Annotated in this window: 54 protein-coding genes (2 of these 54 cut by a window edge); 30 read left to right on the top strand and 24 right to left on the bottom strand. The window is 51.8% G+C overall.

The window, feature by feature from the left end; genetic code table 11:
* Nucleotides 1–350, bottom strand: the 5' portion of a protein-coding gene (gene radC, locus ACJJI7_RS06310; protein WP_444902448.1) for a RadC family protein. Its footprint begins 325 nt before the window's first position; 350 of the gene's 675 nt are visible here — the first part of the coding sequence; it begins with the start codon at nt 348–350; its stop codon lies beyond the left edge, outside the window.
* A gap of 151 nt (nt 351–501) precedes the next feature.
* Between radC and coaBC the strand changes: the two genes are divergently transcribed.
* The 4 genes from coaBC to slmA all read left to right on the top strand — a co-directional run bounded on the left by coaBC (nt 502) and on the right by slmA (nt 5,921).
* Nucleotides 502–1,710, top strand: a complete 1,209-nt coding sequence (coaBC, locus tag ACJJI7_RS06315) for a bifunctional phosphopantothenoylcysteine decarboxylase/phosphopantothenate--cysteine ligase CoaBC (protein WP_353375879.1) — start codon at nt 502–504, stop codon at nt 1,708–1,710.
* 22 nt (nt 1,711–1,732) lie between these two features.
* Nucleotides 1,733–4,114, top strand: coding sequence for a phosphomannomutase/phosphoglucomutase (locus tag ACJJI7_RS06320; protein WP_020413979.1), 2,382 nt, complete (start codon nt 1,733–1,735; stop codon nt 4,112–4,114).
* Between the two features lie 168 nt (nt 4,115–4,282).
* A complete protein-coding gene (gene argB / locus ACJJI7_RS06325) occupies nt 4,283–5,185 on the top strand; it encodes an acetylglutamate kinase (protein WP_282953646.1) in 903 nt (300 codons plus the stop codon).
* Nucleotides 5,186–5,312: 127 nt separating this feature from the next.
* Nucleotides 5,313–5,921 carry a nucleoid occlusion factor SlmA gene (gene slmA / locus ACJJI7_RS06330; RefSeq protein ID WP_020413977.1) on the top strand — a complete coding sequence of 203 codons (609 nt, stop codon included), beginning with the start codon at nt 5,313–5,315 and terminating at the stop codon, nt 5,919–5,921.
* 100 nt (nt 5,922–6,021) lie between these two features.
* On the opposite strand, the gene ACJJI7_RS06335 is transcribed toward slmA, so the two are convergent.
* Complete coding sequence (locus ACJJI7_RS06335; protein WP_020413976.1) at nt 6,022–6,627, bottom strand: hypothetical protein; 606 nt, start codon at nt 6,625–6,627, stop codon at nt 6,022–6,024.
* A 46-nt stretch (nt 6,628–6,673) separates the two neighbouring features.
* Nucleotides 6,674–7,327: an orotate phosphoribosyltransferase gene (gene pyrE / locus ACJJI7_RS06340; RefSeq protein WP_020413975.1), complete on the bottom strand. Its 654-nt coding sequence runs from the start codon at nt 7,325–7,327 to the stop codon at nt 6,674–6,676.
* Nucleotides 7,328–7,441: 114 nt separating this feature from the next.
* Between pyrE and ACJJI7_RS06345 the strand changes: the two genes are divergently transcribed.
* Nucleotides 7,442–8,209 (top strand): exodeoxyribonuclease III, encoded by a 768-nt coding sequence (locus ACJJI7_RS06345; RefSeq protein WP_444902447.1) that lies wholly within the window; start codon nt 7,442–7,444, stop codon nt 8,207–8,209.
* Nucleotides 8,210–8,294: 85 nt separating this feature from the next.
* On the opposite strand, the gene rph is transcribed toward ACJJI7_RS06345, so the two are convergent.
* Nucleotides 8,295–9,014 carry a ribonuclease PH gene (gene rph / locus ACJJI7_RS06350; protein ID WP_282952086.1) on the bottom strand — a complete coding sequence of 240 codons (720 nt, stop codon included), beginning with the start codon at nt 9,012–9,014 and terminating at the stop codon, nt 8,295–8,297.
* 110 nt (nt 9,015–9,124) lie between these two features.
* On the opposite strand from rph, the gene ACJJI7_RS06355 reads away from it, so the two are divergent.
* From ACJJI7_RS06355 to ACJJI7_RS06365, 3 genes are all read left to right on the top strand, one after another.
* Nucleotides 9,125–10,012 carry a YicC/YloC family endoribonuclease gene (locus ACJJI7_RS06355; protein ID WP_444902446.1) on the top strand — a complete coding sequence of 296 codons (888 nt, stop codon included), beginning with the start codon at nt 9,125–9,127 and terminating at the stop codon, nt 10,010–10,012.
* A gap of 101 nt (nt 10,013–10,113) precedes the next feature.
* Entirely contained in the window at nt 10,114–10,668 is a 555-nt protein-coding gene (locus ACJJI7_RS06360; protein ID WP_026305159.1) for a rhomboid family intramembrane serine protease, read from the top strand.
* A gap of 709 nt (nt 10,669–11,377) precedes the next feature.
* Nucleotides 11,378–13,105 (top strand): S8 family peptidase, encoded by a 1,728-nt coding sequence (locus tag ACJJI7_RS06365; RefSeq protein WP_444902445.1) that lies wholly within the window; start codon nt 11,378–11,380, stop codon nt 13,103–13,105.
* An 83-nt stretch (nt 13,106–13,188) separates the two neighbouring features.
* Here ACJJI7_RS06365 and ACJJI7_RS06370 read toward each other — a convergent pair whose 3' ends face one another.
* On the bottom strand, nt 13,189–13,731 hold the full coding sequence (locus ACJJI7_RS06370; protein ID WP_020413969.1) for a carboxymuconolactone decarboxylase family protein: 543 nt from the start codon (nt 13,729–13,731) through the stop codon (nt 13,189–13,191).
* A 157-nt stretch (nt 13,732–13,888) separates the two neighbouring features.
* On the opposite strand from ACJJI7_RS06370, the gene ACJJI7_RS06375 reads away from it, so the two are divergent.
* The 6 genes from ACJJI7_RS06375 to ACJJI7_RS06400 all read left to right on the top strand — a co-directional run bounded on the left by ACJJI7_RS06375 (nt 13,889) and on the right by ACJJI7_RS06400 (nt 19,777).
* On the top strand, nt 13,889–14,485 hold the full coding sequence (locus ACJJI7_RS06375; protein ID WP_282952084.1) for a TetR/AcrR family transcriptional regulator: 597 nt from the start codon (nt 13,889–13,891) through the stop codon (nt 14,483–14,485).
* A gap of 142 nt (nt 14,486–14,627) precedes the next feature.
* Complete coding sequence (locus ACJJI7_RS06380) at nt 14,628–15,872, top strand: sterol desaturase family protein (protein WP_444902444.1); 1,245 nt, start codon at nt 14,628–14,630, stop codon at nt 15,870–15,872.
* Between the two features lie 230 nt (nt 15,873–16,102).
* Entirely contained in the window at nt 16,103–16,723 is a 621-nt protein-coding gene (gene gmk / locus ACJJI7_RS06385; RefSeq protein WP_020413966.1) for a guanylate kinase, read from the top strand.
* 101 nt (nt 16,724–16,824) lie between these two features.
* Nucleotides 16,825–17,088 (top strand): DNA-directed RNA polymerase subunit omega, encoded by a 264-nt coding sequence (gene rpoZ / locus ACJJI7_RS06390; protein ID WP_020413965.1) that lies wholly within the window; start codon nt 16,825–16,827, stop codon nt 17,086–17,088.
* Between the two features lie 54 nt (nt 17,089–17,142).
* On the top strand, nt 17,143–19,260 hold the full coding sequence (gene spoT / locus ACJJI7_RS06395) for a bifunctional GTP diphosphokinase/guanosine-3',5'-bis pyrophosphate 3'-pyrophosphohydrolase (protein WP_020413964.1): 2,118 nt from the start codon (nt 17,143–17,145) through the stop codon (nt 19,258–19,260).
* A 133-nt stretch (nt 19,261–19,393) separates the two neighbouring features.
* Nucleotides 19,394–19,777, top strand: coding sequence for a RidA family protein (locus ACJJI7_RS06400; RefSeq protein ID WP_020413963.1), 384 nt, complete (start codon nt 19,394–19,396; stop codon nt 19,775–19,777).
* 46 nt (nt 19,778–19,823) lie between these two features.
* Here ACJJI7_RS06400 and ACJJI7_RS06405 read toward each other — a convergent pair whose 3' ends face one another.
* Both ACJJI7_RS06405 and ACJJI7_RS06410 read right to left on the bottom strand, forming a co-directional pair.
* The gene (locus ACJJI7_RS06405; protein ID WP_444902443.1) at nt 19,824–20,708 is read right to left on the bottom strand and encodes an NAD-dependent epimerase/dehydratase family protein; all 885 of its coding nucleotides are present in this window, start codon (nt 20,706–20,708) and stop codon (nt 19,824–19,826) included.
* 232 nt (nt 20,709–20,940) lie between these two features.
* Nucleotides 20,941–21,201 carry a GlsB/YeaQ/YmgE family stress response membrane protein gene (locus tag ACJJI7_RS06410; RefSeq protein ID WP_020413961.1) on the bottom strand — a complete coding sequence of 87 codons (261 nt, stop codon included), beginning with the start codon at nt 21,199–21,201 and terminating at the stop codon, nt 20,941–20,943.
* Nucleotides 21,202–21,402: 201 nt separating this feature from the next.
* Between ACJJI7_RS06410 and ACJJI7_RS06415 the strand changes: the two genes are divergently transcribed.
* Entirely contained in the window at nt 21,403–22,323 is a 921-nt protein-coding gene (locus ACJJI7_RS06415; protein ID WP_353375870.1) for a hydrogen peroxide-inducible genes activator, read from the top strand.
* Nucleotides 22,302–24,404, top strand: coding sequence for an ATP-dependent DNA helicase RecG (gene recG / locus ACJJI7_RS06420; RefSeq protein ID WP_282952080.1), 2,103 nt, complete (start codon nt 22,302–22,304; stop codon nt 24,402–24,404). The genes ACJJI7_RS06415 and recG overlap by 22 nt, the downstream gene beginning before the upstream one ends.
* Nucleotides 24,405–24,415: 11 nt before the next feature.
* Here the strand turns inward: recG and ACJJI7_RS06425 are convergent, their stop codons facing one another.
* Entirely contained in the window at nt 24,416–25,735 is a 1,320-nt protein-coding gene (locus ACJJI7_RS06425; protein ID WP_020413958.1) for a dicarboxylate/amino acid:cation symporter, read from the bottom strand.
* Between the two features lie 126 nt (nt 25,736–25,861).
* On the opposite strand from ACJJI7_RS06425, the gene ACJJI7_RS06430 reads away from it, so the two are divergent.
* From ACJJI7_RS06430 to phoR, 4 genes are all read left to right on the top strand, one after another.
* Nucleotides 25,862–26,476: a chorismate--pyruvate lyase family protein gene (locus ACJJI7_RS06430; protein ID WP_282952079.1), complete on the top strand. Its 615-nt coding sequence runs from the start codon at nt 25,862–25,864 to the stop codon at nt 26,474–26,476.
* Between the two features lie 57 nt (nt 26,477–26,533).
* Entirely contained in the window at nt 26,534–27,376 is an 843-nt protein-coding gene (ubiA, locus tag ACJJI7_RS06435) for a 4-hydroxybenzoate octaprenyltransferase (protein WP_444902622.1), read from the top strand.
* Nucleotides 27,377–27,485: 109 nt separating this feature from the next.
* A complete protein-coding gene (gene phoB / locus ACJJI7_RS06440; protein ID WP_020413955.1) occupies nt 27,486–28,190 on the top strand; it encodes a phosphate regulon transcriptional regulator PhoB in 705 nt (234 codons plus the stop codon).
* A 136-nt stretch (nt 28,191–28,326) separates the two neighbouring features.
* Entirely contained in the window at nt 28,327–29,652 is a 1,326-nt protein-coding gene (phoR, locus tag ACJJI7_RS06445) for a phosphate regulon sensor histidine kinase PhoR (RefSeq protein ID WP_282952078.1), read from the top strand.
* 35 nt (nt 29,653–29,687) lie between these two features.
* Here phoR and ACJJI7_RS06450 read toward each other — a convergent pair whose 3' ends face one another.
* The 4 genes from ACJJI7_RS06450 to ACJJI7_RS06465 all read right to left on the bottom strand — a co-directional run bounded on the left by ACJJI7_RS06450 (nt 29,688) and on the right by ACJJI7_RS06465 (nt 32,064).
* The gene (locus tag ACJJI7_RS06450) at nt 29,688–30,047 is read right to left on the bottom strand and encodes a hypothetical protein (RefSeq protein WP_020413953.1); all 360 of its coding nucleotides are present in this window, start codon (nt 30,045–30,047) and stop codon (nt 29,688–29,690) included.
* Nucleotides 30,048–30,049: 2 nt separating this feature from the next.
* Nucleotides 30,050–30,661 carry a DUF938 domain-containing protein gene (locus ACJJI7_RS06455; protein WP_282952077.1) on the bottom strand — a complete coding sequence of 204 codons (612 nt, stop codon included), beginning with the start codon at nt 30,659–30,661 and terminating at the stop codon, nt 30,050–30,052.
* Nucleotides 30,658–31,434, bottom strand: coding sequence for a peroxide stress protein YaaA (yaaA, locus tag ACJJI7_RS06460; RefSeq protein WP_282952076.1), 777 nt, complete (start codon nt 31,432–31,434; stop codon nt 30,658–30,660). Before yaaA ends, ACJJI7_RS06455 begins: the two co-directional genes overlap by 4 nt.
* 150 nt (nt 31,435–31,584) lie before the next feature.
* The gene (locus ACJJI7_RS06465) at nt 31,585–32,064 is read right to left on the bottom strand and encodes a DUF4265 domain-containing protein (RefSeq protein WP_020413950.1); all 480 of its coding nucleotides are present in this window, start codon (nt 32,062–32,064) and stop codon (nt 31,585–31,587) included.
* Nucleotides 32,065–32,133: 69 nt separating this feature from the next.
* On the opposite strand from ACJJI7_RS06465, the gene ACJJI7_RS06470 reads away from it, so the two are divergent.
* The gene (locus tag ACJJI7_RS06470) at nt 32,134–33,420 is read left to right on the top strand and encodes a M48 family metalloprotease (protein WP_020413949.1); all 1,287 of its coding nucleotides are present in this window, start codon (nt 32,134–32,136) and stop codon (nt 33,418–33,420) included.
* An 81-nt stretch (nt 33,421–33,501) separates the two neighbouring features.
* On the opposite strand, the gene ACJJI7_RS06475 is transcribed toward ACJJI7_RS06470, so the two are convergent.
* The 3 genes from ACJJI7_RS06475 to ACJJI7_RS06485 form a co-directional block, all read right to left on the bottom strand.
* Entirely contained in the window at nt 33,502–34,347 is an 846-nt protein-coding gene (locus tag ACJJI7_RS06475) for a putative porin (RefSeq protein ID WP_444902442.1), read from the bottom strand.
* 582 nt (nt 34,348–34,929) lie between these two features.
* Nucleotides 34,930–35,733, bottom strand: coding sequence for a putative porin (locus ACJJI7_RS06480; RefSeq protein WP_282952074.1), 804 nt, complete (start codon nt 35,731–35,733; stop codon nt 34,930–34,932).
* A 292-nt stretch (nt 35,734–36,025) separates the two neighbouring features.
* The gene (locus tag ACJJI7_RS06485; RefSeq protein WP_282952073.1) at nt 36,026–36,340 is read right to left on the bottom strand and encodes an antibiotic biosynthesis monooxygenase family protein; all 315 of its coding nucleotides are present in this window, start codon (nt 36,338–36,340) and stop codon (nt 36,026–36,028) included.
* A 253-nt stretch (nt 36,341–36,593) separates the two neighbouring features.
* Here ACJJI7_RS06485 and ACJJI7_RS06490 point away from each other — a divergent pair, with 253 nt between their 5' ends.
* Entirely contained in the window at nt 36,594–36,920 is a 327-nt protein-coding gene (locus ACJJI7_RS06490) for a hypothetical protein (protein ID WP_475717117.1), read from the top strand.
* Nucleotides 36,921–36,962: 42 nt separating this feature from the next.
* Nucleotides 36,963–37,274, top strand: a complete 312-nt coding sequence (locus ACJJI7_RS06495) for a hypothetical protein (RefSeq protein WP_444902441.1) — start codon at nt 36,963–36,965, stop codon at nt 37,272–37,274.
* Between the two features lie 62 nt (nt 37,275–37,336).
* On the opposite strand, the gene ACJJI7_RS06500 is transcribed toward ACJJI7_RS06495, so the two are convergent.
* From ACJJI7_RS06500 to ACJJI7_RS06530, 7 genes are all read right to left on the bottom strand, one after another.
* On the bottom strand, nt 37,337–38,179 hold the full coding sequence (locus tag ACJJI7_RS06500) for a putative porin (RefSeq protein ID WP_444902440.1): 843 nt from the start codon (nt 38,177–38,179) through the stop codon (nt 37,337–37,339).
* Nucleotides 38,180–38,461: 282 nt separating this feature from the next.
* Nucleotides 38,462–38,776 (bottom strand): antibiotic biosynthesis monooxygenase family protein, encoded by a 315-nt coding sequence (locus ACJJI7_RS06505; protein ID WP_444902439.1) that lies wholly within the window; start codon nt 38,774–38,776, stop codon nt 38,462–38,464.
* An 82-nt stretch (nt 38,777–38,858) separates the two neighbouring features.
* Entirely contained in the window at nt 38,859–39,560 is a 702-nt protein-coding gene (phoU, locus tag ACJJI7_RS06510; protein WP_020413945.1) for a phosphate signaling complex protein PhoU, read from the bottom strand.
* Between the two features lie 25 nt (nt 39,561–39,585).
* Nucleotides 39,586–40,461, bottom strand: coding sequence for a phosphate ABC transporter ATP-binding protein PstB (pstB, locus tag ACJJI7_RS06515; protein ID WP_020413944.1), 876 nt, complete (start codon nt 40,459–40,461; stop codon nt 39,586–39,588).
* Between the two features lie 33 nt (nt 40,462–40,494).
* Complete coding sequence (gene pstA / locus ACJJI7_RS06520; RefSeq protein WP_020413943.1) at nt 40,495–41,781, bottom strand: phosphate ABC transporter permease PstA; 1,287 nt, start codon at nt 41,779–41,781, stop codon at nt 40,495–40,497.
* Nucleotides 41,774–43,153 carry a phosphate ABC transporter permease subunit PstC gene (gene pstC, locus ACJJI7_RS06525; protein WP_020413942.1) on the bottom strand — a complete coding sequence of 460 codons (1,380 nt, stop codon included), beginning with the start codon at nt 43,151–43,153 and terminating at the stop codon, nt 41,774–41,776. Before pstC ends, pstA begins: the two co-directional genes overlap by 8 nt.
* A 139-nt stretch (nt 43,154–43,292) precedes the next feature.
* Nucleotides 43,293–44,345 (bottom strand): PstS family phosphate ABC transporter substrate-binding protein, encoded by a 1,053-nt coding sequence (locus ACJJI7_RS06530; RefSeq protein ID WP_020413941.1) that lies wholly within the window; start codon nt 44,343–44,345, stop codon nt 43,293–43,295.
* 183 nt (nt 44,346–44,528) lie between these two features.
* On the opposite strand from ACJJI7_RS06530, the gene ACJJI7_RS06535 reads away from it, so the two are divergent.
* From ACJJI7_RS06535 to ACJJI7_RS06555, 5 genes are all read left to right on the top strand, one after another.
* Complete coding sequence (locus tag ACJJI7_RS06535; protein WP_020413940.1) at nt 44,529–45,101, top strand: TRAP transporter small permease subunit; 573 nt, start codon at nt 44,529–44,531, stop codon at nt 45,099–45,101.
* Nucleotides 45,098–46,462, top strand: coding sequence for a TRAP transporter large permease (locus ACJJI7_RS06540; protein WP_020413939.1), 1,365 nt, complete (start codon nt 45,098–45,100; stop codon nt 46,460–46,462). The genes ACJJI7_RS06535 and ACJJI7_RS06540 overlap by 4 nt, the downstream gene beginning before the upstream one ends.
* A gap of 353 nt (nt 46,463–46,815) precedes the next feature.
* Entirely contained in the window at nt 46,816–47,709 is an 894-nt protein-coding gene (locus ACJJI7_RS06545) for an ABC transporter ATP-binding protein (RefSeq protein WP_020413938.1), read from the top strand.
* Between the two features lie 19 nt (nt 47,710–47,728).
* On the top strand, nt 47,729–51,310 hold the full coding sequence (locus ACJJI7_RS06550) for an ABC transporter permease/M1 family aminopeptidase (protein ID WP_282952072.1): 3,582 nt from the start codon (nt 47,729–47,731) through the stop codon (nt 51,308–51,310).
* A 171-nt stretch (nt 51,311–51,481) separates the two neighbouring features.
* On the top strand, nt 51,482–51,880 hold the full coding sequence (locus ACJJI7_RS06555) for an acyl-CoA thioesterase (protein WP_020413936.1): 399 nt from the start codon (nt 51,482–51,484) through the stop codon (nt 51,878–51,880).
* A 76-nt stretch (nt 51,881–51,956) separates the two neighbouring features.
* On the opposite strand, the gene ACJJI7_RS06560 is transcribed toward ACJJI7_RS06555, so the two are convergent.
* Together ACJJI7_RS06560 and uvrD are read right to left on the bottom strand one after the other, a co-directional pair.
* Nucleotides 51,957–53,102 carry a TRAP transporter substrate-binding protein gene (locus ACJJI7_RS06560; RefSeq protein ID WP_444902438.1) on the bottom strand — a complete coding sequence of 382 codons (1,146 nt, stop codon included), beginning with the start codon at nt 53,100–53,102 and terminating at the stop codon, nt 51,957–51,959.
* A gap of 133 nt (nt 53,103–53,235) precedes the next feature.
* Nucleotides 53,236–55,440, bottom strand: a complete 2,205-nt coding sequence (gene uvrD, locus ACJJI7_RS06565; RefSeq protein WP_444902437.1) for a DNA helicase II — start codon at nt 55,438–55,440, stop codon at nt 53,236–53,238.
* A gap of 139 nt (nt 55,441–55,579) precedes the next feature.
* On the opposite strand from uvrD, the gene hexR reads away from it, so the two are divergent.
* The gene (hexR, locus tag ACJJI7_RS06570) at nt 55,580–56,434 is read left to right on the top strand and encodes a transcriptional regulator HexR (protein ID WP_020413930.1); all 855 of its coding nucleotides are present in this window, start codon (nt 55,580–55,582) and stop codon (nt 56,432–56,434) included.
* 189 nt (nt 56,435–56,623) lie between these two features.
* On the top strand, nt 56,624–57,097 hold the 5' portion of the coding sequence (locus tag ACJJI7_RS06575) for an NAD(P)-dependent oxidoreductase (protein ID WP_282952071.1). Its footprint extends 165 nt past the window's final position; only the first 474 of its 639 coding nucleotides appear in the window; the start codon lies at nt 56,624–56,626; the stop codon falls past the right edge of the window.

Here is a 57,097-nt window from a genome sequence, read left to right on the forward strand (position 1 = left end):
AGCTGCATCGCTAAATAGTCTCGCACTGCAGCCGGGCTGCACAGTGCGCCCCCTTGGCTCACAGTCTCCGCCAAATGGCGCCTTGCCATTTCCAGCGCCGCTTGCAGCTGGACAAACTTGGCATCCCCCAATCCGCGCGCGCGACAAAACTGGTCCCTATCCACTTCTAGCAGCGCTCGTAGACCGCCGAACTCAGTCAGTAGACTGCGTGCCAAGTCCACCGCCGAAACCCCTGGCAAACCCACACGCAGGAATATGGCCAACAACTCCGCGTCCGACAACGCTGCGGCACCTCGCGCCAACAACTTCTCCCGAGGCCTTTCAGCCTCCGGCCAATCCTTGATTTTCATATCCACTTCCCAGCCTTTCCTGGCAGCCTTTTTCTGTGAACCCTCTCACCAACTCACCCCAAACGCGATTTTCGTGTCTATTCTCCGCCTTATAAGTACGGACGCAGAAATGCTAATCTAACCCGCTCGCATATATTCGGAAACTGTATCTATGTCCCCCCTTACCAATAAACGCATTCTTTTGGGTATCAGTGGCGGTATCGCCGCATACAAAAGCGCCGACCTGGTACGCCGTCTGAAAGATCGCGGTGCCGAGGTAAGGGTGGTTATGACTGCCGGAGCCCAAAAATTTGTGCAGCCCCTGACTTTCCAGGCTCTGTCTAGCAACCCTGTTCACTCTGACCTGTTGGACCCTGCCGCTGAAGCAGCCATGGGGCATATTGAGCTGGCCAAGTGGGCCGAGCTAATCCTGATTGCACCCGCAAGCGCCCAGGTGATGGCGAAACTCACCTGCGGCATGGCCGATGATCTGCTCAACACCCTGTGCCTGGCCAGTGAGGCACCCCTGGCGCTAGCACCCGCAATGAATCAGGCCATGTGGCGCCACCCCGCTACAACAGCCAATGCAAAAACTCTGCGCGACCGCGGAGTTCACTTATGGGGTCCAGCGGCCGGCAGTCAAGCCTGTGGAGATGTAGGGCCGGGGCGCATGCTCGAGCCCGCAGAGTTAGTACTACAGGCGGAAACTATGTTCGGCAGTAGCGACTGCCTGCAAGGCAAAAACGTAGTCATCACCGCTGGTCCAACCCGCGAAGCACTGGACCCGGTACGCTATCTGAGCAACCACAGTTCCGGCAAAATGGGGTTCGCACTAGCCAAGGCCGCTCAACAGGCCGGCGCCCAGGTAACATTGATTGCCGGGCCGGTAAACTTGGCCACTCCGGCCCATGTTAAGCGCGTCGACGTTGTCGACGCACGAGAAATGCGCGCTGCTGCCGAGCGCGCAGCGGACCTCTGTGACATCTTTATCAGCGCTGCCGCTGTTGCAGATTTTCGTCCAGCCGCCGCCGCCGAGCAAAAAATCAAGAAGCAGGAAGACCATGATGAAAGCTCTATTGCCCTGATTAAAAACCCCGATATCGTTGCCGGTATCGCTGCACGCGTGGAACGACGCCCATTTACGGTTGGCTTTGCCGCAGAGACCCAACAGGTGGAGCAGTATGCACTGAGTAAGCTGCAGCGAAAAAATCTAGATATGATAATTGCCAATGATGTAAGCCGCGCAGATAGCGGTTTTAACAGCGACCACAACGCGGTCACAGTGATAGATCGAAATGGCAGCGATACTCTACCGCCAGCCTTGAAGACCGATCTGGCCAGGCAGCTTATAGAAATAATTGCCACCAAGGCACAACAGTAAAAAATCTCGGACAGGAATATCTGTGGTTTCCAAGAACAACAGTCAACGCAATTCAGCATTGCACAAAGGACTACTACTACCTTCCCTACTGGCCGCAGTAGCCTGGCTCTGTGGAGCCTATTTAATCATTGAACATCTGGTCAAACCCCATAACCGTTCCCAGGTGGCCAAGGCGGCTGAAAAACAGGGAGAAACATTAGCTCAGGTAATTCAACAGCAACTGATCGAGCGTTCTCGGCGCCTGCAAAAAATCAGTGCGTTACAGACACCGGCTGCCACTCTTCTCAATACTGCCGAACTGCCAGAGCAATCGAGGGTGCAGGTATTTAGCAGCGCGCAGATTCAGGTCGGAGCCGGCTCAGACCCGAGTCTCAATTTCGCCCTGGTAGATCTGCTCAAACGAACCCGATTGGACGCACAGCAACCCCTGGAAATACTGCGCACAGGCTCCGATAACAGCTGGCAATTACACAACGTCATCAACCTAAGTAGCGAGCAACTGCTGGTAAGCCAACCCTTTACCGTAATAGAAAGCACTCTGGATGACCTTGATAAGGGTCAGGGACAAATTCAGCTCACCCAGAAATTTCCCGATGGGGCTGCACAAACTCTATGGAGCAGCGGGCAGGGTGGGAGCTATACCTCCACTGTGGATATTCAGGGAAGTTATCTGCATGTGAAATTTAGCCCTTCCACTACATTCACCGAACAATACAGCCTGTCGACGCTTTGGATTTATCTCGGTGCCGGTGCCGGCCTGCTGGTTACACTGCTGCTATTGATACGCTTTCTTCCACAAGACACTCGCGCTCCCTGGGAACGCAGCCAAAGAAACACAAAAGACAGCGAGAGGACGAGTAAACTTGGAGAAATAGAGGGTGAGGCCCCACAGCAGGATGGTTCCCTGCCCCAGAGCCTGGCCGCGGCCCCCAGTATCGCTCCACAGGCCACCGAGCAAAGCCATGCAGAAAATACCCCTAAAGAAGTGAACAAGCCGCACTCCTCTCTGGGCACCGAGTTTCCCGCGCACGTATTTCGCGCATACGACATTCGCGGTATTGCCGGCGATGAGATCAACGAGCCTTTCGCATACCAGCTTGGGCGCGCTCTCGGTACCCTAGCCCTACACGCAGGGGAGCATATTCTGCTTGTGGGACGCGATGGCCGAAATAGCAGTGAACTGCTCAGTAATTGTCTGATGGAAGGTATTCTCGATACCGGCTGTAACAGTGTTGACCTGGGCTTGGTCCCATCACCTTTACTCTATTACGCTTGCGCAAAAGGCAAGAACACCACCAGTGGAGTTATAGTAACCGCCAGCCACAACCCCGCCGAATACAATGGATTCAAGATTATACTCAAGGGCCGCCCTCTGGCCGAGGAGAAGCTCCAGGGGCTTTACCAGCTAATGAAAAAGGGCCCTTTCAAGGATGGAGAAGGCAGTAACCGCGAGCAGGATATCAAAGACAAGTATATCGATGAGATCTTCAACAATGTAGCGCTCGCCGGGCAGCCTCACCTAGTAGTGGACGCGGGCAACGGCGCTACTTCCCTACTGGCCCCGCGCCTGTTCGAGCAACTGGGCTGTGCAGTAACACCAATATTCTGCGAAGTGGATGGGAACTTCCCCAACCACCCGCCAGATCCTTCGCGCCCGGAAAACCTCCAGGCTCTGATAGATAAAGTCGCTGAGGCCGGAGCGGACTTGGGCGTGGCTCTCGATGGCGACGGCGATCGGGTTACCCTGGTATCCAGCAGTGGACGTATCGCCTGGGCCGACCAACTGGTTATGTTGTTAGCCAGGGATATTCTCGGCAGGCACCCCGGTGAAAGCATTGTCTTTGATGTGAAAAGCAGTCGCAGCCTGGCGCAATTGGTCAGCCAATATGGAGGCCGACCGGTAATGTGGAAAACAGGCCATGCCCCGATGAAAACCAAAATGCTGGAAACCAAAGCCATTCTTGGTGGCGAATTATCCGGGCATATTTTCATCAAGGATCGTTGGTTTGGCTTTGATGATGGTATTTACGCGGCTGCGCGCATCCTGGAAATTATGGCACTACGTGAACAGAGCCTCGACGAGTTGCTGGACACCCTACCCAAAATGCAAAGTACCCCAGAAATCCTGTTACCTGTGGCGGAGCAGGAAAAATTTGCCCTGATTGAAAAGTTACGCGAGCAGGGGGGCTTTACCGGTGCGGACGTCAATACTATCGATGGCTTGCGAATAGAGTTCAACGATGGCTGGGGACTGGTGCGGGCCTCCAATACTACTAGCGTTTTAACCCTTCGTTTTGAAGCTGAAAATGAAGAGGCTCTAGAACGTATTCGCAAACAGGTTATGGATCAGCTCAAAAAAATCGATCCCACTATTACCGTGCCTAACTGGCAGCTTCTCGACTGACGAGTATAAATTGACCTGAATATACTGCGGCACAGATAAGTGCCGCTGCCGACCGGCGGTCGGTATGTTTATATCCACAACATATCCGCGTACCTGCGCGGCACTCTCGGCATAGATTGGGCGGCAGGAGAATTCCGCTCAAACGTGCCTTACTCCAAAGGAATTTCCATGTCCCTCGATAAAAAGTCCGCACTGCGTGTTGCCCAGGTCCTGAATGAGGCATTGCCTTATATCCAGCAATTTACCAGCAAGACTGTTGTAGTGAAGTTTGGCGGAAATGCCATGGTGGACAGGGAGCTTCAGAACAGCTTTGCCCGGGATATTATCCTGATGAAGCTGGTTGGTATGAACCCCGTGGTGGTACACGGCGGCGGTCCGCAAATTGGTCAGCTCCTGAACAAACTGAGTATCGAATCCCGTTTTGTCGATGGTATGCGCATCACTGACAGCGAAACCATGGATGTGGTGGAAATGGTGTTAGGCGGCACCGTCAATAAACAAATTGTCAACTTGATCAACCATAACGGCGGCCGTGCTGTGGGGGTCACCGGTAAGGATGGCTTATTAATCAAGGCACGCAAACTCACCAGGAAAAATGAGAGTGCCGGCCTGCATGCCTCGGAGATTATCGACATCGGCCAGGTGGGCGAGGTAGAAAAGGTCAATACCGATGTTATTGATATGTTGATTCACAGCGATTTTATTCCGGTAATCGCTCCAATTGGGGTCGACAAGGATGGTATTTCATACAATATCAATGCGGACTTGGTCGCCGGTAAAATTGCCGAATGTCTAAAAGCAGAAAAACTGATGCTACTCACCAACGTATCGGGCCTTAAAGATAAAAAGGGAGAGGTACTGACCGGTTTGAGTACACCGCAGGTAGAAGGCTTAATTGCAGACGGTACAATTCACGGCGGCATGCTGCCCAAAATTGCCTGCGCATTGCATGCTGTTAAAGCCGGCGTGACCTCGGCACATATTATCGATGGCAGGGTACCCCATGCGGTATTGCTGGAAATCTTCACAGATACCGGCGTTGGCACCCTAATTACCAACAATGACGCATAAAGCGGACACACAATCGTCCTTGGCAATTGAAGACAGCCGAGCGAATCGGTAGGATTCCGCCGCCGCAATATTAAGGCAACAAGAGCAAAAACCACCGTCCGCTCCCCAAGCGGACTAAAGGCAGTCAATGAGCAGCGAAAAAATCAATCGGCGTCAACAGATCCTGGAAGCTCTGGCACATATGCTGGAAGCCAGTCCCGGCGCACGTATTACAACTGCAGCCCTGGCCAAGGAAGTCGGCTTCTCAGAAGCGGCGCTTTATCGCCATTTCCCAAGTAAATCAAAAATGTTTGAAGGTCTTATCGAATTTATCGAGGAGACAGTTTTCACACGCATTGCAATGATTTTGCAGGAGGAGCCCTCAGCCCTGAACCGTTGCCAGAAAATTCTGCACCTTCTTCTGGCTTTCTGTGAGCGCAATCCGGGTATAACCCGCCTCCTCACTGGCGATGCACTGACAGGCGAAACTGAGCGATTACACGGGCGTATCCTGCAGCTATTCGATCGCCTGGAGACCCAGATCCGGCAAATTCTGCGCGAGGCAGAGCTTCGCGAACACCTCCGCCCAACTCTGCCCCTGGGCGGTGCCGCCAATCTGTTACTGGCCAGTGCCGAAGGCCGTATCGTGCAATACGTACGCAGCGGCTTCAAGCGCAAGCCTACAGAATACTGGGCTGAGCAATGGCCGGTCTTAACCTCGGGGTTTTTCCGTGAGACAGTGGCTGCAGCTCGCTAAATAGCTGCAGCCAAGCCACGGAATAATTTAGAAAAATGACGCCGGTTTGAGCCTGAGGATAAAACTCACTAAGCAATTATCCTCGCGAATTCGGCTTCATTTAGTGTTTAGCCATAAGCTCAGCATAGCGCGCAGCAGCTTTATCAAACTCATCATTGATAGAGACGGCCTCATCAGCGCGCCGGCTGAGCCGCTCACGCAACACTGAAACCTCTTTTTGCAGGTCGGCAATACGCTGCAGCAGTTCCGGGGCCACCTCGCGACCACCGCGCTGGGTACGTGCCGCGCTCGCTTCTTCCTGAGCAATCTGTAGACCGAGGCTATTGATATTTGAGCGCATAATCGCCATGTCCTGCTCGACAATTGCCAACTTGCGTTTACGCGCACTCTCAATATCGGCAACACTGTTGTAACGCTTGAGCAGTTTGCGATCAGCTTCTTTCTGAACCTCCTGCTGACGTTGAACCTCATACTCCTCTGGGCTCAATTGCGGCGGCACCACCTCCAATACTCGACCGGAGTGACTGAGGATCTCATAGCCCCCAGCCACATATTCAGGAGGCACGCTCTCATTGAGCACCAAAATGCCCTGATTATCAGTGTAGCGATAAAGTACCTGCCCCCTGGCTCCGCCTGCGGCATTTGCCAGGATGGAGAGCAGTAAAAGGCCTGGAACCAGTAAACGTGCAATAGGGGCGATTGGCATCGCTCTTCTCACTAAACAGTGCGGCCCGCTGCAGGAAAAGGCCTATTTATTGACCTGAAACCCCATAACGTTGCCGGTAGTCCACAATTTTTTGCAGGGTCTCGCCGTCCTGCGATTCCTGCTCGAGAAAGCTGATCACATTATCCAACTGGACAATGCTGATCACTGGAATATTGTACTGTCTCTCTACTTTCTGAATAGCGGAGAATTCACAATCCTCACCGGCTTTTTCCTGACGGTTCAAACCAATCACTACACCCGCCGGTTCAGCACCATGAGACTCGATAATCTGCATGACTTCACGCACCGCGGTGCCCGCAGTAATCACATCATCGATAATCAAAACCTTGCCATTAAGCGGCGCACCCACTAAGGTTCCGCCTTCGCCGTGATCCTTGGCCTCTTTGCGGTTGTAGCAAAAAGGTTTATCAATGCCTTTCTGGGCCAATGCCACGGCAGTCACCGCACCCAGCGGAATGCCCTTGTAAGCCGGTCCGAAAATGACATCAAACTCCACTCCCGATGCGATAATCGCTTCGGCGTAGGCCTGTCCGAGTGCTGCCAGTGCGGCACCGGTGTGGAATCGGCCGGCATTGAAGAAGTAGGGGCTCTGACGGCCTGATTTCAAGGTGAAGTCGCCAAAACACAACACCTGATGATCCAGGGCCAATTGGATAAAATCGCGCTGATATTGCTGCATGGAAAATTGTTAACTATTGGCTAAGGTGAAGGGAGACCTCCCCGAAGCAATCCCGGGGATAGGCATGCAAATAATGTTTCTAATGATACACAGTCCGCTGGTAAGGGGCTAATAATGCGAATAGTGAGCTTGTCTGTAGACGGCATTCATCAGGCCGCACAACGCGGTCTCTACGATTGGTTGGCTGAGCAGGACGCAGACATTATCTGCCTTCAGGACCTGCGCTCCCTGGAGCCAGAGCTTGACCACCCCATATTCCACCCCGACGGCTATTACAGCTATTTTTTCGACTCGGGCACACCCCATGAAAACGGTGTGGCGATCTATACGCGCAACCAGCCCAAGGCGATTATTTTTGGAATGGGCTTTGCCAATGGCGAAGATATGTACGGACGTTATTTGCAAGCAGACTTCGAACGCCTGAGTGTTGGTTCCCTGCTTGCTCCAGTGGCTACGGATGAAGCATCACTGGAGAAAAAGGTCCAGTTCTTCGACGATATGCAGGCGCATTTGCATAAGATCAGCCGCAAACGCCGCGATTTTATTTTCTGTGGCAACTGGGGCATGGTCCACCGCCGGGCCGATGTGCAGAACTGGCAAGATCACCAGGATAGCCCCGGGTTTATGCGCCACGAGCAGCGCTGGCTGGACCAACTGTTCAATGAGATTGGCTATGTCGATGCCTTCCGCCGCGTAGTCAAAGACACCGATGAATTTACCTGGTGGCCGAGCGGCGCCGTGGGCGAGGGCGATGGCTGGCGCACCGACATGCAAATCGTGTCGCATGGCTTGAAAAACCGTATCGAATATGGGGCTATCAACAAGAACGTTAAATTTTCCAGTCACCTTCCAGTGATGATGGATTACGACATTGAAGTGTGAATGCTATGAAGCCTGGATTCGTCCAGGCTTCATAGATCAGCTTACTTGTTGGCGACATACAGGACTCGCCATCAGTTACCGGTTGCTACTGATTTAGCGCCTCCTGTTGGAGTGCAATCAGTTCATCAATACCTGCCTTGCCAAGCCCCAGCAGCTGTGCGAACTGCTTCTCAGTGAAAGGCTTGCCCTCTGCTGTACCCTGAACTTCAATCATGCCACCATCTGCTGCCATCACCAGATTCATATCGGTATCAGCCGCACTATCCTCCGGGTAATCCAGGTCGAGTACTGCCTCGCCATCATAGATACCAACAGAAACCGCAGCGACCAAGTTGAGCAATGGATCCTCGGTAAGGATTTTTTCTCGCTGCATATAGCGCAGGGCGTCCACCAAGGCCACACAGGCGCCAGTAATAGCGGCCGTTCGCGTACCGCCATCGGCCTGAATAACATCGCAATCCAAGGTGATCTGGTTTTCACCTAGCTTTTCCAAATCTACCGCTGCGCGTAAAGAGCGGCCTATCAAGCGCTGAATCTCAACAGTGCGGCCACTCTGCTTGCCCTTGGCCGCTTCGCGCGGCATACGCGAGTCGGTGGAACGCGGCAGCATCCCATACTCAGCGGTAATCCAACCACTACCTTGACCACGCAAAAACCGCGGCACTTCACTCGACACCGATGCGTTACACAAAACTTTTGTATCGCCGAACTCTACCAAAACAGAGCCCTCAGCGTGACGGGTGTAGTTACGGGTTATTTGAATCTGGCGCAATTGCGCCGCTGCGCGGCCGCTGGGACGCTGCATAGCTCACCTCAGAAAATTATATGAAAGCCCAGCATTATATACCCCAGCATGCCTGTCCGAACGCTGTGCTATGATGCCGGGCCGATAAATACGCCTGCAGGGGATCAGCAATGGCCAATAACCGGGAACAAAACAAAGTGCGGAGCATGACTGCTTTCGGCCGCGCCGAAGGCACTTACGCTACAGGGACCACTATCTGGGAACTGCGCTCGGTTAATCATCGCTACCTAGAGCCCCATTTTCGTCTGCCAGAGGTTGGACGTCCTTTAGAGGCCCAGTTACGTGACACTCTACGCAAAGCCCTGTCCCGCGGAAAGCTTGAACTCACCCTGACCATCAAACCTAACGGTGTGGAGAGTAGCGGCCTCGAAATAAACCAGCCCCTAGCACAGGCATTAATTCAGGCCGCCAAACAAGTGGCTGCAGGTGAAGAGATACAGCCATTAAATCCTCTGCAGCTATTACAGTGGCCCGGAGTGATCAGCGAGCCGGAAGCCGATACCGAGCAGCAGTCAGCAACTATCCTGAAGGCATTTCACGAGGCGTTGCAGCAGTTACGCGCAAATCGCGAACGCGAGGGCGCAGAGCTGGCAAAGTTTATTGAAGCCCGTCTCAAAGGAATTGAAGAGCAGGTGGCTAATGTTCGCGAACTGCTCCCACAAATACTGGAAGCCCAACGGGAAAAGCTACGCAGCCGCCTGGAAGAACTCTCTGTGGACCTGGATAAGGAGCGTCTTGAGCAAGAGATAGTGCTACTGGCTCAAAAAGCCGATGTTGATGAAGAGCTGGACCGTCTGAGTGCCCATACTGCAGAAACCCGCCGCGTGCTCGCCGGCGGTGGCGCAATTGGCCGACGCCTTGATTTCCTGATGCAGGAGTTTAACCGGGAAGCCAACACTCTTTCATCAAAGTCCATTGTGACTGACACCACTCAAGCAGCTGTAGAACTGAAAGTACTAATCGAGCAGATGCGTGAGCAAGTACAGAATATTGAGTAGGAAAACCATAGGGCTTTTACAACTAAAGTGAAGGCTCTATATTCTCCCACCTTCGACAGAACTATTCTTTTTAGTCTTCCCCACGTTAAAAATTAAAATTTATGCGTAAAAGTTTTAAATGGGCTGGAGCAATTTTTTTTGTATTAGCCACTATTGAAATTATCAATATAATTACGGGGCGATCACTAAATCATTTCGGCCTAGTCCCAAGGTCTCTCAGCCATCTACCTCATATTTTTTCCGCTCCACTGCTACATGGAAGTGTGTGGCACTTTTTATCAAACATAGTAACTCTGTGCGTATTTAGCTTTTTGGTATTACAATATGGAGTTAAAACCTACCTGAAAATAACAATCGCTATTTTAGTTACTACCGGGCTTACCGTTTGGCTATTTGCAAGAGACGGAAACCACCTGGGGGCAAGTTCGATAATCTATGGTTATTTCGGTTTTTTGCTAATGGCTGGATTTATCAGCAGGCAGTTTAGTCGATTAATTGTGTCCATCTTTATAGGGATTTTTTATGGGGGAATGATTATTGGCCTGCTGCCTAAAGGAAATTATATTTCCTGGGAGTCACACCTATTTGGCTTCATCTTTGGCATATTGGCGGCGAGGCTTTGGGCGCACACTCCCAGCTATAATATAGCCCGGTAAGCGACATCAACTACGTGAGACTGTTAGTCTTCAGAGTGGTTATACACATCAAACCCGAGATAGAAATAAAAGCCTTTCAAAATAAAATATAAATAATTAAAGCGCACCTTTCACAAACATTCAAAGCATCCTTCTGAGCCCAAACAGACTTAACCTTCCCTGAATTAATAAAATCTGAGAGCAATGTCTCATTCTTAAAGATATCAAATAGGATCACCGTCTTAGTTGAATCCAAGGGCTAATTTGCCTCTGATGAAAGGTCTAAGAATTCAAGCTAGCTAAAGAAAAAACCACTTCGAAAAACATAACGATACTTCCTGTCTAGCAGAAAATTGTATTAATTTTTTTCATAACAATTCTTATATTCTCTTCGCTCTCATTTTCAATGAGAACTGCAGCACACTTCCTCAATAGACAATTTCTCAATACCTGACTTTTTTTTCAAAACTTATAAATTTGTCGCAAAAAGCCACAAGTTTTATTGGGTTTTCACTGAGGATAATGATTTCGATATCGTTATATACCTGTGCCCGATTGAAACTCTGGTACCAATTTTAGTGAAACTGACTAATTGATCACGTGATTGGCAGTTTTTTGGCTAACCCGTTTGGCAAATTTATTTTGCCAATACGAGGTGACACAGGAGTGGCCGGCCTGCCAGAACACTGACTGGCATCCGGACAAATAGAATCTCGGAGAAATAACAATAATGAAATCATCATTGAAAACTCTTTTTCAAAAGACAGCTTTAGCGAGCTCACTTTCAATACTGTGCGCGGCACCCTTCGCTGCCCATGCAGAAGAGGCGGACAACACTCTGCTGACAGATCGCATCATCGTAAAATATAAAAATAACGCCAAGGTCGGTCGGGCTGCCACTATGGCCCAAGAGACTGTGGAAAAGGCTTCTCGTCGCGCCGGCCACAAGATGCGTCACCTACGCCGTATGGCTACCGGTGCACAAGTAATGCGCCTTGAGGGGCGGAAAAATAAAGCTGAGCTGGAAGCCATTATCAGCCGCCTGAAGCAGGATCCGGATGTGGAGTATGCCGAGCCTGACCGTATTATGCGCGCTATGGCCACACCTAATGACCCGAGCTATCTCAATCAATGGCACTATTTTGAGACCACCGGCGGCCTGAACCTGCCTTCAGCTTGGGATGTAACCCAGGGTGAAGGAGCTGTTGTCGCCGTACTTGATACCGGTTATCGCCCACACCCCGATCTGGTCGGCAACATTCTGCCGGGCTATGACATGATTTCTGATACCTTTGTCTCTGTGGATGGAGACGGCCGCGATAGCGATGCCACTGATCCAGGTGACTGGTACACCAATAAGGCCTGTGGCGATGATCCACGTATCCCCTCAGAAAGTGACAGCAGCTGGCACGGCACTCACGTAGCCGGCACTATTGCCGGGGTCACCAATAACAATATGGGCATCGCCGGGGTCGCCTATAAAGCCAAGGTCGTTCCGATTCGTGTACTCGGTCGCTGTGGTGGTTATACCTCTGATATTGCCGACGGCATTATTTGGGGAGCAGGCGGTTCCGTCAGTGGCCTGCCGACTAATGCTAATCCAGCCCAAGTACTCAACCTGAGTCTTGGTGGCGGCGGTAGTTGTGATACTACAACCCAAAATGCTATCAATACCGCCCGCAGCCTGGGCGCCACCGTTGTAGTTGCCGCTGGTAATGACAATACCAATGCCAGCCAGTTCAGCCCGGCAAGCTGTAATGGAGTTATTACGGTTGCAGCAACTAACCGTAACGGCGGGCGCTCTTACTACTCCAACTACGGCAATGTAGTGGATGTTGCCGCACCGGGTGGAGCACAGAGCTTCCTCAACGACCCGAATGGTATTCTGTCCACACACAACAGCGGTGCAACAAACCCAAGCAGTGATAGCTATTTCTACAGCCAAGGCACCAGCATGGCCGCGCCTCACGTTGCCGGTGCTGCCGCGCTGCTCTACTCAGTCAACCCGAACCTGAGCCCGGACGAGGTGGAATCAATCCTAACCAGCACTGCCCGTAGCTTCCCGTCCTCATGCAGCAGCTGTGGTACCGGTATTGTCGATGCGGCGGCAGCTGTAGCCATGGCCAGCGGCGATGATGGCGGTAATGGCAACGGAAATGGTGATGGGGTGAGCTGGACAGAGACCAACCTCTCCGGCGGCTGGCGCAGTCGGCAGGACTTCACTATCGAAGTGGCGGCTGGTACCTCTTCCCTGAACGTACAAATGTACGGTGGCGAGGGTGATGCAGACCTGTACGTGGGACACAGCAATGCCTCACAATGGGCATGCACCTCTAGAGAGTCGAGCAATAACGAAAGCTGCACCATCAATAACCCGCAGTCTGGTACCTGGGATATCACCGTATACGGCTACAGGTCCTATACTGGTGCAACCCTGGAGGCGGAAGCCGTGCCCTAAGCGGCAAGTTAAATTTACCATTATTGGAAAAGGCCGGCATTTACCGGCCTTTTCTTTTCTGCTCTCAAACTATTCAGTTTTAGCTAGCGAGCAAATGCAGCAAATTGAGTATCCACCGGTGTATCAGCAAAATGATTGATGTAATTGCTCATCACTTTCTGCGCAACTCCGGCAATTATCTCGAGCAGGCTCTGTCGATTGTAACCAGCCGCATAAAAGCGCTCCAATACCTCATCTGAAATCACACCGCGCTCACGGACAATCGCCAGGGTGGTATCCCTGAGTACTTCTAGCTTTTCAGTTGGCAGGGATGTCTTATTTCTAAGAGCCTCATTTACTTCGTCTGCCACCTTCATCGCCTTGGCAATGGCACTGTGTGCCGGCACACAGTAGTGGCAGTTGTGCTCCACATTGATGGTTTGCCACACCACTGTCATTTCCTCAGCTGTAAATGAAGTATTCAGAAAATACTGGTGTAAATCCTGGTAAGCAGCAAGGGCCTGGGGAGACTCCGCCATAACCCCATGCAAGTTAGGAATATACCCAAATGCCTTGAGAGATTTCTGTAGGAGGGGTTTGCTGTCTTCTGGTGCGCTTTCAAGGTCGTAAATTTGAAACTCTTTCATCGCTGAACCTACCTTCATTGTTTGGGTTAAATACTTGAGCGATCGATCAAGTGAGGCTCAGACTACCCAATATTGAGCGACTGTTCAATATTAAATGGTAATTGGCGTACACCCCTTGAAAGGGTAAAATTTGAGCAATTGCTCAATTGGAGGCTGCATGGCGAACACCGCGAAATTCAATCGTCGGGAAGTACTACAGAAGGCGACTAGGCTTTTCTGGCAAAATGGATTTCACGCCACATCGACCCGTGACCTGCAGCAGGCCACCAATCTTCGACCTGGCAGTATTTATGCAGCTTTTGGCAGTAAATCTGGTCTTTTCAAAGAAGTTCTCGCCTATTACGCGCAAAACCGCGATGAATTACTCCATCGCTGTATGACAGAAGAGACAAGCACTCTGGGCGGCTTGCGCGCCTATTTCCGCTACATACTGCTTGGTGATGACGTTGATGCCCCAAACGAGCTCTGCTTATTGGCCAAAGCCATCTCTGAGCTGGATGAAGGGGAGGAGACGCTATTGGACGAGGCCCGCTCCTTGCTGGCTGCACATGGTGAAAAGTTTCGCCTCTATGTGGAGGAGGCGGTAAGCGCTGGAGAGCTGCCCCAGGATACAAATTCAGAGCTACTCGCCCGCCAGCTACAGGTTCAAATGATCGGGCTGCGCACTTTCCTCCGTGCCACCTCGGACCGCGCGGCAGTAGAGCAGATGATAGGGAAGCTATTTGACCCAGTCCCGGCGCAGACGTCCAACTAGGGAGATTCTGTGCTTGGAAGCTAACCTTCTCAAACTAACGCTGACGGATTTCGGAATCCAGCTCCTGCGGACATTTGCCCTGCACAGCCCCTATGGCAAAGTCAGGTAAGACGGTATCGAGCAATAACTATAAGAGGTCGCCGTGAGTCTGATTACCTACGCTATCCCCTTTTTCCTGTTCGCCATTCTGGCAGAGCTTGCCCTGGACCGCTGGAGAGGTTGGGGGGTCTACCGCCTTAACGACACCCTGGGCAATCTCAGCACCGGCATCCTTAGCAGAATCCTGGGACTGACTTACAAAAGCCTTTTCCTGATTATCTATATCCCTCTGTTCCAACTACTACAACCTTACTACCAAGCAATGGGTTTCGACTGGTCCATCAGTAACGGCTGGCACCTGCTAATCGCCGTAATCGCCTACGATTTCTGTTATTACTGGAAGCATCGCATCTGCCATGAAATCAATGTGTTTTGGGCCGAACATCTGGTGCATCATCAAAGTGAGGACTACAACCTGAGTACCGCCCTACGCCAGTCCAGTGGCGGGCTGCAATTGGATTGGGTTTTCTATCTACCACTATTGCTTATCGGCTTGCCGGCGGAAATGGTGATCGTTGCCGGTGCACTGGATCTGATTTATCAGTTCTGGGTACACACGCAAAAGATTCCCAAAGTCCGCTGGATGGAATGGCTGTTTATAACCCCCTCCAATCATCGTGTGCACCATGCGCAAAACAAGGTCTATGTGGATAAAAACTACGGCGGCATCCTGATTCTGTGGGACCGGCTGTTTGGCACTTATCAAGAAGAGCTTGAGCATGAGCCCTGTATTTACGGTGTGCGCAAAGCGCTTAACACCTTCGACCCTCTTGCAGCTAACCTTCAGCACCTGAAACGCATGGCTAAGGACGCCTGGTATACAAAGAGCTGGTGGGACAAGCTCACCCTCTGGTTCCGCCGCACCGGTTACAGGCCCGCCGACGCCGAGGCGGCTATGCCTGTACCCTCCACCAACCTGGCACATTTTCAGCGCTACGACCCACCTATTCGCCGTGCCCGCCGAGTGTATGCGCTGGCCCAGCACCTATGTTACTCCGCCGCAACCCTGGCCTTACTCTGGTATTACGAATCGCTGAACTTTGCCTATCTAATCTCGGTAGTTGCCCTGCTGGTTTTCAGCCTGGTTATCAACGGCCGCATTCTCGATGGCCACCACTGGGTGAAATATCTGGAACCCCTGCGCTTGGCGCTCCTGGTTGCACTATTACCGTTGCTAAATACCCAATTTGTCCCACTTTTTATGGCCTATATTTCTGTCAGCGCGCTGATGTGGTGGTGGTTGGCAATCACTGACAAAGAGGATAAAGTCGCTGTCGTTAGCGATTAGCAACAAGGGGCAACCTCAGTCGCATGATGTTGGTGGTGATTGAGCAAACTCCTGCTGGGCGATCCCGGCCGGTCTCAGGGGTGCAGTCTGTAGCGCACTTCTGGAACTCCCAACACATACCCCCAACTCCGGCCGGGGTTTAGCCTCCCATGCATACCCCGCCGTTTGAGACAGCGCGAATCTAACCGCTTCGGTTATAATGCACGCTTTGCCTTCGAATAGGATCAGTTGTGCCTACAGGAACTCTCTATACCGTATCTGCACCCTCGGGTGCGGGGAAGACCAGTCTGGTAAAGGCGCTGGTGGACAACGACACCCAAGTCACCGTCTCCATTTCCCATACCACCCGTGCCATGCGCCCCGGTGAGGTCAACGGTGTCGACTACCACTTTATCGAGCGCAAAGAGTTTCTGGCAATGCTCGAAGAAAATGCCTTCCTCGAGCACGCCCAGGTATATGGAGACAACTACTACGGCACAGCCAAAGGCAGTATTGAAGAAGTTCTCAACAGTGGCCGCGATGTGATCCTGGAGATCGACTGGCAGGGGGCCGCCCAGGTACGGCGTCTGCTTCCAGATACGGTGGGCATATTTATTCTGCCTCCCTCTCAGGAGGCATTGCGCCAGCGCCTCACCGGGCGCGGCCAGGATGACCAGGCTGTTATAGAACGGCGCATGGACCAGGCCATCGATGAGATGACACATTATGTCGAAGCAGATTACCTGGTGATTAACGATAATTTCGACCAGGCCCTGATGGAGCTAAGTTGCATTATCACAGCCCAGCGCCAGCGCCTCGGGCAACAACAGCTGCGCCATGGCGAGCTATTAAAGGCATTGCTGCGCCATTGAGCCGATTGATCGAATTGCGTACACTCCGCGGTCCGGTAAAATAACCGGTCCTCCCGAACAGAATTTGCCCTTATGGGCACAGTGAATGGAACCGAAAGTTTATGGCACGTATCACAGTTGAAGATTGCCTCGAGCACGTCGACAACCGCTTCGAACTCGTTATCGTGGGCAGCAAGCGCGCCCGCCAGATTGCTACTGGCGGCCAGGATCCCATGGTTCCAGAAGAGAATGATAAACCCACAGTAATCGCCCTGCGGGAGATCGAGGAAGGCCTGGTAGATGCCAGCATCCTCGACCAGCCGGATCGCGAAGAAGCCCCGGCCCCCATGGTGGCCCCGGCCTACCTATCAGACCAGGAAATCTGATCCTGGCCTGTTCGAACTGGAAGTCTATGAGTTATACGAGAGGCGCGCGCGGCATTGCACACCATCGATAGTCTGGCCCACCGCCTCTCTTCATACCTGCCCCCCGATCAGATCCAGATAGTCCGTCGCGCCTACTTCTATGCGGAGCAGGCCCACGACGGCCAGCAGCGTCGCTCCGGCGAGCCCTATGTAACTCACCCACTGGCGGTGGCTACCATCCTTGCGGGCATGCATATGGATCACGAGAGCCTGGCCGCGGCCATGCTGCACGACGTGATTGAGGATACCGGGATTCCAAAGGCAGCTCTGGCTGAGCAGTTTGGCAGCGAGGTGGCCGATATTGTCGACGGCGTCTCCAAACTGACCCAGTTTGAAACTGACAGTGCGGCAGAAAAGCAGGCAGAGAACTTCCAGAAGATGGCCCTGGCCATGGCGCGTGATATCCGCGTAATCCTGGTCAAACTCGCTGACCGACTGCATAACATGCGTACGCTGGGCGCGCTAAAACCGCAAAAACGCGCACGCATCGCCCGGGAGACCCTCGAAATCTACGCCCCTATCGCCCATCGCCTGGGCATGAATGATGTGCGTATCGAGTTTGAGGACCGCGCCTTCTTCGCAATCTATCCACTGCGCGCCAGCCGGTTACGCGCCGCCCTTGTAGCCGCGCGCGGCAATCGCAAGGAGCTGTTAGAACAAATCCAGAATGCTATCGAGTTGCGCCTGCAGCGAGAGGGGATCAGCTCTCTGGTCATTGGCCGCGAGAAACATCTATACAGCATCTATCAGAAGATGCGCGCCAAGAAGAAGTCATTTAAGGAAATCATGGATGTCTACGCCTTCCGCATTATCGTGGATAGCGTGGATACCTGTTACCGGGTTTTAGGTGTGATGCACAGCCTGTATAAGCCGGTCATTTCCGAATTTAAAGACTACGTCGCCATCCCCAAATCCAATGGCTACCAATCACTGCACACCGTTTTGCTCGGCATGCATGGGGTACCAATCGAGGTACAGGTTCGTACCAAGGAAATGGATGAGATGGCCAATAGTGGCATTGCTGCCCACTGGTTGTACAAAGCTTCCGGCGATGAAGTGATTAATACCGGCGGCACCAGCCAAGTGCGCGCGCGCCGCTGGGTGCAGGGCCTGCTGGAAATGCAGCAACGCGCTGGTGACTCGTTGGAGTTTATTGAAAACGTTAAAATCGATCTGTTCCCCGATGAGGTGTACGTATTCACCCCCAAAGGTCAGATTGTCGACCTGCCAGCCGGTGCCACTGCCGTGGATTTCGCCTACTCGGTGCATACGGATATCGGCAACTCCTGTGTAGCGGTGCGTATTAATCAGCGCCTGGCACCGCTATCGCAACCCCTCGAAAGTGGTCAGAGAGTGGAAATCCTCACCCGTAAAAGTGCCCAACCAAATCCCAACTGGCTCAATTTTGTCGTCACTGCCAAGGCGCGCAGTGCAATTCGGCACTTCCTAAAGCACCAGCGTCACCACGACTCTATTGCCCTGGGACGACGCCTGCTGGAAAAGGCTCTGGGAAAATTCGACACGCGCCTGGAGGAACTCACTCCGGAACAATTGGAACGGGGCCTACAGGAAGCCAAGTGCGCGACACTGGACAAGTTGCTCGAAGAGATAGGCCTGGGCAATAAGGTCGCCTTCTCCGCCGCAAAGCTACTGGCACCAGCCCACAGTGAAGAGGCGGAAACCGGCAATATTTCTTCACCACTGACGATCGATGCCCAGGAGGGCATGATGATCAGTTTTGCACGCTGCTGTCGCCCGATTCCCGGGGATACCATCCTGGGTCATATCAGCTCCGGAAAAGGCGTTGTGGTACACCGCGATACCTGCCGCAACACCAGTGAGTTCCGTGAACACCCAGAAAACCTGATGCTGGTGAACTGGTCTCCCGACGTAACTGGAGAATTCCTCGGTGATGTTCGCGTGGAGGTTGAATCGGAGCGAGGTATTATTGCGCGTCTAGCCACCCGCATTACCGAGGAGGGGGCCAGCATTGAACAAATCAATGTGGATGAAAAAGATGCGCACAATAGCGTGATCTCCCTGACGCTGGAAGTGAGTGGGCGCGTGCATCTGGCAAGGGTGATGAAACGACTGCGCAACCTGCCATCAGTAATCCGTATCTCCCGCCCCTAAGGCGCTTATCAGCTCATTATTTACTGCCACTTAGCAATGCAATGATGGCTGTCAGTAACGCTGACATTTGCCATCAAAGCACGTTATATTTAGCCGCTTTCCGTAAATACCAATAAGTAATGGAGTGCCCCGCATGCCCAACCGCGCAATTATCAAAACTGACAAGGCTCCAGCTGCAGCTGGTACCTATTCACAAGCGGTGAAGGTTAACAACACGGTTTACCTATCCGGGCAGATAGGGCTGGACCCAAAAAATCAGCAGATGGTTTCAGGCAGCTTCGCCGATGAAGCACGCCAGGTATTTCGCAACCTGAGTGCCGTGTGTGAAGCGGCAGATGGCTCACTCAATCATATTGTGAAGCTGAACTTGTTCATCACCGACAGCGGTAATTTTGCTGCGGTCAATGAAATCATGGCTGAATTTTTCCAGGAGCCTTATCCAGCACGGGCCACTGTAGTCGTCAAAGAGCTCCCACTGGGGGCCCAGTTTGAAGCCGAAGGCGTAATGGTGCCCTGATTTTCTACAATGCAAAATAAAGCCGGGCCAATCGCCCGGCTCATCTCTACCCTTCCGCTTCAAGAAGGGCGCTATAGCCCACTTTATAATCCGGATACTTCAGCTCGTAGCCGCTGGCCAGCATTCGCTGATTACTGAGCTTCTTAGATCGACGCTCACTGGTTTGCACTATCTCGCGCAAATGGGCACTGGTATAGCCCATCGCCTTCACCAGCCACTGCTGCAACTCATACATGGGCACCGGCTTGCTATCGGCACCAATATATAAGTTTTCTGGGGACCAGCCCTGTTTATGTCTCTCAATTAGATGCAATAAAAAGCCAATGCAGTCATCCACATGGATGCGATTGCTGTACTGTGGAGGTTGCGGAGGGGCACAGCGTCCGGCACGTACCTGGGAAAGCAGGCGGTCACGGCCCGGCCCATAAATACCGGCAAAACGCACTATGCAAGTGCCGGGCATCGCCGAGCGGATGATATCCTCCGCAGCCAGCAGAGCCTCTCCCTGAAAACCACTGGGGACAGGGGGAGTCTGTTCATCGATAAAATCATCGCCGCTCTGACCGTAAACACGGGTGGAAGATACCCAAAGCACCAGGCGCGGAGGTTTAGGCAGGTGCGGGATCGCCTCGGCGAGAGCCCGAGCAGTCTCTACATAAGCACGCTGGTATCCATTAGGTGTGTGTTCGTCGGGGGTAAATGTGGCGAGTATGATATCGGCACCATCTGCCAGCAGGCGCTCAATGTCACCGGCCTTTGTGGCATCTCCCCTGCGCCAGTTAACAACATCGGCGCGGCGCTTACTCGCCAAAGCCACCAGTGGGTTACGACGCATTCCGAAAACGCTGTATTTCTTCCGGTCGATATTCAGCGCGAGGCGCGCCCCAAGGTCACCACACCCAAGGATCCAAAGCTTTTCTTGTTGTGTCATATAGTTCTCGGCGGAGGGTGCCAAGTGCCGCACCAACCGTCATATTCCCTTAATTTTTATGCTGTTGAGTCCTGTTGGAGAAACATAAGATCCTCTGCAACACAGATCCTTCTCACCCGATCACTCCGGGCCCTCCAAAATTAACCCGCAAACGATTGCGATACCACCATCCATGGATACCGAAGCGGGGCAGCTTATGCCCCACAAATCAAACTGCCGCTCTGGTTTTGAACTAGTTACCGCGCCGCTTGAGTAAACGGTATACAGCGAGAAAGATTATCGCACCAATGGTCGCTGTTATTATGTCGCCAAATCCGAAACCGGTCACGGGTCCGCCGAAACCAATTAAGGCACCGAGCCAGCCTCCGATAAACGCACCGATAATGCCGATGACCATAGTCACTATCCAGCCACCAGGGTCTTTGCCTGGCATGATCCACTTGGCCAATGCGCCGGCAATAAGTCCGAGAATGATCCAGGATAGAACTCCCATGACGTTTCTCCGTTCGGTATGCCCCCATAAGATATAGCAAAATTTTGCGCCTCAATCCCCTATCGACGTCCACAATTGGTAAATTTTTCCAACTTTCAGTCTCCAGGCAGAAGGCTAGGGGCAGGGTGAGACACAGTATTGGCGAGCAGCTATTATTTATGAATAATAGCTATCACCTGAGACCATTTAATTGTCTTTACCATGACCCTCAATGAATTGCGTTATATAGTCACCCTCGCCCAGGAACAGCATTTCGGCCGTGCCGCCGAGCGCTGTTTCGTGAGCCAGCCGACCCTGTCCATTGCAGTGAAAAAACTGGAAAAGGAATTGGGTGTTGCGCTGTTTGAGCGCTCCAAGACCCGGGTACAGGCGACACCACTAGGAGAGCGAATTGTCGCCCAGGCCCAACTTGTGCTCGAACAGTCTGCGGCAATCAAAGATATCGCCAGCGCCGGTAAGGACCAGCTTTCCAGCCCTCTCTCTGTCGGAGCAATCTTTACCATTGGCCCCTACTTGTTCCCACACTTCATTCCCCAGTTGCAACACCTGGCCCCAGATATGCCTCTGTATGTGGAGGAGGGGTATACTGCCACTCTGCGCCAGCGTTTACGCAAAGGCGAACTCGACGCAATTATTATCGCGCTGCCGTTTACCGAGCCTGATGTCGTGACACAGCCCCTCTACGATGAACCTTTTGTGGTGCTGATGCCATCCGGTCACCCTCTCACCCAGTTTGAGACTATCGACCCGGAACAATTGACTGATGACAATGTACTTTTACTAGGTGAGGGACACTGTTTCCGCGATCAGGTACTAGAGGCCTGCCCACACCTCCAGTTGACCATGGAAAAAGATAACGGTGGCGGCATCCGCACCGCCGCCGATGGAAGCTCATTGGAAACCTTGCGCCATATGGTGGCTTCGGGGCTGGGCATCACGGTACTGCCCCTGTCTGCAGCTACAGCTTCACAATATGCGAGCGGCCTGCTGGAGACCCGCCCATTTGTTGCACCGGGGCCTCGTCGCACCGTCGCCCTGGCCTGGCGCGCCAGCTTCCCACGCCACCGCGCCATTGATATCCTACGAGAGGCTATCAGCCAGTGTCATCTGATCGAGCCCTAACCAGCCTCTCAGAACAACCTATTACCGCTCTCAAGGGGGTAGGGGATAAGTTTGCCCAGGTGCTGGCCAAACTGCATATTTACTCCTTGCAGGACCTACTGTTCCACCTGCCACTGCGCTATCAGGACCGCACCCGCATAGTGCCGGTTGCGGGGCTCACCGCTGGTATGGATGCAGTCATCGAAGGTGAGGTAACAGCAGCTGATATCGTCTTCGGCCGGCGGCGCAGCCTGGTTGTGAAATTGCAGGATATGAGTGGCAGTATCACCCTGCGCTTTTTCCATTTTTCTGCAGCACAGAAAAACCGCTTTGCCCGCGGCGTACGCCTGCGCTGCTTCGGCGAGGCCCGTCGCGGCGCTGCTGGGCTAGAACTCTACCACCCGGAAACCGAGGTTGTTGGCAGCGAGAATTCTGCCACAGAAGAAACCCTCACCCCGGTTTATCCATTGACCGAGGGTGTTAGCCAGGGACGCATGCGCGGGCTGATGCAGCAAGCCGTGATGCTCTTGAGAAGTGGGGCCGTCACCGAGTTACTCCCCACAGAGTTATTACCCAAGGCACTGCGTTACCCTTTGAGGGATGCCCTGATTTACCTGCATTCACCTCCTGCTGGTACCCAGCTGGAGCAGCTCGGCGCTGGTATACACCCTGCACAGCAACGCTTGGCGTTGGAGGAATTACTCGCTCATCACTTAAGCCTGTTGGAGCTGCGGCGTAATAGCACCAGAGTTGCAGCTCCGCCGCTATCTGTAAATGAGTCCCTGGAGAGGGATTTTCTCTCGCGTTTACCATTTTCACTCACCGGCGCACAGCAGCGGGTATGCGGGGAAATCGCCGAGGATCTCGCCCGGGACGCCCCTATGATGCGCCTGCTGCAGGGGGATGTCGGTGCAGGCAAGACTCTGGTGGCGGCCATGGCAGCACTAAAGGGCATAGGCGTCGGCGCCCAGGTGGCCGTAATGGCACCCACTGAAATCCTCGCGGAACAGCACAGGATTAACTTCTGCAACTGGCTCGACCCTCTCGGCGTACAAGTTGCCCAGCTCACCGGCAGCCTGAAAGCCGCTGAGCGACGCGAGCAGCTGGCTAAAGTAGCCAGTGGTGATGCCCAACTGGTGGTGGGAACTCATGCACTTTTCCAAGCGGAAGTGGTTTTCCACAACCTGGTTCTGGTTATTATCGATGAGCAGCACCGCTTCGGCGTACGCCAGCGCTTGGAGCTTCGTGAAAAGGGCGCAGCCAGCGGTGCCACTGGCCGGCTGCAACCGCACCAATTGATCATGACTGCGACTCCAATTCCTCGCACCTTGGCTATGTCGGCCTTTGCCGACTTGGATTGTTCCGTCATTGATGAATTGCCGCCGGGGCGGCAACCCATAAACACGGTAGCTATTTCCAATGATCGCCGAGACCAGGTAATGGAGCGCGTGCACAGCGCCATTGCCGAAGGCCGTCAGGCCTACTGGGTCTGCACCCTGATTGAAGAGTCCGAGAGCCTGCAAGCTCAGGCAGCAGAGTCCACTGCACAGGAGCTGGCGGAAACGCTGGATGGCGTACGCGTGGCCCTGGTGCACGGTCGTCTCAAGCCAGAGCAAAAAGAGCAGGTGATGAGCGCTTTTAAGGCGGGTGAAGTGGACCTGCTGGTAGCGACCACTGTGATTGAGGTGGGGGTGGATGTGCCCAATGCCAGCCTTATGATTATCGAAAACCCTGAGCGGCTCGGTCTGGCCCAGCTGCACCAGCTGCGCGGTCGCGTGGGACGCGGCTCCATCGCCAGTCATTGTGTGCTGCTCTACGGTACTCCTTTATCGCAAAATGGGCGTGCACGCCTACAGGCACTGCGTCAACATAGCGATGGCTTTGCTATTGCGGAGGAAGACCTGCGACTGCGTGGCCCCGGGGAGATTCTCGGCACACGCCAGACCGGTGAAATCCAGCACCGCATCGCCGATTTGCAGAGAGATGCAGAACTGTTACCCCAGGTGCAGAGGATCGCTGCATCCCCAACGCTAAATCAGGAAATGCGATGCCAGCTGATAAAACGCTGGCTGCAAAACAAGCCCCGTTTTGCCGAGGCTTGATGAAAGGCGCCTCAGTGGGCGCCAACAGTATTTTGATTATCGTTGATGCTTACACTCTTGTAGTTGGCATCGTAGTAAGTCTCTTCATCGAGAGCCCCTTCGCTCTTCGCCACCACACTACTTACCACCGCATCACCGGTAATATTCACCGCAGTACGCACCATATCCAGCAGACGATCGACACCGATCACAATAGCAATGCCTTCTAGCGGCAGACCCACCTGCTGCAGCACCATACCGAGCATAATCAGACCCACACCGGGTACACCGGCAGTGCCAATAGAGGCCAGGGTGGCAGTAAGAATCACTGTAAGATAACCGGTCAGGCCAATCTCCACACCGAAGAACTGGGCAATAAAGACCGTAGCCACCCCCTGCATAATCGCAGTGCCGTCCATATTGATAGTGGCACCCAAGGGAATAGTGAAAGCGGCAACCTTGTTATCTACGCCCAGGCGTTTCTCCACTGTAGATAGGGTCACAGGAATAGTGGCTGCGGAGGAGGCAGTACTGAAAGCGAAGACCATGGTGGACCACATTTTCTTGAGTAACTCCAACGGATTGAGGCCACTCAACATCTTCAAAAGCAGCGAGTAAGTCCCCAAGGCATGTAGCAGCAGGGCACCTAGTACAACCAGGAAGTACTTGCCTAACTGCAAGAGCCCTCCAAACCCCAAGTCAGCAAAAGTTTTTGCCAAAAGGGCAAAAACTCCATAGGGGGCAAACACCATCAGCACACCCACCATGCGCAATACGACAGCATTCATATCATTAAAGAAAGCAGCGATGCGCTGGCCCGGCTCGCCACAGCGGGAAATCGCATAGCCCATCAGCAGGGCGAACACGATAATCTGCAGCATATTACCTTCAGCCATTGCGGCTACTGGGTTAGTGGGGAAAATATTTACCAGCACTTCGGAAAGGGGTGGGGATTCCTTTGGCTGATAAGCCGCGGTGGCCTCTGCCGCGGTTTCACTCACACCGACCCCAGGCTGGAATATCAGTGCCAAACAAAGGGCCAGAGTAATAGCGATGGCTGTGGTCAGCATATAGAGCAGAACAGTTTTACCCGCCAATGGGCCAATACGGCTGCCTTCCGATAAAGCACAGGCACCACTAATCAGGGAAACCAGCACCAGCGGCACCACCATCAGCTTCAGTGAGGCAATAAATATACGGCCGATGATGTCAAAAAGACCCTCGGTCAGGTAAAGGTTAATGGCGCTGGTAACACCCTCGCCGAGCAGCTGGCTCATATTCAGGAAATTGAACAGGCACCCCAAAAGAATGCCCGCAATCATCCCCACAAGAATTTTGGTCGTAAGCCCCATAACAAGCTTCTCTTTATGGATTCGTTATAGATTCGTTGTTTTCGTCAAAGAGGGCACTATATCCACTGGCGACTCAGGGAGCAAAAATGCAACAGGGTGAGGCCAGCCGCCAACAGGCGAGGTACAATGCCATTTTTCCAGACTGCGGAGTTATCGTTGCACCAATCCCCATTTGTACCCACCGGCGATTGGCGTGGGCAGCCCCTAGAGCCAACACTCCCAGAGCCTCCCGAGTCACTGTTGCCCTGGCTGGAATATTCGGGCTCGCTGACGGCGGCTTTGAAGCAGCAGAGCGGCGAGGATTTTCGTGTACAGGTCCTCTTCCAGGGCTGGCAAACACCCCTTGCTGAGGAGTGTCGCGCACTAAAACTGCGTGAGCACAGTCGCGCCCTGGTGCGGGAGGTTTTACTGTATGGCTGCGGCCAGCCCTGGGTATACGCCCGCAGCGTATTGCCGATGCGCAGCCTACAAGGCAAGTCCCGCAATTTGCGCAGCCTGGACGACCGCCCATTAGGGGAGTTACTTTTCAGCGAGCCAGGTATTCGCCGTGGTGATATTCAATTTAATCGCCTGCAGCGAAATCCGAATTTCCAGCTGGAGACCCTGTGCAATGAGAATAAGAACGCCTGGGGTCGCCGCTCTACTTTCTGGCTTCGGGACAAGCCCCTGCTGGTAGCAGAGACATTTCTCTCAAGTTTCCAGCCAGAGACCTCACCTTTAGCCGCCGCAGTCACTAACTAGATACTGGGAGAGTCCACCGTGATCAGCCAACAGATTGCCACCCGCTGGCCCGCAATCATGCCCTACTGGCAGCTGGCTCGCATGGATAAACCCATCGGCTCTCTGTTGCTGTTATGGCCCACTTGGGCAGCACTATGGCTGGCTGCGGATGGCTGGCCGGGACTGCACCTGTTCTCCGTATTCACACTTGGAGTGATCCTGATGCGCGCAGCCGGTTGTGCAGTAAACGATTTTGCTGATCGTGAGATCGACGGCAAAGTAAAGCGCACTGCTGGGCGCCCCCTGGCTACTGGCAGTATCACTCCAAAAGAAGCACTTGGACTTTTTGCCGGACTCAGCCTGTTGGCCTTCGCGCTGGTACTGACAACCAACCAACTGACTATTCTTCTTTCCTTACCCGCTCTGGCACTAGCTTTCTGCTATCCCTTTGCCAAGCGTCACACCCATCTGCCCCAAGTGGTACTGGGTGCTGCCTTCAGCATGGGCATTCCCATGGCCTTCGCCGCAGTAACTGGCAAAGTCCCACCACAAGTCTGGCTCCTCTATGTTGCCAACTTGCTGTGGACCCTGTGTTACGACACTTTCTACGCCATGGTGGACCGGGATGACGATCTGAAGATTGGGGTTAAATCCACAGCAATCCTTTTTGGAGAGATGGACAAAGTCATGACTGCCGCCCTGCAGCTACTGGTATTGATGGCACTGCTGCTCATCGGCCAACGCTTTAGCCTCGGGGGCATTTACTACGTTTCCCTTATCGTTGTGGCCTCATTGTTTGCCTACCAGCAATGGCTGGTTCGCGAACGGGGGAGAGAAGCCTGTTTTCGTGCGTTTCTCAACAACAATTGGGTAGGGTTGGCGTTATTTACCGGAATTTTTCTGCATTATCTGTTTAATTAACTGCTGACTGGGAACCGGACAGCAGCCGTCATATATTTGTCATATTAATCTCGTTTAATCCCCAGCCATAACCGGGAAAACCTGGAAGCTGAGCGGGAATGGCAGGCAAATGCACAGTAAAACGATTCTGATTGTCGATGACGAGGCCGCAGTACGCGACATGCTGCGGATAGCGCTGGAGATGGCAGATTACCGCTGCCTCGAAGCCGAGAACGCCCAGGAGGCCCACGCCCTGATTATCGATGAAAAGCCGGACCTGATCCTGCTCGACTGGATGCTGCCGGATGTCTCCGGTGTCGAGCTGGCCAGGCGCCTCAAGCGCGATGAACTGACCGCTTCAGTGCCCATCATCATGCTCACGGCAAAAGGCGAAGAAGATAATAAAATCAAGGGGTTAGAGACAGGCGCCGACGACTATATCACTAAGCCCTTCTCCCCCCGCGAACTGGTTGCACGCCTCAAGGCTGTGTTGCGGCGTGCAGGCCCGGCCACACCGGAAGACCCATTGAGTGCCGGCAACCTGGTGCTGGACCCTCTCAGTCACAGGGTGACTATCAAGGGACAGCCTGTAGATATGGGCCCCACCGAATTTCGCCTGCTGACCTTTTTCCTATCGCACCAAGAGCGAGCCTACACACGTACCCAATTGCTGGACCATGTCTGGGGCGGCAACGTATATGTGGAAGAGCGCACTGTGGACGTGCATATCCGTCGCCTGCGCAAAGCCCTGACAGTGGATGGTCATGACCGATATATCCAGACAGTACGCGGAACAGGCTATCGATTTTCTGTGCAAACTGTCGAAAAAGTGTGACAATCCCCACAGATCGGCACTGACTTCCACGGGAACCAATGGTCACACTTCAGAACTATGGGTTTCCAAGATGTATTGACCGTGAAGGGCTGCCAGGCAGAGCCCTTTCGCATCCGTCAGGTAACACGGCAACGCTATGTTGGATCGCAGTATTGGCGAGTTTTCGCGTTTTGTAATTATCGCTCTGGGCTGCACCATTCTCGGTTTCACCTCAGGCAACTGGTCGCTCGCCCTAATTGCGGGCCTGGCCGCCTACCTTCTATCTGTATTGTGGCAACAACAGCGCTTCAACCGCTGGCTGGCCAATGGCCGGCGCGGACCCGCTCCCACCTCTTTCGGTATCTGGGGCGAAATCTACGATGACTTCTATCGTATGCAACGCCGTCATCGCCGTGAGAAACAAAAGCTGCACGCTATGTTGCGGCGGGTACAGGACAGTACCAGCGCTCTGCGTGAGGGCATAGTTGCTCTCGAGAATGGTGACCATTTGGCTTGGTGGAACCCCGCTGCCGGTGAGCTACTCGGCCTGCAGGCCAGTGACAGCGGACAATCCCTGGTCAATTTTGTCCGTGACCCCAACTTTGTCAGCTACATGCACAGCGAGGATACCGACTCGCGCGAGCCTCTGACCCTTCCCGCCCCAGGCAATGAAGCACTGCACCTGCAGCTGGAGGTTACCCGCTATGGAAAAGATGAGGCACTGGTTATCGTTCGCGATATCACCCGCTTGCACAACCTGGAGCAGATGCGCCGCGATTTTGTTGCCAATGTCTCCCACGAACTACGCACCCCACTGACAGTCATTGCCGGCTACCTGGAAACCTTGCAAGGCAGTGATATGGCACCACCCGCGTGGCAGCGTCCACTGGCACAGATGGAGGAGCAGGCCGCACGCATGACCACACTGGTCAACGACCTGTTGCTTCTGGCACGCCTGGAGACCTCTGAGCGCACTGGCGGCGACATGCTGATAGATGTGCAGGAACTGATGGAGCGAGTAGCGCGGGAAGCACGCAGCTTTAGTGGTGGTCGCCACCAGATAGAGGTGGAAAACGAAATCCCCAGCTGCATTCGCGGTGATGCTAGCGAGCTACACAGCGCCTTTGCCAACTTGGTGCTGAATGCGGTGAAGTACAGCCCTGATGAAGGGGCCATCAAGCTTCGCTGGTGGCAGGACAACTGGGGCGGTCACTTCAGTGTGGAGGATCGAGGCATAGGTATTGACCCTTTACATATCCCGCGCCTTACTGAACGCTTTTATCGGGTCGACCCCGGTCGCTCGCGAGACAGCGGCGGCACAGGCCTGGGACTGGCTATCGTGAAGCACGTTCTGATACGCCACGGCGGTGAAATGAGTGTTGAAAGTACTCCCACACAAGGCAGCACTTTCACTTTGCACTTCCCTGTCAAAAAAGTGGTTAGCAAAGTAGAGCAAGGTCCTGAGGTGACAGTGGGCGCTTAAACACCGCCCCACTCCTTACCCAGATAAAGCCGGGGTTAATCAAACTCCTCCAGCCTTACCTTTTCACCATTTTTTGTATAGGTGCTCTCGTCCTCATCATTAACCGGTGTACTCTCCCTGCTCAGGATCAGGTGGTGCAATTGCAAATCCCCATCACGCAGCAACAGGTGCTCATTGCCCTCATCGTCCGTAGGCAGGGGCCGGGAACCCAGTAAAGCATCGCGCAAGGCGCGCAGGCGAGGCACATCCTTATAGCGGTTCAGGTCATTAGAAAGGCGCGTCTTCATACGCTCACTTTCGTGCAAGGCAGCAGCAGTCTCACGATACTTGGCAAAAAAATACACAGCGCCAATTGCAAAGGCCACAATTACCGTTACTTCAAACCACGCAGGCATACTTACTCCTTATTATCGTTTTTACGCCAGACAACCAGTTGATTATTGGCTGGCAGGAAACTTAGCTCTTCGCGCCGCATATCCGCATCTGCAGCGAGCTGATCCAACCATTCCAGGTCACGGATACCACTGGCTGGGTTGCGCTCCTTGAGCCAGAGATCAAAATCGGCATTGCTTGGCCCGATAAAAGCCCCATCAATTTTCACAGGACCGTAGACAACCAGCTGACCACCGGACTCCAAGACCGAGGGGAGCTTGTGGAAAAAGCGCTCTACCGATTCTCTCGACATGATATGCAGGGTATTGGCGGTAAAGACCACGTCTGCACTGAGCTCTGGCCAGTCGCTATCGACATCCAGGGCAAGAGGCTTTAGCAGGTTTTGCGCGGGCTGCTTCTCCAACCAGGCGCAAACTCCCGGTAACATCTCCGCACGTTCAGAAGTCTGCCAGGTTAATTGGGGCAACTGAGGAGCAAAGTAGACCGCATGCTGCCCGGTACCACTTCCAACTTCCAGCACTTGCCGGCTATCAGCCAGCAGGCGTCGTAATTGTTTAAGGATGGGATCACGGTTACGCGCGCAGGAGGGAGCATCCGGTAGGGCCTGCTCGCTCATTGCGCTTCGTCCCGGGTAAATACCCAATCGTGTTCACTGGACATTTCAGGGCTGTATTCATACCCCCCGACATCAAAGCCCTTCAGCTCTTCTGCCTTTTTTACCCGCTGGTCGATAGCCCAACGACTCATCATGCCCCGCGCCTTCTTAGCGAAGAAACTGATCATTTTGTACTGGCCATTTTTCAGGTCCTTGAAGTGTGGGGTAATCACTTCGGCATCGAGTGCCCTGGGCCTGATCGACTTGAAGTACTCGTTTGAGGCCAAGTTAACTAACTCACGGCTCTTGAGGCTATGCAACTGCTCATTGAGAGCCCCGGTGGTTTTCTCTCCCCAAAATTCATACAGGTTCTTACCACGGGAATTCTCAAACTTGGTGCCCATCTCCAAACGGTAAGGCTGCATCAAGTCCAGTGGGCGCAGGATACCGTAGAGCCCCGACAACATACGCAGATGTTTTTGCGCATAGCTGAAATCGCGCTTGCCCATAGACTCTGCATCAAGACCGGTATAAACATCGCCTTTAAAAGCGAGCAGCGCCGCTCGTGCATTCGTAGCAGTAAAAGGCCGCTTCCAGGATTGGAACCGATCGTAATTCAGGATGCCCAGCTTATCGGAAATTTTCATCAGGCTGGAAATCTGCTGCGGGCTGAGTTTACGCAGCTCTTTGATCAATGCTGCAGACTCCTTGAGAAACTCCGGCTGGGTGGTTTCCAATTCGGGAATTTCACTCTCATAATCCAGCGTTTTCGCGGGAGAAATCACTATTAACATCGGATACCTTACTTTCCTCTGCCTAACCATCGCTGTTAGCGACGTTCCAAACCAATTGCGAATCTAGGGCATACCTGAAATTTTGCCCGGCTCTCTTAGCATAATGCGGCAGTAAATATTGCTACTACCCTTGATTTACCCCGGCCGTGACTATTCTGGCTTTAGAATATCCTGCCACCAATTCAAGGGGGTCTGGCCATCCTTGGGATCATACACGTTGCCGTAATACCAGACACTGTTGGCCCCATCGCAGACACTATTCAGGATCTTTTCAATTTTTTCGAACCCGCAGCTGACATGAATGCTGTATACCAGCATACGCGGAACTTCCAGATCCAATTCGCCTCCAAGTTTTTCCAATTGGGGGGTTAATTTATCCGAAAGCTCTGCGCTATCACCGCGACAAAATACTCGGATTGACAAATTACCAGAGCGTTTTACCAGCTCAAACTGCTGGGTATCTTTATCTACCTTGATACTATCGCCGCTGGCGATGCCCTTTATAAAAGCGGGGGAACGTACCAGCTGACAGCTACTGTCTTCATTAATACGCACCTGCAGGCGTTCTACCACCGGCTCGCCATCAGGGTTCGTGCCCGCAAACAACTCGATTACCTGTAGTGCTGTCATAACCTCTCTTCCCGGACTGTGTACAATGGGTGATCGCTAAATACTCAGCATTATACAGGGAGGCAGGCAATGATCTCGCGCAACCAGACTTTCTTCGCGACTGCGGCATTTGTAACAACCTCAATTCTCAGTGGTTGCGTTGTCAACCCCGTAACCGGAGAACAACAATTCTCCCTGATCTCAACCCAGCAGGAACTGAGCCTGGGGCAGCAACAGTACCCTAAAAACCAGCAGCAACAAGGTGGGCAATACACCATAGACCCCAGCTTGCAGGATTATGTGAACAGGGTGGGACAAAAACTGGCTAGAGTTTCGGACCAGCCCCAACTGCCCTATGAGTTCGTCGTGCTCAACAATTCCGTGCCCAATGCCTGGGCCCTACCCGGCGGTAAAATCGCCGTTAACCGTGGCTTGCTGGTGCTGCTGGACGATGAAGCTGAGTTGGCCGCTGTGTTAGGGCACGAAATTGTTCACGCCGCTGCGCGGCATTCAGCTACAGCCATGTCCCAGCAACAGGTGCTGGGCGCAGGGCTTGCTGTCCTGGGCGCAGCGGCAAAAGACACCGCCTATGCAGACCTCATCTCTACCGGCAGCCAGCTTGGTGGCTCAGCCTATATCGCACGCTATGGTCGCGGCAATGAGCTGGAGTCTGATGAATACGGCATGAAATATATGGCTGCTGCCGGCTATGACCCCCAAGGAGCAGTTCGCCTGCAGCGTAAATTTGTTGAGCTCTCCAAGGGGCGCCAGACCAACGGACTGGAAGCACTATTTGCCAGCCATCCCCCATCACAATCCCGTGTTAACGCAAATATTGAGCACAGTAAAGCACTGGCAAAAGGGGGCATTAGCAACCGTGGTGCCTACCAAAAAGCGATTAGCCAGCTTAAACGCGATGCCGATGCCTACAAAAATTATGATGAGGCATTGAAGGCAGCAGGTAACAAGCAATATGACAATGCCCTAAACCTCGTGCGTAAAGCGCAAAAACAACAGCCCAAGGAAGCAGCTTTCTTCGCACTGGAAGGTGACCTGCTTGCGCAAAAAAAACAGTACGCCAGCGCCCACAAAGCTTATGATCGTGCTGTACAAAAAAACCCAGCCCTATTTTCCCATTGGCTGAAACGTGGAATGGTCAGTGCACAACTTAAGGACTATACATCGGCTGAAAGAGACCTAAACCGCTCTCTTCGCTACCTGGATACGGCTTACGCACATTACTATCTGGGTGAAGTCTATGAGAAGCAAGGCAATGTACAAACTGCTTTTCAGCATTACCAGACTGCGTCTCAAGCAGGAGGAGAAATTGCATCGAAAGCTCAGGCAAGAATGCAGGGGCTGACAAATAGAGGATAGTTTAATTGTAATTTAAAATATCCGGCACTATAAAATCTATAAAAAGGGCTATCTCATATAGCCCTTTTTACTTTCTTTCACTCAGAATTGTACAGTCACACCTAGTTCAAATTTCTTTACATCCACATCTGGATTCAAGGCCTTTGCATAGATATCATTTCCAAAACTGGAATGCTTGAAAACATTCTCTAAAATAGTGCTATAAGAAGCGTCCACAGCTATATTACGATTAAAAAAGTGAGAAAACCCTAACTTGTAATCATTATTTCTATCGTAATCAATTCCAAATGAAGTATTCTGTGTAAAGTAGTAATCTGTGCCCACTTTCCAATAATTATCTCCACCATCTATATTGAGGTAGCTAAAATCTGCAGCTAAATATTTATTATCACCTAAACCTACAAAATATTTAGAAGAAAACAGCTGCCAATCAAAAAGTTCATCAGCAACGAACCCAAACCCAATATAATCAGTACTATTTAGCTGATAATTGTAGCGCGCCTCAACATAAGTGTCGCCTTCAGTATTATATAACTTCATCAGAAAATCTGGAGTAAACAAGTATCCCAAAGCTATAGTATTGAAACTATTTTCCGTAAAATCTGTTAAGTTAGCGCTAACTAAAAAACCATTTTCAGCAAAATACTCACCAGCGAAAGCAAAGTTATCATTGTTCCAATCTCCAATATTTCGATGGTAATATGCCGCTGATATATTGCTAGATTTATTGATAAATTCAAATTCTTTTAGCGGGCCAAGAGTATCCTTCCCAGAAAAATAATAGGTTGTTTCCACAGAAAAATCATCGCCACTTCCACTGTCAAAATCTAGATTAGAATAGCCTGCAGTAGTAATTGATTTGTACTCTTCAGCTGAAGCAACAGCCGAGAAAAATACCAGTAAAAAAGCCGAAACCCTAAGTTTCATTTAAATCTCCTTCTTATTAGCTATTTTCAAATATATGGCGCCAAATAGGACTCCTCCTCCAGGAAAAAATTCAAATTAAAGTAAAAAATCCAATAATCAAATAAAATCAATTTTCTTGAGCGCCAAAAAGAGCTGAATTACACTTAGAATTCAAATAAGTTCCCATCGATAGCAAATAAATATTATGCAGCAACCCTAGCTGGGAAAATATTCAATTACCTTTTCAAGGTATAGATAAATACTGCAAACCAATAAGATTACTGAGCAAGTATAACGAAATATTCAAGCTTCATTTTAATAGCTTAAAACTTAAGACTGTTATCAACAAATTAATATCGAATACAAAAAATCTATGGATTTGGAGTCTTAATACAACTAATAAATTACTCGAAACTCTTATTGCAATTTGTAGCAGACCTTCATATTAACCTGGATAATGCATGTTGATAGTAAGGTAGCATTTAGAGGGATTTTAAATATTATCAGTTGATCGAAAATCTAGAAGGGTTAGTGCGGATAGATAGAATAATATAAATCCAGAAATAAAAGGGCTATCTTAGATAGCCCTTTTATGAGTCCAAATTATAGCTGCACAGTCAGCCCTAATTGGTATGTATCGTAATCTAAATCACTATCAGTGTTGGTAACATAAGCCGCTTCAACAGCAAAGTTGCGGTTGAAGAAGTGGTTCACCCCCAACTTGTATGTATCATACTCATCGAAAGAGAAGCCGATAGAAGTGCGCTGAGTAAAGAAGTACTCTGTGCCCAGAGCCCAGTAATCATCAGCCTCATCAAAGTTCGTATAAGTCAACTCTGCGGTCAGGTATTGTTCACCACCCAAGTGAGTAAAGTACTTGGAAGACAGTGAGCGAGTATCAAACTCTTCATCAACAAATAGATTAAAACCGATGTAATCAGTAGAGTTTAACTGATGATTGTAGCGAGCATCTACTGAAAACTCATTGTCGCTATCATCATCAACATGATTCAAAGTCAGCAAAAAATCAGGGGAAAATAGATATCCAATAGATTGATAATCTACATTATTTTCCCAAAGGTCAATAATTCCTGCACCAACAACAAAGCCGCCAGACGTAAAGTACTCACCACCTACTGAGAAAGTATCGGAGTCAAAACTTCTGATATTGTAATGAGAAAATCCTGCGGAAAAATTACTGACTTTATTAATATATTCAAATTCTTTTAGTGGGCCGAGGGTTTCTTTACCCCCAAAATAGTAAATTGTCTCAAAATCAAAATGGTCTGCATCTGCAGAACCAAACTCTGTATCAGCGTAACTAGCTTTGGTGAATGAATTGTATTCCTCAGCACCAGCAGTAGCCGCGAGAAGCATCAGGGGAAGAGCTGCGAGCTTGAATCTCATATCAAAATCCTTCGTTAACGTTGGGATCCAAATTGGGCAGCGGATTGTAACAAAAGTTTTTTAGTTCGCAACAACAGCAAATTACAAAAAGTCAGTTAACTATTTTTTTGCGACAAGCTGAATAAAACAGGTGGTTGAATTGACTGGAACAAAAAGATAAAAATACTTGTAATGCAGCGTAATAACTAATTGGAAAAACAAATCACAAAAAACAATATAATTTTATATTTTTTTAATTCTTATCAGCCACACTTGCTTTATTCAGCTTACATTCAGTTTGGATTCACTAATATTAATCCAGGCTAAAATTAACAACCCATTGCGGATCTTCAAATTCACCCAATGAACGAATTTCGACGAAGGGGGCAACACTACGAATGATTTTTTCGATCTCCACTGAATGCTGTGCCTGCATTGCATCCCTGTCTTCCTTACAACGCCAAGTGGCAACAGCAAGCAATTTTCTTGGATCATCAATCTTGCGGTGAAGTTCCGTTCCCATAGCGCCGGGATATTGCTGAATTATCCTGGACGCCCGTACCCAGGCCTCAGCATATTCCTCAGCACTGAACCCCTCTTTGATCTGAACTTCGAAAATATATTTCATCACTTCCTCTCAGGACGCCCGAGCTGGAAAAACCTGCAATAAAAAAAGGCCGCTTAATGCGACCTTTATAGCGGACTGGAAGTTCAAGTCTTCCGCAAATTTTTTTCATGGCCGTGGCGAATATCCGCACCTTCCACCAAATAAACTACCTGCTCGCGAAATACTGCGCGGGTCTTCCATCACATAGGTAAGAGGCTCAGCCTATATCGCGCGCTACGGTCGCGGCAATGAATTACAGTCCGATGAATATGGGATGAAATATATGGCCGCTGCCGGCTATGATCCCCAGGGGGTGGTTCGCCTGCAGCGTAAGTTTGTCGAGCTCTCCAACAGCCGCCAAACCAATGGTCTTGAAGCACTCTTCGCCAGCCATCCCCCTTCGCAATCCCGTGTCAGTGCCAATATTGAACACAGTAAATCACTACCCAAGGGCGTCACCAATCGAGATGCCTATCAAAAGGCTATAGCCCAGTTAAAGCGCGATGCCGATGCCTACAGAAATTATGATGATGCGATGAAGGCGGCGAGCAAAAAGCAGTATGACAGCAGGCTAACTTTGGTTCGCAAGGCACAAAAGTAACAACCCAAGGAGGCTGCTTTCTTCGCCCAGGAAGGCGACCTGTTGGCGCAGAAAAAACAATACTCGAACGCCCATAAAGCCTACGACCCTGCAGTGCAGAAAAACCCGGCCCTATTTTCTCACTGGCTTAAACGCGGAATGGCGAGTACACAGCTCAAGGACTACACATCCGCCGAGCGAGACTTAAGCCGCTACCTTCGCTACCTGGATACCGCCTATGTACATTACTATCTGGGTGAAGTCTATGAGAAGCAGGGCAAGGCTAGGCACGGGATGCATTTAAGCATTATCAAAGGAGGAGAAATTGGCACTAAGACGCAGGCAAAAATACTGGCGCTGACAGGAAAAGGTTAAAACTAGGAACAAAACAACAAATAAAAAGGGCTATCACTGATAGCCCCTTTTTTGACTCCAGTTTACAGCTGTACCGTCAGTCCAACTTGATAAATATCGTAGTCAATATTATCACTCTCAGTATCGGAGGCATAACCTACCTCAACAGCGACATTACGGTTGAGGTAGTGATTCATTCCCAGGCTGTAACGATCAGCTTCGTCAAAAGTAAATGCAACTGAGGTGCGCTGAGTAAAGAAGTATTCTGTGCCCAGAGACCAGAAATCGTCACCCTCTGGAGCCCAGATGTCATCGCCATAGTCGTACTTGGTGTACCGCAATTCTGCAGTCAGGTACTGTTCACCACCCAGGTGCATGAAGTACTTGGAAGACAGTGTACCACTGTCCAGCTCCTCATCTATGCTCAGATTAAAACCAATATAATTATTGCCACTTAACTGGTAGTTGTAGCGCATATCCAGGGAAAACTCATTGTCGCTATCATTATCGAAATGATTCAGAGTTACCAAAAAATCAGGAGTAAACAAGTAGCCAATAGATTGATAGTCTACATTTCCTTCCCATAGATCTACAATACCCGCGCCAAATACAAGGCCATTCGATGCAAAGTATTCACCACCTGCTGAGAAAGTGTCTCGGTCAAAGCTACCTCTATTGTAGTGATTGTAACCCCCATAAATATTACTGACCTTATTGATATACTCAAACTCTTTCAGCGGCCCCAGGGTTTCCTTCTGACCAAAGAAATAGGTCGTATTAGCCATGAATTGATCTGAATCCCAATCTAAAAAATCATAATCATAGTCTGTATGAGCGTAATGGAGCTTCGTAATAGAATTGTATTCCTCAGCACCAGCTGTAGCCGCGAGAAGCATCAGGGGAAGAGCAGCAAGCTTGAATCTCATATCAAAATCCTTCGTTAACGTTGGGATCCAAATTGGGCAGCGGATTGTAACAAAAGTTTTTTAGTTCGCAACAACAGTAAATTACAAAAAGTCAGTTAACTATTTTTTCGCGGCAAGCTGAACAAAACAGGTGGTTGAATTGACTGGATCAAAAAGATAAAAATACTTGTAATGCAGCGTAATAATTAACCAGAAAAAAATCTCAAAAAATTTTATATTTTTTTAATTCTTATCAGCTTCACCGGTTTTATTCAGCTTACATTCAGTTTGAATTCACTAATATTAATCCAAGCCAAAATTAACAACCCATTGCGGGTCTTCAAATTCACCCAGTGAACGAATTTCGACGAAGGGAGCAACACTGCGAATAATTTTATCGATCTCCACAGAATGCTGCGTCTGCATTGCATCCCTATCTTCCTTACAATGCCAAGTGGCAACAGCAAGCAATTTTCTTGGATCATCAATTTTCCGGTGAAGTTCCGTCCCCATCGCGCCGGGATATTGCTGAATTAACCTGGACGCTCGTACCCAGGCTTCAGCATATTCCTCAGCACTGAATCCCTCTTTGATATGAACTTCGAAAATATATTTCATCGCTTCCTCTCAGGACGCCCGAGCTGGAAAAACCTGCAATAAAAAAGGCCGCTTAATGCGACCTTTATAGCGGACTGGAAGTTCAAGACTTCCGCAAATTTTTTTCATGGCCGTGGCGAATATCCGCACCTTCCACCAAATAAACTACCTGCTCACAAATATTCTTCGCATGGTCGCCAATACGCTCCAGTGAACGCAGCGCCCAAAGCACGTTGATCACTCGCGAAATACTACGCGGGTCTTCCATCATATAAGTGACTAACTCGCGAACCGCGGTGCGGTAATCCATATCCACCTGCTCATCTTCCGCCAGCGTGCGCAGGGCTGACTCAACATCAAAACGGGTGTAGGCATCCAGGGCATCGTTGAGCATCTTGCGCACGGCATTGGCGATATGGCGTATTTCAGTATAACCACGGGGTGAGGTGCCTTCATCGGTGAGGGCAATGGCCATTTTTGCAACCTTGCAGGCCTCATCGCCGATGCGCTCCAGATCACGAGCTATGCGAGTTACCGACATCACCATCCGTAAATCCGAGGCGGCGGGCTGGCGTTTAGCAATAATTAAAGTCGCGTGCTCGTCGAGTGCCATCTCGCTCTTGTCGATCTCCTCTTCGACACGCAAAACCTCCTCAGCCAGCTGACTATCAGCATTGGACAAGGCATCTACAGCATCGGCGACCTGACGGGCAACCATGCCGCCCATCTCCAACATCTCGGTCTTAATACCTTCCAGGTCCTCGTTGAACTGACGGGAGATATGCTGATCGAAGTGCATTTCCATAGTGTTCCCTCGGGGCGTGGCCAACTCAGCCGAAGCGGCCGGTGATATAGGCTTCGGTTAATTCGTGCTCAGGGTTGGTGAACACGGTTTCGGTATCGTTAACTTCGACAAGTCGACCCAGATGGAAGTAGGCCGTACGCTGACTGACGCGAGCGGCCTGCTGCATTGAGTGTGTAACGATGGCGATAGTGTAGTTCTCGCGCAGCTCATCAATCAGCTCTTCGATACGTGCGGTGGCGATGGGGTCCAGGGCCGAACAGGGCTCATCCATCAGAATAACTTCGGGGCTAACCGCAATAGCCCGGGCAATACACAAGCGCTGCTGCTGGCCACCGGAGAGTCCGGTACCCGGCTTATCCAGGCGATCCTTTACCTCATTCCATAGCCCGGCGCGGCGCAAGCTGCTCTCAACAATTTCATCCAGATCGGCGCGGCGGCTGGCGATCCCATGGATCTTGGGACCATAGGCCACGTTCTCATAGATGGACTTTGGAAAAGGGTTTGGCTTCTGGAATACCATGCCCACCCGAGCACGCAAGGGCACAACATCCACCTTGGGACCGTAAATAGGATCGCCATCCAGACTCAACTCTCCCTCAACACGACAACCTTCAATAGTGTCGTTCATACGGTTGAGGCAGCGCAGGAAAGTGGACTTACCACAACCGGAGGGGCCGATCATGGCCACCACTTGATTGCGGCCTATATCCAGGCTGACGGAGTGGATAGCCTGGGCCTCGCCGTAAAATACATTCACATTGCGCATGCGCAACTTGGCGGTATCACAGAACGGCTTGCCCACGGTTTTCCGGACTTCGGCGCTCGCTGCAATTTGCCCGCCAGTCAGTTCGGATTGCGCCGCCTCTGTGCGCCCCGCGGCATCCAGGGTCATGGTACTCATAAATAATCCCGCTTTCTGTTAATCCGCGCTGTGTTACCAGCGGCGCTCAAGTTTCTTGCGCAGTAATACCGCGCTGGCATTCATTACAATCAATACGCTCAGCAGCACCATAATTGCTGCCGAAGTGCGCTCGACAAAAGCGCGCTCAGGGCTGTCGGCCCACAGGAAGATCTGTACCGGTAGCACAGTGGCTGGATCCGTCACCCCGGCGGGCACATCGACAATAAAGGCGACCATACCAATCATCAACAGAGGTGCTGTTTCACCCAGAGCCTGGGCCATGCCGATAATCGCACCGGTAAGCATACCCGGCATTGCCAGTGGCAACACATGGTGGAAAACCACCTGCATACGCGAGGCACCCATCCCCATAGCCGCTTCACGAATAGAAGGCGGTACCGCTTTTAATGCCGCACGGCTGGAAATAATAATCGTCGGCAGTGTCATCAGGGTCAGCACCAAACCGCCGACTAACGGCGCCGAGCGAGGCAGCTCGAAGAAATTGATAAAAATCGCCAGCCCCAACAAACCAAATACGATAGAAGGTACCGCAGCAAGGTTATTAATATTCACTTCAATTAGGTCGGTCCAGCGGTTCTTCGGTGCATATTCTTCCAGGTAAATGGCGGCGGCTACGCCGATAGGGAAGGACAACGCCAGTGTCACCAGCAGAGTAAATAGCGACCCCATCAGCGCTGCCCGAATACCAGCCTGCTCTGGCTCACGGGAATCCCCATTGGTAAAGAAGGTGGTATTGAAACGTTTTTTCAGCTCACCACTATCCAACAGTTGCTCAATCCAGCCGGCTTTCTGCTCAGAGGTGCGACCACGAAAACCCTCCTTGGAATCCTTGAGGCTCTTAACAAAGGTGTCCACATCGTCATCAGCGGCGAACCAAACCTTCTCGCTCTTGCCAAGCAGCTCAGGGTCATCAGCCAGGCGGTCACGCAGAGTGAAAGGCGCGCCAGAAGAAACCAGGGTATATAGCTCGCGCTTTTCGCCACGGCTGGTCACCGAGGGAAAGCGCTCGCGCAATGCTTGGCGAATCACACCGGAGAAGTTGGCCCAGGCCAGGCTCTCATCATCGACTTTGTCGATGTCAAGTACCTGTGCGTCGTAGTGTATTTCCAGCTGGATAGCGGTCTGCATAAAAGCACCGCTACCCTTGCTGATAATATCGCTGAACAGAATTACAACTGCGAGTACCCCGAAGGCGATACTGGCAATGCCCAATCCGCGAAAGAGCTTTTCCTTGCGATGGCGGCTGGCGAGGCGCTTCTCAATACGCTCGCGAACCTGCGCCTGAGTCAGATTAGTCATACTGCTCCCGATATTTTTTCACTACGTGCAGGGCGATAAAGTTCAGCACCAATGTGGTAACAAACAGCATTAAGCCCAGGGCAAAGGCCGCCAGGGTTTTGGGGCTGTCAAACTCCTGGTCACCAACCAGCAGGGTCACAATCTGAACGGTAACAGTGGTCACAGACTCCAGCGGGTTGGCGGTTAAGTTAGCTGCGAGTCCCGCCGCCATCACCACGATCATGGTCTCACCAATTGCCCGTGACACCGCCAGCAGAACACCGCCGACAATTCCCGGCAAAGCCGCCGGGATGACCACTTTGCGCACTGTTTCAGAGTGGGTGGAGCCCAAGCCCAGGGCACCATCGCGCAATGATTGCGGCACCGCATTGATCACGTCGTCCGACAGTGAGGAGACAAACGGGATAATCATAATGCCCATCACCAGACCAGCAGCCAAGGCACTTTCACTGGAGGCCTCCAGGCCGACCGAGGTAGCCAGGTCACGAATAAAGGGCGCAACAGTCAGGGCGGCAAAGAAGCCGTATACCACTGTAGGTACACCGGCGAGAATCTCCAAAATAGGTTTGGCCACTGCACGGACACGTTTACTGGCATATTCCGCCAGGTAAATTGCCGCCATCAAACCAATCGGTACAGCGACAAACATGGCGATGGCAGAAACCATTAAGGTGCCGGTAAACAGGGGCACAGCACCGAAGGCACCACTGGAACCAACCTGGTCGGCACGCAGGGCCATCTGCGGGCTCCAGTGCAAACCGAACAGAAACTCGGTGACCGGAACCGACTGGAAGAAGCGCAGGGATTCAAATAGCACCGAGAATAGAATACCCACGGTGGTAAAAATGGCCGCGCAGGCACAGGCAATCAATATAGCCCGCAAGACCTTCTCAACTTTTTCTCTGGCGCGTAATTGTGGAGAGAAACGTAAAAGAGCAAAGGCCCCAAGACCCACGGCCAATATCAAGCTCATAAAGGCTTGCATATTATTGGAGCTGCTACGCAATTGGCTGAGGTGATCCGCCGCTTCTTGCAAACGTGGAGTGGCTTCCCCCAACATATGACCCGCAGCCAGATTTTGAATTTGGGCGTAGAGCAGATTCTGTCCTGAAATTGTCTCGGGTTTGTCGGCGACACTGTTCAGCACCATAGCCCGAATAATGGCATCGTCAAAAATCAGCCAGGCTCCTAGTAATATCAAAGCCGGCAAGCCACACCAAAGCGCGGCAAATATTCCGTAATAACTAGGCAGGGAAGCCAGATTGCGTAAGCCACCTAAGCTGCGTGCAGCGCTCAGTGCACGGCTAAAGCCGGTACCGTAGGCCACCAGTATCAACAGCAGCAGAAGGGCGAACAGTGTGGGGGTTTGCATTGATTTACCGTGCTAAAAAATGGTGGTCGGCATTATCCCGACATTTCCTTCAGATTCCACAGTGCTGTGGACAAAGAAAAGCCAAGCCCTCTCGGGCTTGGCCGTCAATTCCCTTTGACTGTACTACTCCAGGATATAGTTATTTTGCAGCGAGATTGCTCAGTGCATTCAGCTTGCGAACGTCAGTAGCAATTTGCTGACGCTTCTCTTGAGGCAACGGGATCATGCCTTTGTCTGTCAGGTAACCTTCATCACCCCAGGTGCGCTCATTGGTGAACTCGGCCAGGAATTGCTTGATGCCCGGTACTACGTCAGCATGCGCTTTCTTCACGTAGATAAACAGCGGGCGGGATACCGGGTAGCTCTGATCAGCAATAGAATCGAAAGTCGGGGCCTGACCTTCAATCAGTGAGCCCTGTACTTTGTCGGCATTCTGATCGAGGAAGCTGAAGCCGAAAATGCCCAGGGCATTCGGGTTGGCAACCAGCTTGTTCACGATCAGATTGTCGTTCTCACCAGCTTCTACATAAGCGCCATCTTCGCGCACGTTGTGACAAATCGCCTTGTAAGCGCTCTTGTCTTTTTTCTTCATGGCCTTGATCCAGCCAAACTTCTTACAGCCACCTTCCATCGCCAGCTCGGCAAAGGCATCGCGGGTACCGGAAGTGGGGGGCGGGCCCAGAACTTCAATTTTGGTATTGGGCAAAGCCGGGTTTACGTCTTTCCAGGTCTTGTAAGGGTTGGCCACCAGGGTCTCGGAACCGTTAGGGTTTGGTACTTCTTTAGCCAAAGCCAGGAAAATATCCTTGCGGGATAGCTCAAACGGAGCTGCTTTCTTTGCGTTGGCGAGTACGATGCCGTCGTAGCCGATCTGGACTTCCACAACATCAACGCCGTTGCCGTTACACATTTCCAGCTCGGACTGCTTGATACGACGGGATGCACCGGTGATATCTGCAGTGCTCTCGCCAACGCCCTGGCAGAATAACTTCATACCGCCGCCAGTTCCCGTGGATTCAACTACCGGGGTTTTGAACTGTGTAGCGCGGCTGAAGCGCTCTGCCACAGTAGTAGTAAAAGGATAAACGGTAGAGGAACCGACAACACTGATGTAGTCGCGAGCCGCCATAGCCACCTGAGAGGTGGCGAGGGTCAATGCCGCCAGGGAAGTGGCCAGAATTTGCTTGTTCATGTGGAACTCCGATGAGTGTTTTTTATTTCACGCGGCGATGCTAGGAACAACGGGTGACGATTCTATGAACAAAAGATGACAAAAAGATGACAGCTTGAAATATGGCTCGCTGGTGCATGGACTGCCAAAACGGTAACCTTCGTGCAACCAAGATAACAATAAGATGTAAAGAGAGAAGCCCCCATGCCTTTTCTGTTGCGTGGAGCCCGTGCATTGGAGAGTCTGTCCAGTCGCACCGGTCACCTGCTGGCCTGGTTTACCTGGGCCATGGTTTTACTGCAAAGCTGTGTCGTGGCACTACGCCATCTTTTCGATAGCGGCTCTATCGCCCTACAGGAATCCGTAGTCTATCTGCACGGTGCTACCTTTATGCTCGGCCTGGCCTACGCCCTGCAAACTGATGCCCATGTGCGGGTAGACATCCTCTATAGGCGCATGGGGACCAGGGGCAAGGCCTGGGTTAACGCCGTAGGTTATCTCATCTTTTTATTACCAATTTGTACTTTTATGCTGATTAGCAGTTGGCAGTTTGTACTGAACAGCTGGTCAGTGCTTGAAGACAGCGCCAATGCCGGCGGCCTGCCAGGGGTATTCCTATTGAAGAGCCTGATCCCTCTTGCGGCAATTACCCTAGCCCTGGCCGGCGCAGCCCAGTTTATGCGCGCCCTCCTGCAACTGATGGAAACGCCAGCCCCGACAACCAAGGCCTCGGCCAAGCCCCGGTTACTAAGGCAAGCAGAGGAGGCTGAGGCATGATGGAGTTAATCCCCCTGCTGATGTTCGCCGCTGTCTGTGCAATGTTGATGTTCGGCTATCCGGTAGCCTTCACTCTTGGTGGAACAGCGCTAATCACCGCTGGCCTGGGTATTGTGTACGGCGTCTTTGATGCAGAATTGCTGCGCGCCTTTCCCGATCGCCTCTACGGCATTATGCAAAATGGCACCCTGGTGGCCGTGCCATTATTTGTGCTGATGGGTGTGATACTGGAGCGCGCCCGAATCGCCGAGGATTTACTGGTCAACCTAACCAAGGTATTTATGGGGGCGCGGGCAGGAATGGCCATTTCTGTAGTAGTGGTTGGTGCACTGCTCGCCGCCAGCACCGGAATAGTGGGTGCCACGGTAGTAACTATGGGTCTGATGTCCCTGCCCACCATGCTGAAACAGGGCTACTCTCCCAAGCTCGCCACCGGTACCATCTGTGCCACCGGTACCCTCGGGCAAATTATCCCTCCATCTATTGCGCTGGTATTACTGGGAGATACTCTCTCCAATGCCTACCAACAGGCACAGCTGTCTGCCGGAATCTTTAACCCCAAGCCCGTCAGCGTCGGTGACCTGTTTATCGGGGCAATTATCCCGGGCTTACTGCTGGTAGCCGCCTACATTATTTACCTGTTATTCATGGCCCGCCGCGAACCGGCGAAAGCTCCCTCCACCGAACAGGAGGCACTGGAAGTCTGGCCGTTGATTAGCAGCCTTTTTCCTCCTATTGCCCTGATGTTGGTGGTTTTGGGCTCCATTATTACCGGTGCAGCAACTCCCACAGAGGCCGCTGCAGTAGGTGCACTGGGCGCAGGTTTGTTGGCTTATAGCCGTGGTGCCCTGAATTGGGCACGAGCGGGGGAGGTTGGGCGAAGCACCCTACAAGTAACAGCGATGGTCTTCGCAATCCTAATCGGAGCCTCGCTGTTTTCTCTGGTCTTCCGCGGTTATGGCGGCGAAGAATTGGTAACCAGTATTTTTCACAGCCTGCCCGGTGGCGTAGTAGGGGCGACACTATTGGTAATGCTGGTGATTTTCTTACTTGGGTTTATTCTCGACTTTATCGAGATCACCTTTGTAGTGGTACCTATTGTAGGGCCAGTTTTATTAGCAATGGGAGTCGACCCGATTTGGCTCGGCATTATGATCGCCATTAACCTGCAAACTTCATTCCTGACACCACCGTTTGGTTTTGCCCTCTTTTATCTACGCGGTGTCGCACCCAGCTCAATAGCTACTTCCGCTATATACCGTGGTGTTGCGCCCTTTATTGGCATCCAGATTTTTTTACTTTGTCTATTGGCGCTCTGGCCAGCTCTGGCAACCTGGCTGCCAGGGATTATTCAAAAATAACAGGTACATACCCTATTTTTACACCTGTTAAAAATAAAAGGGGCCGGCTCAATTGCGCCGCCCCTTCTCAGTCTCTATCGTCAATTCCACACTCCGCACTTAACTACAGAAACATCAAACTATTTGTCTTTTAAAACTTTCACTACACCTTGTCATCCCTCTTTTCAGAAAATACTCCTGTTACATTAACGATTTAAAACCTGGTGTAACTGTCTATATATTGACGGTGAAACGCACCTATCGACACTCGAAACAAATAAAGATAACAAATAGGGAATCAAGAACTCTGAAATCAGTCTATCGATTCTTAAAAAGAATTAAGAACATGAATAAATATTAAAAGGGAATTAAAAATGCTGAAGATCTCTAGTCTTTCCAAGACTTATGACAATGGCGTACACGCGCTTAAAAACGTCAATCTGGATATTCCAAAGGGAATGTTCGGGTTGCTCGGACCCAATGGGGCCGGCAAGTCCTCATTGATGCGTACCATCGCCACTCTGCAATTCGCCGATAGTGGATTCATCACTTTTGATGGAATCAATGTGGCCACCAATCCGCAGAAAATCCGTAGTACTTTAGGTTACCTGCCACAGGATTTTGGTGTTTATCCGAGAATCAGTGCCGAAGATATGCTTGATCATATGGCGGTACTTAAGGGTATCAGCAATCGAAAGGAACGCCGCGAGCTGGTGGCTGACTTATTGCACCAAACCAATTTATTTCGTGATCGCAAGAAAAATCTGAGCGGTTACTCCGGCGGTATGCGCCAGCGCTTTGGCATTGCCCAAGCCCTTATCGGCGACCCGCGCCTGATTATTGTCGACGAACCCACAGCTGGACTCGACCCACAGGAGCGCAATCGCTTTCATAATCTGCTCAGCGAAATTGGCGAGAATGTAGTAGTGATACTCTCCACCCACATTGTGGAAGATGTTGCCGATCTGTGCCCCAATATGGCCATTCTCGCAGCTGGAAAAATTGTTGCACAAGGTAAACCTGAAGAGCTGACTTCCAAGCTGCAAGGTCGCGTATGGCGGCGTATCGTCAATAAATCAGAGTTGGAAGAGTGCCGTAATAAATTCGATGTGATTTCCACTCGCCTATTAGCCGGCCGTCATGTTGTACATATACTGGCGGAATCTCAACCGGGTGAAGGGTTTGAACAACTGCAACCCGACCTGGAGGATGTCTACTTCTCCACCCTCTTCAGTGATGAAGAATCTCGAGTGGCTAGCGCCGCCTGAGGCGGGGGAGGGTATCGACATGTTTTTATCTATTGCTAAGTTTGAATTTCACTATCAACTGCGCCAGCCGGTGTTTTATGTCACCAGCCTGGTTTTTTTCCTTCTGACATTTGGCGCCACTGCCTCCAACAGTATACAAATCGGCGGTGCCGGCGGCAGCACCCTAATCAACTCCCCTTTTGCGATCATGCAAACCCTACTGATCATGAGCTTGTTCAGTATTTTTATTACCGCCGCATTCGCAGCCAACCCGGTACTGCGTGATCGTGATATGAAAATGGATGGTATCGTCTTCAGTACCCCTATCAGCAAGCGCGATTATTTACTAGGGCGCTTCACAGGGTCATTTACTGTTTCTTTCCTGGCATTTTCAGCCTCTGCCCTAGGTATGCTGTTCGGTTCCTGGATGCCCTGGCTGGACCCGGAACGGTTAGGTCCAACACAAATATCTCATTACTTACAAACACTATTCGCACTCATTCTTCCCACCATGCTGTTTTGCAGCGCACTGTTTTTTAGCCTGGCAGCTGTAACTCGCAGCATGATGGCCACCTACTTGGGGCTGATTGCTTTTCTGGTTCTCTATTTTACCAGTCAGGGGATGATGGACGAGCCCGCTTATCGCAGTGTCGCCGCACTGGCCGACCCCTTCGGTCTCGGCGCCTTCGATAATGCCACTCGTTATTGGACCGCCTTCGACCGCAATACTTCCATGGTTGCCCTGGAGGGAGAGTATCTAACCAATCGCATAATATGGCTCATCGCCAGTTTGCTTATTATCGGGTTGGGCTATAGATGCTTTTCTTTTGCCGAGCGCAAACCACTCTGGTCACGTCGTCACAGAATAGAGAATCAAACTGAGGAACAGCTTCGTTACAATAAGCCAATACCGCGAATCACTCCTACTTTTGGCGCAACCGCTGTTTGGCAACAATTCCGGGTACGCAGCGGTTTTGAAGTCAAAGCTGTGGTAAAAAGCCTGGCTTTTTGGGTAATTCTCGCAATTGGTGTTCTCAACGTACTGGGTGCTTCCCTTAACCTGGAAGCAATTTTCGGTACCTCGGTTTACCCTGTTACCCGCTCAATGATAAGCCTGATACAGGGCGCCTTCAGCCTGATCATGATGATTATTCTGATCTACTATGGGGCTGAATTAGTATGGCGCGAACGCCAGACCGGCTGCCATGAAATTATGGATGCAGTGCCCACACCGAACTGGGTTTTTGTGGCAAGCAAGTTTATTGCAATGCTGGTGGTTCTAGCCGGTATATTGATTGCCAGTATGCTGACCACTGTCGCTGTACAGCTGGGCAAGGGGCACGCTACCCTCGAGCCAGGGCTTTATTTTTATGGTCTCTGGTACCAATTCGCAATGCCCTTCTACCTGATGGCTGTTCTTTCTATCTTTGTCCAGGTAATTACCCGTAATAAATTCCTCGGCATGTTGCTGATGGTGGGCTACCTGATCAGCTCTATAGTGCTCGACATCTTAGGTTTTGAGCACAACCTCTATCAGTTCGCCGGTTGGAATGCTGCTCCCTACTCGGATATGAATGGCTATGGTCACTTTGAACAGGGTCGCGCCTGGTTTGCATTTTACTGGACAAGCTTCAGCCTGATATTAGCAATGTTGAGTTATGGGCTCTGGCAGCGGGGCACCCTGGCCTCACTAACGAGCAGGCTCAAAGCCCTACGCTTCCAGCTGGGATTGCCCAGCCGTTTAGCTGGTATTACAGCCTTCCTGCTGTTTGTTGCCAGTGGAACCTTTATTTTCTACAACACTAATATTCTCAACGACTATGAAACCAGCAAGGATCGCGAGCAGCTAGCCGCAGACTACGAGAAAAAGTACAAATCCCTGGAAGACAAGCCAGCGCCACATATCATCGATGTCAATGTAGATGTGGATATCTTCCCCGATGAACGCCGCTATGAAGTGCGTGGGCGTTACTTCCTGATGAATAAGCGCGATAAATCTATCAATGAAGTAGCCATCGGACTGGAGCGCGGTCTCACGGTCAACCAGCTATCCCTGAGTCAGGCCAAACTGCGCGAAAAGGATGAGCAATTCGGCCATTATTTCTTCGAACTGGAGCAACCCCTGGAACCCGGAGAGGCACTTACACTGGAGTTTGATCTTAGCAGGATCAGCCGTGGCTTTATGAACTCCGGCTCCTCCACCACTATTGTGCAAAACGGTACTTTCTTTAATAACTTTGAGGCGATGCCCTTTATCGGTTACAACAGCAATATTGAATTAACTGACCGTCACCTGCGCAAGAAGTACGATCTACCCCCGCCTCAGCGAATGCCCAAACTGGAGGATACAGATCACTACCGGGAGTCCTACCTGCGCAGCGACTCCGACTGGATTAACTTTGAAACCACGGTCAGTACCTCAGTGGGACAAGTAGCACTGGCTCCCGGCTATCTGCAAAAAGACTGGCAGGAGGGAAAGCGCCACTATTTCCACTACAAGATGGATGCCCCGATTCACAATTTTTTCTCCTACCTTTCTGCGGACTACACCATAGTTAAAGACCAGTGGAAGGATGTAGCCATTGAGGTCTACCATCACAAGCCTCACGACTACAACGTGGACCGTATGATTGAAAGTGTGAAGAAATCCCTGGAGTATTTCAGTGCGGCTTTCAGTCCCTATCAATATCGCCAGTTGCGTATCGTTGAGTTCCCGGGTTATGAAAGTTTTGCCCAGGCATTTCCCAACACCGTGCCCTTTTCAGAATCCATCGGCTTTGTCGCCGATCTCCGCGACCCGAATGAAATTGATTACGTCTTCTATGTGACTGCCCACGAGGTTGCACACCAGTGGTGGGCACATCAGTTGGTCGGAGCCAACGTGCAAGGCGCCACTTTGCTCTCCGAAACCCTGGCCCAGTATTCCGCACTGATGGTTATGGAGCAGGAATACGGTCCGGAAAAAATACGTCGCTTCCTCAAATATGAGCTTGACCGTTACCTGAGCGCGCGGGGTAGCGAACTCCTTGAGGAACTCCCCCTGACTCACAATGAAAATCAACCCTATATCCACTACCGAAAGGGTTCTGTAGCCATGTACGCCCTCAAAGATGCCATGGGTGAAGATGCCATAAATGCGGCCTTGGCATCGTTGCTGAAAGATAAAGGGTTCTCCAGTGACCCCTATCCCACCAGTATGGATTTGGTGGCAAGGCTCAGAGCGCACGCCGAAGCATCTCACCAGGAACTGATCACCGATATGCTGGAGAGGGTAGTTCTTTTTGACCTGAAGATCGCAAAGGCCACCTCTGAGCTATTGGATAATGGTAACTATCGCGTTCTGTTGGAGTTGGAAGCTCACAAGTTCGAGGCCGATGGGGAGGGCCAGGAACAAGAAATCCCAATGAATAATCGGATAGATATCGCCATTTTCAAGGAAGATCCCGACAAGAACTTTAATTCAGAAAACGTGCTCTACTTCGCCAAACAGGAGATCAGCGAGCAAACCACCGTGCTGGAGTTTGAAGTGGAGGGCAAACCGAGCATCGCTGGAATTGACCCCTACATCAAGATGATTGATAAAAACCCAGACGACAACCTGCTGGAAGTAGAGGCTTTGTAAGGCCCAGATCACTAGTCTCCCGGCCATCTGGGGTGGTGGCTGGGAAGCAGGATCGCCAGTTTTCTCCAGCAAATTCTGGATAACACTGGTCAATTACTGCGCAATTTGTGCTAGAATGCGCCACCTTCCCAGAAGTAGTACCCAATAACTCTAACAATCTGTGAGCAGTCGATGTCCGCACTTTCAGCCCTAGATGAAAACCCGCAACCCACAGGTACGCTAACCCTGCAAACCCTGGCCATGCCCCGTGATACCAATCCCCAAGGGGACGTATTTGCTGGCTGGCTGATGTCGCAAATGGACCTGGCCGGCGCAATCCTCGCCCAAAGTATCGCACGGGGCAGGGTAACCACCGTTGCGGTAGGCAGTATGGTGTTTTTACGCCCGGTACCTGTTGGCTCCACAGTCAGCTGCTATGCAGAGGCTATCGAAGTGGGTCGTTCTTCGATCAGGACTATGGTTGAGGTGTGGCTGACACGGGTTGATTCCGGTGAGCAGGTGAAGGTCACTGAAGGTGAGTTTGTTTTTGTCGCTATTGACGATAGTGGGCATACCAGGCCACTGCCTTAAGTTATTCACAAGAAGTCGCTCACTGAATCGCTGCGGGGAACAGTCTGGTACACAGCTTCCCCCTCATTATCCCCATTTAATCCTTTCTGTTCTCATTATCCAGCTCTCGCGCCTGGTAATAAGCCTCTTCACTAATCTGGTGGTAGGGCCGTACATCCCGCTCAAAATCCTTAAAGGCTTTATAGATACGGGCAAACTCAGGGTCCTTGTCTGCAGTCTCCTGCATAATTTGCGTGTTGATTTGCTTTAAATGAGAAAGTACTTCATCCGGTAGACGCCTGAGCTTTACACCGTGCTCTTCCACTAATTCACGCAGGGCTCGGTTATTGCGCGCAGTGTACTCATCCAGCATGTCCTGGTTTGCTTCCCGGGCTGCCACGCGCACAATTGCCTGCAGGTCTTTAGGCAATTTATCGAAGGCTTTTTTATTGACAATAAATTCCATCATCGAGCCAGGCTCATGCCAACCAGGATAGTAATAATACTCGGCAACCTGGTGAAAGCCGAATGCTAGATCATTGTATGGGCCAACCCATTCGGTCGCATCAATGACGCCAGTCTGCAACGCTGTATAAAGCTCACCACCAGGAATCGTGACGGCCGTGCCGCCGGCCCGGTTTAATACTTCACCTCCCAGTCCAGGAATTCGCATTTTTAAACCCTGCAAATCCTCGACAGAGTTAATCGGCTTATTAAACCAACCCGCCATTTGCACCCCTGTGGAACCACCTGCCAGGGGTATCAAATTAAAAGGCGCGTAAATCTCCTCCCAGAGTTCCAAACCACCGCCGTGGTGGAGCCAGCCATTCATTTCCTGGGCATTCAAACCAAAAGGTACCGCAGTGAAAAACTGGGCCGCCGGAATCTTGCCTTTCCAGTAATAGGCTGCACCGTGCCCCATTTGTGCCGCACCCTCGGAAACAGCACCGAAAACCCCCAATGCAGGCACCAGTTCACCCGCACCGTAGACCTTAATTTTGAGACGGCCAGCAGACATCTGCTCTACCTCTTTGGCGAAGCGCTCCGGTGCCTGGCCCAGGCCGGGGAAGTTTTTTGGCCAGGTAGTAACCAGCTTCCACTCAAACAATTCTTTATCACCAGTATCAGAAAAGTGTTGTTGAGGCCCTTGAGCCGCACGGGAAGTTACCAGCGCGGCAAAGGTAATTACCAGCAGGGCGAGAAGGCCCAAAATAACGGCGGGGTACCAATTAATTTTTTTCATCGCTTCTAATTATCGTTTTTCTTGTAAGGCGCTGACTGTCAGCTAGCTAACTTTAATTATCGTGGCTCCAGTGATACTGGAGCCACGTGAGATTTGCTTCTTCAAAATAGATTCAGTTTTCCAGACCCTTGGTCTACAGCGGCTGCAATTTAGCCATAGCCACCACCAGCCATTTACTGCCGGCATCATCGAAGTTCACCTGTACCCGTGCGCGCGGGCCATTACCCTCAAACTGCACTACGGTGCCCTCACCAAATCTGGCATGCTCCACTCGCCCTCCCAGGGCGAGCGGTGGCAAATCATCAAAGTCTGGGGCCGGGTCGGAAAACTGACCAACTTTGCCATAATCCGCCTGGTATAGTGGCCGGGAAATCTCAGTCTTGAGGCGCACCTCGTGCACCAAATTAGCTGGAATTTCACCAATAAACCGTGAGGGGCTGTTATAGGTCTCACTGCCAAACAGGCGGCGGTTTTCTGCGTAGGTGATATACAGTTTGCGCATAGCGCGGGTAATTCCCACGTAGCAGAGTCGGCGCTCCTCCTCCATACGACCCGGCTCCTGCGCGGACATCTTGTGGGGAAACAGGTTTTCCTCCACACCCGCCATAAATACCAGGGGAAACTCCAGGCCTTTGGCGGAGTGCAGGGTCATTAACTGAACCGCCTCCTCAAACTCATCTGCCTGGCCCTCACCGGCATCGAGGGCAGCGCTGTCGAGGAACTGGTTGAGCAGAGGAATTTCCTCCTCATCTTCCTCCCCTTCGGGCAGGTCCACACCAGAGAAAGCGCGACAGGCAGTCACCAGTTCCTGCAAGTTCTCCACCCGCGTCTGGCCCTTCTCACCTTTTTCCTTGCCGTGGAATTCCAACAAGCCGCTAGTCTCGATCACACCCTCAGCAATAGCATCCAACTCTTTATCTTCTGCATTCGCTGCCAGCTGGTTAATCAGGTCCAGAAAGCTCTGCAGGGCATTGCCGGCGCGAGCGGCCAATACCCGCTGCTGCAACATCAGCTTGGCCGCCTGCCACAGGGAACAGCCCTGTTCGCGGGCATAGGAGCGCACCATTTCCACCGTGCGCGCACCGATGCCACGGGTCGGCGTATTCACCACCCGCTCAAACGCAGTGTCATCATCGCGGTTGGTAATCAGGCGCAGATAAGACAGGGCATTCTTGATCTCCAGGCGCTCGTAGAAGCGCTGGCCGCCATAGATGCGGTAGGGCACCTGCTCGCGCAGAAGCCCCTCTTCAAGTACCCGGGATTGCGCGTTGGAGCGGTAGAGGATGGCAATGCTGTCGCGGCGGTTGCCATCGCGCACCCAGTCATTGATGCGTTCGACAATAAATCGCGACTCATCCTGTTCGTTGTAGGCCGCGTAGACGGCGATGGGCTCACCCTCTTCACCCCTGGTCCACAACTCCTTACCCAGACGGCCACTGTTATTGGCGATCACCGCGTTGGCCGCATTCAAAATGGTGGAGGTGGAGCGGTAGTTTTGCTCCAGGCGCACCGTCTGGACTTCTTTCAGGTCTGTGGAAAAGTGCTGAATATTCTCGATCTTGGCACCGCGCCAGCCGTAAATGGACTGGTCATCGTCACCCACAGCTGTGATATGGCACTGCTCACCAGCAAGCAGACGCAACCAGGCGTATTGAATCGTGTTGGTATCCTGGAACTCATCCACCAGGATAAAGGGAAAGCGCTGGCGGTAATGGGCGAGAATAGCGTCGTTATTCAACCAGAGTTCATGGGCGCGAAGTAACAGCTCACCGAAATCCACCAGCCCACCACGCTGGCAGGCCTCTTCATAGGCAAAGTAGATCCGCACCATGGTCTGCAACCATGGGTCGGCGCCAGCATTGATATATTGCGGGCGCAGGCCTTCATCTTTCTGCGCACCGATCCACCACTGGGTTTCCCGCGGCGGCCACTTTTTATCGTCCAGCCCCAGATCCGCCTGTACCCGCTTGATCAGGCGCAGCTGGTCGTCGGAATCCAGGATCTGGAAGTTCTGCGGCAACCTGGCCTCTTGCCAGTGGGCTTTGAGCAGGCGATGGGCCAGGCCGTGGAAGGTGCCCACCCACATGCCGAAGGTATTCACCCCCAGCAGCTCTTCGATACGAGCGCGCATCTCGCGGGCCGCCTTGTTGGTAAAGGTCACCGCCATAATGGAATAGGGCGAGGCACCTTCCACCTGCATCAGCCAGGCGATGCGGTGCACCAGCACCCGGGTCTTACCCGAACCGGCACCGGCCAGAACCAATTGATTGCCGGGCGCGGCTGCTACTGCTTCGCGCTGGGCGTCGTTGAGGGGGTCTAAAATCTGAGATACGTCCATGGGCGATGATTGTACCAGAGCTGCTGTGCGAGACCTGTGTAAATAAACAGCATTTTACCCATCCTGACAACGCAAAGCCGCTCGCCAGCGGGGGGCACAGCCGCTACACTGCGCCATCTGGCATAGCGAAGGTAGTCTTGTGAAACCAGCGGAAGTCACGCAAAAAATCAGCGAACAACTGTCATCCATGCGCAAATCTGAGCGCAAGGTGGCGGAGTATATCCTCGCCAACCCGGATGAAATTATTCATATGCGTATTGTTGACCTGGCCACCGAGGCCCAGGTAAGTGAGCCCACGGTAGTGCGTTTCTGTCGCGCAGTAGGCTGCTCGGGGTTCCAGGAGTTCAAGCTGAACCTGGCCCAGCAGCTGGCCTCCAGCCCCAGTTTTGGCCAGATTGCAGTAACCGAGACCGACACAATTGCTGAATACAAGCGCAAAGTATTCGATTCCACTGTGGATACATTGTTGAAGGTACGCGACAGGATTGACGACCGCGCACTGGAAGCCGCTGTGACCGCCATGGCCGCCTCCAAGCGGGTAGAATTCTTCGGCTTTGGTGCCTCCGGTGCTGTCGCTGCCGATGCTCAGCACAAATTCTTTCGCCTGCAACTGGCTACTGCCGCACACTCCGACCATCACATCCAAAATATGTCGGCTATGTCGATGCAACCAGGGGATGTTGTGGTGGCTATTTCCCAGAGTGGGCGGACCAAAGCACTGTTACGCTCCATGAGCATGGCAAAAGAGCAGGGCGCTCTGGTCGTGGGCCTGGCCCCAAGTGGCTCCCCGGTAGCCCAGCAGGCGAGTATTCCACTGGAGGTGGATGTAGAAGAGGATATCGAGATCTACACGCCACTGTCTTCTCGAATCGCCCACCTGGTGGTAATTGATGTGCTCGCAATTGGCGTAGCCCAGCGTAAAGGACCACAGTTGCAAGAGCACCTGTTAAAGCTCAAACAGGGCCTTTACACCCTTCGTGAAGACAAGCACTGAGAGCATGAGCGTCCGCATAACGAAAAGATTAACCACAGGCACCGCATTGACGGCTTCCCATAGCAGCCAATGCACTGCCATCGGCCAACAGAAATTTATTGCTCCAGCACTATTAACTATCCCATAAATACTGCAATACAAAACTAAACTGCTTGGCATCCCCAACAAAGACACCCCGAGATTGAACGCATGAATATTGCATTGATCGGTGCCAGTGGTTTTATCGGTTCTGCACTGTTGGTCGAGGCCTTGGCAAGAGGGCACCGGGTCACAGCTCTGGTTACCCACCCCGAGAAGCTACAAACCCAGGAGAGGTTAACCGCAACCCAGACCGACGTATTAAACACTACGCAGCTTGCCGACTTATTGAGAGGCCACGATGCGGTGATCAGTGCTTTTAGCGGCCACGCCCAACAGGATATTCACGGCTATTACCTGCGAGGCTTCGAATCAATTCTCAACGCCTGCAAAGAGGCGGGGATAGATCGCCTTCTAGTTGTTGGTGGCGCCGGCAGTCTTGAAGTTGCTCCAGGAGTGCACTTATTGGAAACTCCCCAATTTCCACCGGAATGGAAAGCCTCAGCTCTCGGTGCCCTTGATGCCCTCAAGCGACTAAAGCAGGAAAATACGCTACAGTGGACTTTCCTGAGCCCCGCCGCCTTG

The sequence above is a fragment of the Microbulbifer variabilis genome (assembly GCF_056232115.1).

Bases quoted from the DNA above. Each gene is read 5' to 3' on its own strand.
- coaBC (WP_353375879.1), top strand. From the start codon at position 502: ATGTCCCCCCTTACCAATAAACGCATTCTTTTGGGTATCAGTGGCGGT.
- argB (WP_282953646.1), top strand. From the start codon at position 4,283: ATGTCCCTCGATAAAAAGTCCGCACTGCGTGTTGCCCAGGTCCTGAAT.
- slmA (WP_020413977.1), top strand. From the start codon at position 5,313: ATGAGCAGCGAAAAAATCAATCGGCGTCAACAGATCCTGGAAGCTCTG.
- ACJJI7_RS06335 (WP_020413976.1), bottom strand. From the start codon at position 6,627: ATGCCAATCGCCCCTATTGCACGTTTACTGGTTCCAGGCCTTTTACTG.
- pyrE (WP_020413975.1), bottom strand. From the start codon at position 7,327: ATGCAGCAATATCAGCGCGATTTTATCCAATTGGCCCTGGATCATCAG.
- ACJJI7_RS06345 (WP_444902447.1), top strand. From the start codon at position 7,442: ATGCGAATAGTGAGCTTGTCTGTAGACGGCATTCATCAGGCCGCACAA.
- rph (WP_282952086.1), bottom strand. From the start codon at position 9,014: ATGCAGCGTCCCAGCGGCCGCGCAGCGGCGCAATTGCGCCAGATTCAA.
- ACJJI7_RS06355 (WP_444902446.1), top strand. From the start codon at position 9,125: ATGGCCAATAACCGGGAACAAAACAAAGTGCGGAGCATGACTGCTTTC.
- ACJJI7_RS06360 (WP_026305159.1), top strand. From the start codon at position 10,114: ATGCGTAAAAGTTTTAAATGGGCTGGAGCAATTTTTTTTGTATTAGCC.
- ACJJI7_RS06365 (WP_444902445.1), top strand. From the start codon at position 11,378: ATGAAATCATCATTGAAAACTCTTTTTCAAAAGACAGCTTTAGCGAGC.
- ACJJI7_RS06370 (WP_020413969.1), bottom strand. From the start codon at position 13,731: ATGAAAGAGTTTCAAATTTACGACCTTGAAAGCGCACCAGAAGACAGC.
- ACJJI7_RS06375 (WP_282952084.1), top strand. From the start codon at position 13,889: ATGGCGAACACCGCGAAATTCAATCGTCGGGAAGTACTACAGAAGGCG.
- rpoZ (WP_020413965.1), top strand. From the start codon at position 16,825: ATGGCACGTATCACAGTTGAAGATTGCCTCGAGCACGTCGACAACCGC.
- ACJJI7_RS06400 (WP_020413963.1), top strand. From the start codon at position 19,394: ATGCCCAACCGCGCAATTATCAAAACTGACAAGGCTCCAGCTGCAGCT.
- ACJJI7_RS06405 (WP_444902443.1), bottom strand. From the start codon at position 20,708: ATGACACAACAAGAAAAGCTTTGGATCCTTGGGTGTGGTGACCTTGGG.
- ACJJI7_RS06410 (WP_020413961.1), bottom strand. From the start codon at position 21,201: ATGGGAGTTCTATCCTGGATCATTCTCGGACTTATTGCCGGCGCATTG.
- ACJJI7_RS06415 (WP_353375870.1), top strand. From the start codon at position 21,403: ATGACCCTCAATGAATTGCGTTATATAGTCACCCTCGCCCAGGAACAG.
- ACJJI7_RS06425 (WP_020413958.1), bottom strand. From the start codon at position 25,735: ATGGGGCTTACGACCAAAATTCTTGTGGGGATGATTGCGGGCATTCTT.
- ACJJI7_RS06430 (WP_282952079.1), top strand. From the start codon at position 25,862: ATGCCATTTTTCCAGACTGCGGAGTTATCGTTGCACCAATCCCCATTT.
- ubiA (WP_444902622.1), top strand. From the start codon at position 26,534: ATGCCCTACTGGCAGCTGGCTCGCATGGATAAACCCATCGGCTCTCTG.
- phoB (WP_020413955.1), top strand. From the start codon at position 27,486: ATGCACAGTAAAACGATTCTGATTGTCGATGACGAGGCCGCAGTACGC.
- phoR (WP_282952078.1), top strand. From the start codon at position 28,327: ATGTTGGATCGCAGTATTGGCGAGTTTTCGCGTTTTGTAATTATCGCT.
- ACJJI7_RS06450 (WP_020413953.1), bottom strand. From the start codon at position 30,047: ATGCCTGCGTGGTTTGAAGTAACGGTAATTGTGGCCTTTGCAATTGGC.
- ACJJI7_RS06455 (WP_282952077.1), bottom strand. From the start codon at position 30,661: ATGAGCGAGCAGGCCCTACCGGATGCTCCCTCCTGCGCGCGTAACCGT.
- yaaA (WP_282952076.1), bottom strand. From the start codon at position 31,434: ATGTTAATAGTGATTTCTCCCGCGAAAACGCTGGATTATGAGAGTGAA.
- ACJJI7_RS06465 (WP_020413950.1), bottom strand. From the start codon at position 32,064: ATGACAGCACTACAGGTAATCGAGTTGTTTGCGGGCACGAACCCTGAT.
- ACJJI7_RS06470 (WP_020413949.1), top strand. From the start codon at position 32,134: ATGATCTCGCGCAACCAGACTTTCTTCGCGACTGCGGCATTTGTAACA.
- ACJJI7_RS06475 (WP_444902442.1), bottom strand. From the start codon at position 34,347: ATGAAACTTAGGGTTTCGGCTTTTTTACTGGTATTTTTCTCGGCTGTT.
- ACJJI7_RS06480 (WP_282952074.1), bottom strand. From the start codon at position 35,733: ATGAGATTCAAGCTCGCAGCTCTTCCCCTGATGCTTCTCGCGGCTACT.
- ACJJI7_RS06485 (WP_282952073.1), bottom strand. From the start codon at position 36,340: ATGAAATATATTTTCGAAGTTCAGATCAAAGAGGGGTTCAGTGCTGAG.
- ACJJI7_RS06490 (WP_475717117.1), top strand. From the start codon at position 36,594: ATGAAATATATGGCCGCTGCCGGCTATGATCCCCAGGGGGTGGTTCGC.
- ACJJI7_RS06500 (WP_444902440.1), bottom strand. From the start codon at position 38,179: ATGAGATTCAAGCTTGCTGCTCTTCCCCTGATGCTTCTCGCGGCTACA.
- ACJJI7_RS06505 (WP_444902439.1), bottom strand. From the start codon at position 38,776: ATGAAATATATTTTCGAAGTTCATATCAAAGAGGGATTCAGTGCTGAG.
- phoU (WP_020413945.1), bottom strand. From the start codon at position 39,560: ATGGAAATGCACTTCGATCAGCATATCTCCCGTCAGTTCAACGAGGAC.
- pstB (WP_020413944.1), bottom strand. From the start codon at position 40,461: ATGAGTACCATGACCCTGGATGCCGCGGGGCGCACAGAGGCGGCGCAA.
- pstA (WP_020413943.1), bottom strand. From the start codon at position 41,781: ATGACTAATCTGACTCAGGCGCAGGTTCGCGAGCGTATTGAGAAGCGC.
- pstC (WP_020413942.1), bottom strand. From the start codon at position 43,153: ATGCAAACCCCCACACTGTTCGCCCTTCTGCTGCTGTTGATACTGGTG.
- ACJJI7_RS06530 (WP_020413941.1), bottom strand. From the start codon at position 44,345: ATGAACAAGCAAATTCTGGCCACTTCCCTGGCGGCATTGACCCTCGCC.
- ACJJI7_RS06535 (WP_020413940.1), top strand. From the start codon at position 44,529: ATGCCTTTTCTGTTGCGTGGAGCCCGTGCATTGGAGAGTCTGTCCAGT.
- ACJJI7_RS06540 (WP_020413939.1), top strand. From the start codon at position 45,098: ATGATGGAGTTAATCCCCCTGCTGATGTTCGCCGCTGTCTGTGCAATG.
- ACJJI7_RS06545 (WP_020413938.1), top strand. From the start codon at position 46,816: ATGCTGAAGATCTCTAGTCTTTCCAAGACTTATGACAATGGCGTACAC.
- ACJJI7_RS06550 (WP_282952072.1), top strand. From the start codon at position 47,729: ATGTTTTTATCTATTGCTAAGTTTGAATTTCACTATCAACTGCGCCAG.
- ACJJI7_RS06555 (WP_020413936.1), top strand. From the start codon at position 51,482: ATGTCCGCACTTTCAGCCCTAGATGAAAACCCGCAACCCACAGGTACG.
- ACJJI7_RS06560 (WP_444902438.1), bottom strand. From the start codon at position 53,102: ATGAAAAAAATTAATTGGTACCCCGCCGTTATTTTGGGCCTTCTCGCC.
- uvrD (WP_444902437.1), bottom strand. From the start codon at position 55,440: ATGGACGTATCTCAGATTTTAGACCCCCTCAACGACGCCCAGCGCGAA.